Source organism: Croceibacter atlanticus HTCC2559, from assembly GCF_000196315.1.
GTDB classification, from domain to species: Bacteria; Bacteroidota; Bacteroidia; order Flavobacteriales; family Flavobacteriaceae; genus Croceibacter; species Croceibacter atlanticus.
Genome location: NC_014230.1, coordinates 1,375,344 through 1,433,014, shown reverse-complemented (window position 1 = coordinate 1,433,014; position 57,671 = coordinate 1,375,344). Strand labels below are relative to the sequence as shown.

At 34.1% G+C, this 57,671-nt stretch carries 62 protein-coding genes (2 of these 62 cut by a window edge); 42 read left to right on the top strand and 20 right to left on the bottom strand.

From position 1 onward, the window contains the following. The 3 genes from CA2559_RS06440 to CA2559_RS06430 form a co-directional block, all read right to left on the bottom strand. Nucleotides 1–1,274, bottom strand: partial view of an MBL fold metallo-hydrolase gene (locus tag CA2559_RS06440; RefSeq protein ID WP_013187046.1) — the 5' portion only. 142 nt of this gene lie to the left of the window's left edge; only the first 1,274 of its 1,416 coding nucleotides appear in the window; the start codon lies at nucleotides 1,272–1,274; its stop codon lies off the left edge, out of view. Nucleotides 1,275–1,362: 88 nt separating this feature from the next. Beyond that, nucleotides 1,363–2,004 carry a thioredoxin family protein gene (locus CA2559_RS06435; RefSeq protein WP_013187045.1) on the bottom strand — a complete coding sequence of 214 codons (642 nt, stop codon included), beginning with the start codon at nucleotides 2,002–2,004 and terminating at the stop codon, nucleotides 1,363–1,365. Then, nucleotides 2,001–2,522: a TlpA family protein disulfide reductase gene (locus tag CA2559_RS06430; RefSeq protein ID WP_013187044.1), complete on the bottom strand. Its 522-nt coding sequence runs from the start codon at nucleotides 2,520–2,522 to the stop codon at nucleotides 2,001–2,003. Before CA2559_RS06430 ends, CA2559_RS06435 begins: the two co-directional genes overlap by 4 nt. Nucleotides 2,523–2,774: 252 nt before the next feature. Here CA2559_RS06430 and CA2559_RS06425 point away from each other — a divergent pair, with 252 nt between their 5' ends. The 29 genes from CA2559_RS06425 (at nucleotide 2,775) to CA2559_RS06285 (ending at nucleotide 24,067) form a co-directional block, all read left to right on the top strand. Next, a complete protein-coding gene (locus CA2559_RS06425) occupies nucleotides 2,775–3,194 on the top strand; it encodes a MarR family winged helix-turn-helix transcriptional regulator (protein ID WP_013187043.1) in 420 nt (139 codons plus the stop codon). Between the two features lie 60 nt (nucleotides 3,195–3,254). Next, nucleotides 3,255–3,821 (top strand): YceI family protein, encoded by a 567-nt coding sequence (locus tag CA2559_RS06420; RefSeq protein WP_013187042.1) that lies wholly within the window; start codon nucleotides 3,255–3,257, stop codon nucleotides 3,819–3,821. Between the two features lie 253 nt (nucleotides 3,822–4,074). Continuing rightward, nucleotides 4,075–5,472, top strand: coding sequence for an anthranilate synthase component I family protein (locus CA2559_RS06415; protein ID WP_013187041.1), 1,398 nt, complete (start codon nucleotides 4,075–4,077; stop codon nucleotides 5,470–5,472). A gap of 27 nt (nucleotides 5,473–5,499) precedes the next feature. After that, on the top strand, nucleotides 5,500–6,069 hold the full coding sequence (locus CA2559_RS06410; protein WP_013187040.1) for an anthranilate synthase component II: 570 nt from the start codon (nucleotides 5,500–5,502) through the stop codon (nucleotides 6,067–6,069). Between the two features lie 80 nt (nucleotides 6,070–6,149). Next, nucleotides 6,150–7,145, top strand: a complete 996-nt coding sequence (trpD, locus tag CA2559_RS06405) for an anthranilate phosphoribosyltransferase (protein ID WP_013187039.1) — start codon at nucleotides 6,150–6,152, stop codon at nucleotides 7,143–7,145. Nucleotides 7,146–7,147: 2 nt separating this feature from the next. Then, nucleotides 7,148–7,930 carry an indole-3-glycerol phosphate synthase TrpC gene (gene trpC / locus CA2559_RS06400; RefSeq protein ID WP_013187038.1) on the top strand — a complete coding sequence of 261 codons (783 nt, stop codon included), beginning with the start codon at nucleotides 7,148–7,150 and terminating at the stop codon, nucleotides 7,928–7,930. 4 nt (nucleotides 7,931–7,934) lie between these two features. Beyond that, nucleotides 7,935–8,606, top strand: coding sequence for a phosphoribosylanthranilate isomerase (locus CA2559_RS06395; RefSeq protein ID WP_238524727.1), 672 nt, complete (start codon nucleotides 7,935–7,937; stop codon nucleotides 8,604–8,606). 57 nt (nucleotides 8,607–8,663) lie between these two features. Next, on the top strand, nucleotides 8,664–9,857 hold the full coding sequence (gene trpB, locus CA2559_RS06390; RefSeq protein WP_013187036.1) for a tryptophan synthase subunit beta: 1,194 nt from the start codon (nucleotides 8,664–8,666) through the stop codon (nucleotides 9,855–9,857). A 281-nt stretch (nucleotides 9,858–10,138) separates the two neighbouring features. Then, nucleotides 10,139–10,612: a hypothetical protein gene (locus CA2559_RS06385; protein WP_158305531.1), complete on the top strand. Its 474-nt coding sequence runs from the start codon at nucleotides 10,139–10,141 to the stop codon at nucleotides 10,610–10,612. A gap of 189 nt (nucleotides 10,613–10,801) precedes the next feature. Next, on the top strand, nucleotides 10,802–11,017 hold the full coding sequence (locus CA2559_RS06380; RefSeq protein WP_013187034.1) for a hypothetical protein: 216 nt from the start codon (nucleotides 10,802–10,804) through the stop codon (nucleotides 11,015–11,017). 324 nt (nucleotides 11,018–11,341) lie between these two features. Further along, nucleotides 11,342–11,515 carry a hypothetical protein gene (locus tag CA2559_RS13810; RefSeq protein WP_158305530.1) on the top strand — a complete coding sequence of 58 codons (174 nt, stop codon included), beginning with the start codon at nucleotides 11,342–11,344 and terminating at the stop codon, nucleotides 11,513–11,515. Between the two features lie 229 nt (nucleotides 11,516–11,744). Further along, entirely contained in the window at nucleotides 11,745–12,176 is a 432-nt protein-coding gene (locus tag CA2559_RS06370; RefSeq protein WP_013187032.1) for a hypothetical protein, read from the top strand. 1 nt (nucleotide 12,177) lies between these two features. Beyond that, complete coding sequence (locus CA2559_RS06365; RefSeq protein WP_013187031.1) at nucleotides 12,178–12,522, top strand: hypothetical protein; 345 nt, start codon at nucleotides 12,178–12,180, stop codon at nucleotides 12,520–12,522. A gap of 175 nt (nucleotides 12,523–12,697) precedes the next feature. After that, nucleotides 12,698–13,366 (top strand): tryptophan synthase subunit beta, encoded by a 669-nt coding sequence (locus tag CA2559_RS06360; protein ID WP_013187030.1) that lies wholly within the window; start codon nucleotides 12,698–12,700, stop codon nucleotides 13,364–13,366. A 198-nt stretch (nucleotides 13,367–13,564) separates the two neighbouring features. Continuing rightward, nucleotides 13,565–14,227: a hypothetical protein gene (locus CA2559_RS06355; protein WP_013187029.1), complete on the top strand. Its 663-nt coding sequence runs from the start codon at nucleotides 13,565–13,567 to the stop codon at nucleotides 14,225–14,227. Nucleotides 14,228–14,387: 160 nt separating this feature from the next. Further along, nucleotides 14,388–14,873 carry a hypothetical protein gene (locus CA2559_RS06350; protein WP_013187028.1) on the top strand — a complete coding sequence of 162 codons (486 nt, stop codon included), beginning with the start codon at nucleotides 14,388–14,390 and terminating at the stop codon, nucleotides 14,871–14,873. A 206-nt stretch (nucleotides 14,874–15,079) separates the two neighbouring features. Beyond that, nucleotides 15,080–15,742, top strand: a complete 663-nt coding sequence (locus CA2559_RS06345; protein ID WP_148232787.1) for a hypothetical protein — start codon at nucleotides 15,080–15,082, stop codon at nucleotides 15,740–15,742. A gap of 185 nt (nucleotides 15,743–15,927) precedes the next feature. Further along, entirely contained in the window at nucleotides 15,928–16,659 is a 732-nt protein-coding gene (locus CA2559_RS06340; protein ID WP_013187026.1) for an SDR family oxidoreductase, read from the top strand. 43 nt (nucleotides 16,660–16,702) lie between these two features. Then, nucleotides 16,703–17,272 carry a hypothetical protein gene (locus CA2559_RS06335; protein ID WP_013187025.1) on the top strand — a complete coding sequence of 190 codons (570 nt, stop codon included), beginning with the start codon at nucleotides 16,703–16,705 and terminating at the stop codon, nucleotides 17,270–17,272. A gap of 49 nt (nucleotides 17,273–17,321) precedes the next feature. Next, entirely contained in the window at nucleotides 17,322–17,921 is a 600-nt protein-coding gene (locus CA2559_RS06330) for a DUF6624 domain-containing protein (protein WP_013187024.1), read from the top strand. A gap of 55 nt (nucleotides 17,922–17,976) precedes the next feature. Then, nucleotides 17,977–18,633: a hypothetical protein gene (locus CA2559_RS06325; protein WP_013187023.1), complete on the top strand. Its 657-nt coding sequence runs from the start codon at nucleotides 17,977–17,979 to the stop codon at nucleotides 18,631–18,633. Between the two features lie 7 nt (nucleotides 18,634–18,640). Continuing rightward, nucleotides 18,641–19,024, top strand: coding sequence for a VOC family protein (locus tag CA2559_RS06320; protein WP_013187022.1), 384 nt, complete (start codon nucleotides 18,641–18,643; stop codon nucleotides 19,022–19,024). Nucleotides 19,025–19,234: 210 nt separating this feature from the next. Next, nucleotides 19,235–19,537 (top strand): ArsR/SmtB family transcription factor, encoded by a 303-nt coding sequence (locus CA2559_RS06315; RefSeq protein ID WP_013187021.1) that lies wholly within the window; start codon nucleotides 19,235–19,237, stop codon nucleotides 19,535–19,537. A 327-nt stretch (nucleotides 19,538–19,864) separates the two neighbouring features. After that, the gene (locus tag CA2559_RS06310) at nucleotides 19,865–20,467 is read left to right on the top strand and encodes a short chain dehydrogenase (protein WP_013187019.1); all 603 of its coding nucleotides are present in this window, start codon (nucleotides 19,865–19,867) and stop codon (nucleotides 20,465–20,467) included. Between the two features lie 316 nt (nucleotides 20,468–20,783). After that, nucleotides 20,784–21,161, top strand: coding sequence for a DUF2200 domain-containing protein (locus CA2559_RS06305; protein ID WP_013187018.1), 378 nt, complete (start codon nucleotides 20,784–20,786; stop codon nucleotides 21,159–21,161). Between the two features lie 122 nt (nucleotides 21,162–21,283). Next, nucleotides 21,284–21,544, top strand: a complete 261-nt coding sequence (locus CA2559_RS06300) for a hypothetical protein (RefSeq protein ID WP_013187017.1) — start codon at nucleotides 21,284–21,286, stop codon at nucleotides 21,542–21,544. A gap of 34 nt (nucleotides 21,545–21,578) precedes the next feature. After that, entirely contained in the window at nucleotides 21,579–22,109 is a 531-nt protein-coding gene (locus CA2559_RS06295; protein WP_013187016.1) for a hypothetical protein, read from the top strand. A gap of 60 nt (nucleotides 22,110–22,169) precedes the next feature. Then, a complete protein-coding gene (locus CA2559_RS06290) occupies nucleotides 22,170–22,814 on the top strand; it encodes an NAD(P)H-dependent oxidoreductase (RefSeq protein ID WP_013187015.1) in 645 nt (214 codons plus the stop codon). A gap of 59 nt (nucleotides 22,815–22,873) precedes the next feature. Further along, nucleotides 22,874–24,067, top strand: a complete 1,194-nt coding sequence (locus CA2559_RS06285) for a DegT/DnrJ/EryC1/StrS family aminotransferase (RefSeq protein ID WP_013187014.1) — start codon at nucleotides 22,874–22,876, stop codon at nucleotides 24,065–24,067. Nucleotides 24,068–24,074: 7 nt separating this feature from the next. Here CA2559_RS06285 and ribB read toward each other — a convergent pair whose 3' ends face one another. From ribB to CA2559_RS06240, 9 genes are all read right to left on the bottom strand, one after another. Next, entirely contained in the window at nucleotides 24,075–25,223 is a 1,149-nt protein-coding gene (gene ribB / locus CA2559_RS06280) for a 3,4-dihydroxy-2-butanone-4-phosphate synthase (RefSeq protein WP_013187013.1), read from the bottom strand. Nucleotides 25,224–25,258: 35 nt separating this feature from the next. Next, a complete protein-coding gene (locus CA2559_RS06275; protein ID WP_083798861.1) occupies nucleotides 25,259–26,707 on the bottom strand; it encodes an LptF/LptG family permease in 1,449 nt (482 codons plus the stop codon). Nucleotide 26,708: 1 nt separating this feature from the next. Beyond that, the gene (locus tag CA2559_RS06270) at nucleotides 26,709–27,353 is read right to left on the bottom strand and encodes a LolA family protein (protein WP_041241137.1); all 645 of its coding nucleotides are present in this window, start codon (nucleotides 27,351–27,353) and stop codon (nucleotides 26,709–26,711) included. Nucleotides 27,354–27,360: 7 nt separating this feature from the next. After that, a complete protein-coding gene (locus CA2559_RS06265) occupies nucleotides 27,361–29,757 on the bottom strand; it encodes a DNA translocase FtsK (protein ID WP_013187010.1) in 2,397 nt (798 codons plus the stop codon). Nucleotides 29,758–29,817: 60 nt separating this feature from the next. Then, nucleotides 29,818–30,177, bottom strand: a complete 360-nt coding sequence (locus CA2559_RS06260; protein ID WP_013187009.1) for a diacylglycerol kinase — start codon at nucleotides 30,175–30,177, stop codon at nucleotides 29,818–29,820. Continuing rightward, nucleotides 30,177–30,677, bottom strand: a complete 501-nt coding sequence (gene tpx / locus CA2559_RS06255) for a thiol peroxidase (RefSeq protein ID WP_013187008.1) — start codon at nucleotides 30,675–30,677, stop codon at nucleotides 30,177–30,179. Before tpx ends, CA2559_RS06260 begins: the two co-directional genes overlap by 1 nt. A 124-nt stretch (nucleotides 30,678–30,801) precedes the next feature. Next, complete coding sequence (locus CA2559_RS06250; protein ID WP_013187007.1) at nucleotides 30,802–31,050, bottom strand: DUF6952 family protein; 249 nt, start codon at nucleotides 31,048–31,050, stop codon at nucleotides 30,802–30,804. Further along, a complete protein-coding gene (locus tag CA2559_RS06245; RefSeq protein ID WP_013187006.1) occupies nucleotides 31,031–31,345 on the bottom strand; it encodes a thioredoxin family protein in 315 nt (104 codons plus the stop codon). Before CA2559_RS06245 ends, CA2559_RS06250 begins: the two co-directional genes overlap by 20 nt. A gap of 2 nt (nucleotides 31,346–31,347) precedes the next feature. Then, nucleotides 31,348–31,989, bottom strand: coding sequence for a peroxiredoxin (locus tag CA2559_RS06240; RefSeq protein ID WP_013187005.1), 642 nt, complete (start codon nucleotides 31,987–31,989; stop codon nucleotides 31,348–31,350). A 242-nt stretch (nucleotides 31,990–32,231) separates the two neighbouring features. Between CA2559_RS06240 and lpdA the strand changes: the two genes are divergently transcribed. After that, the gene (gene lpdA / locus CA2559_RS06235) at nucleotides 32,232–33,638 is read left to right on the top strand and encodes a dihydrolipoyl dehydrogenase (protein WP_013187004.1); all 1,407 of its coding nucleotides are present in this window, start codon (nucleotides 32,232–32,234) and stop codon (nucleotides 33,636–33,638) included. A gap of 149 nt (nucleotides 33,639–33,787) precedes the next feature. Here lpdA and purB read toward each other — a convergent pair whose 3' ends face one another. After that, on the bottom strand, nucleotides 33,788–35,125 hold the full coding sequence (gene purB / locus CA2559_RS06230; protein ID WP_013187003.1) for an adenylosuccinate lyase: 1,338 nt from the start codon (nucleotides 35,123–35,125) through the stop codon (nucleotides 33,788–33,790). A 117-nt stretch (nucleotides 35,126–35,242) separates the two neighbouring features. Here purB and CA2559_RS06225 point away from each other — a divergent pair, with 117 nt between their 5' ends. Both CA2559_RS06225 and CA2559_RS06220 read left to right on the top strand, forming a co-directional pair. Beyond that, nucleotides 35,243–35,641 (top strand): acyl-CoA thioesterase, encoded by a 399-nt coding sequence (locus tag CA2559_RS06225; protein ID WP_013187002.1) that lies wholly within the window; start codon nucleotides 35,243–35,245, stop codon nucleotides 35,639–35,641. Further along, nucleotides 35,628–36,287, top strand: a complete 660-nt coding sequence (locus CA2559_RS06220; RefSeq protein ID WP_013187001.1) for a SanA/YdcF family protein — start codon at nucleotides 35,628–35,630, stop codon at nucleotides 36,285–36,287. The genes CA2559_RS06225 and CA2559_RS06220 overlap by 14 nt, the downstream gene beginning before the upstream one ends. Here the strand turns inward: CA2559_RS06220 and CA2559_RS06215 are convergent. Continuing rightward, on the bottom strand, nucleotides 36,284–38,257 hold the full coding sequence (locus tag CA2559_RS06215; RefSeq protein WP_013187000.1) for an endonuclease: 1,974 nt from the start codon (nucleotides 38,255–38,257) through the stop codon (nucleotides 36,284–36,286). The genes CA2559_RS06220 and CA2559_RS06215 overlap by 4 nt on opposite strands. 203 nt (nucleotides 38,258–38,460) lie before the next feature. On the opposite strand from CA2559_RS06215, the gene purL reads away from it, so the two are divergent. The 6 genes from purL (at nucleotide 38,461) to CA2559_RS06185 (ending at nucleotide 50,081) form a co-directional block, all read left to right on the top strand. Next, nucleotides 38,461–42,132 carry a phosphoribosylformylglycinamidine synthase gene (gene purL, locus CA2559_RS06210; RefSeq protein ID WP_041240935.1) on the top strand — a complete coding sequence of 1,224 codons (3,672 nt, stop codon included), beginning with the start codon at nucleotides 38,461–38,463 and terminating at the stop codon, nucleotides 42,130–42,132. An 81-nt stretch (nucleotides 42,133–42,213) separates the two neighbouring features. Then, entirely contained in the window at nucleotides 42,214–43,992 is a 1,779-nt protein-coding gene (locus tag CA2559_RS06205) for an AMP-dependent synthetase/ligase (RefSeq protein WP_013186998.1), read from the top strand. A gap of 146 nt (nucleotides 43,993–44,138) precedes the next feature. After that, nucleotides 44,139–44,573 carry a MarR family winged helix-turn-helix transcriptional regulator gene (locus CA2559_RS06200; protein ID WP_013186997.1) on the top strand — a complete coding sequence of 145 codons (435 nt, stop codon included), beginning with the start codon at nucleotides 44,139–44,141 and terminating at the stop codon, nucleotides 44,571–44,573. Nucleotides 44,574–44,588: 15 nt separating this feature from the next. Then, nucleotides 44,589–46,997 (top strand): 3-hydroxyacyl-CoA dehydrogenase/enoyl-CoA hydratase family protein, encoded by a 2,409-nt coding sequence (locus CA2559_RS06195; protein WP_013186996.1) that lies wholly within the window; start codon nucleotides 44,589–44,591, stop codon nucleotides 46,995–46,997. A gap of 45 nt (nucleotides 46,998–47,042) precedes the next feature. Beyond that, the gene (locus CA2559_RS06190; protein ID WP_013186995.1) at nucleotides 47,043–48,233 is read left to right on the top strand and encodes an acetyl-CoA C-acyltransferase; all 1,191 of its coding nucleotides are present in this window, start codon (nucleotides 47,043–47,045) and stop codon (nucleotides 48,231–48,233) included. Nucleotides 48,234–48,272: 39 nt separating this feature from the next. Then, nucleotides 48,273–50,081 carry an acyl-CoA dehydrogenase family protein gene (locus CA2559_RS06185; RefSeq protein WP_013186994.1) on the top strand — a complete coding sequence of 603 codons (1,809 nt, stop codon included), beginning with the start codon at nucleotides 48,273–48,275 and terminating at the stop codon, nucleotides 50,079–50,081. A 76-nt stretch (nucleotides 50,082–50,157) separates the two neighbouring features. On the opposite strand, the gene CA2559_RS06180 is transcribed toward CA2559_RS06185, so the two are convergent. The 3 genes from CA2559_RS06180 to ruvX are packed head-to-tail and all read right to left on the bottom strand — an operon-like array spanning nucleotide 50,158 to nucleotide 51,642. Next, nucleotides 50,158–50,571, bottom strand: coding sequence for a DUF5606 family protein (locus CA2559_RS06180; protein WP_013186993.1), 414 nt, complete (start codon nucleotides 50,569–50,571; stop codon nucleotides 50,158–50,160). Nucleotides 50,572–50,613: 42 nt separating this feature from the next. Beyond that, entirely contained in the window at nucleotides 50,614–51,204 is a 591-nt protein-coding gene (gene def / locus CA2559_RS06175; protein WP_013186992.1) for a peptide deformylase, read from the bottom strand. Nucleotides 51,205–51,234: 30 nt separating this feature from the next. Next, nucleotides 51,235–51,642, bottom strand: a complete 408-nt coding sequence (gene ruvX, locus CA2559_RS06170) for a Holliday junction resolvase RuvX (RefSeq protein ID WP_013186991.1) — start codon at nucleotides 51,640–51,642, stop codon at nucleotides 51,235–51,237. An 89-nt stretch (nucleotides 51,643–51,731) separates the two neighbouring features. Here ruvX and CA2559_RS06165 point away from each other — a divergent pair, with 89 nt between their 5' ends. After that, complete coding sequence (locus CA2559_RS06165; protein WP_013186990.1) at nucleotides 51,732–52,547, top strand: 2,3,4,5-tetrahydropyridine-2,6-dicarboxylate N-succinyltransferase; 816 nt, start codon at nucleotides 51,732–51,734, stop codon at nucleotides 52,545–52,547. Nucleotides 52,548–52,561: 14 nt separating this feature from the next. Further along, nucleotides 52,562–53,608, top strand: a complete 1,047-nt coding sequence (locus CA2559_RS06160) for a glycosyltransferase family 9 protein (protein WP_041240934.1) — start codon at nucleotides 52,562–52,564, stop codon at nucleotides 53,606–53,608. Between the two features lie 17 nt (nucleotides 53,609–53,625). Here CA2559_RS06160 and CA2559_RS06155 read toward each other — a convergent pair whose 3' ends face one another. Beyond that, nucleotides 53,626–54,447 carry a glycosyltransferase gene (locus tag CA2559_RS06155; RefSeq protein WP_013186988.1) on the bottom strand — a complete coding sequence of 274 codons (822 nt, stop codon included), beginning with the start codon at nucleotides 54,445–54,447 and terminating at the stop codon, nucleotides 53,626–53,628. Nucleotides 54,448–54,466: 19 nt separating this feature from the next. Further along, nucleotides 54,467–55,285: a glycosyltransferase family 2 protein gene (locus tag CA2559_RS06150; RefSeq protein WP_013186987.1), complete on the bottom strand. Its 819-nt coding sequence runs from the start codon at nucleotides 55,283–55,285 to the stop codon at nucleotides 54,467–54,469. Between the two features lie 97 nt (nucleotides 55,286–55,382). Between CA2559_RS06150 and CA2559_RS06145 the strand changes: the two genes are divergently transcribed. Beyond that, nucleotides 55,383–56,141 (top strand): glycosyltransferase family 2 protein, encoded by a 759-nt coding sequence (locus tag CA2559_RS06145; RefSeq protein ID WP_013186986.1) that lies wholly within the window; start codon nucleotides 55,383–55,385, stop codon nucleotides 56,139–56,141. A gap of 1 nt (nucleotide 56,142) precedes the next feature. Here CA2559_RS06145 and CA2559_RS06140 read toward each other — a convergent pair whose 3' ends face one another. After that, entirely contained in the window at nucleotides 56,143–56,907 is a 765-nt protein-coding gene (locus CA2559_RS06140; RefSeq protein WP_013186985.1) for a hypothetical protein, read from the bottom strand. A gap of 147 nt (nucleotides 56,908–57,054) precedes the next feature. Here CA2559_RS06140 and CA2559_RS06135 point away from each other — a divergent pair, with 147 nt between their 5' ends. After that, nucleotides 57,055–57,671, top strand: the 5' portion of a protein-coding gene (locus tag CA2559_RS06135) for a cytidylyltransferase domain-containing protein (RefSeq protein ID WP_041240933.1). The gene runs 511 nt beyond the window's last position; the window shows 617 of its 1,128 coding nt (coding positions 1–617); its start codon is at nucleotides 57,055–57,057; the stop codon falls past the right edge of the window.

Here is a 57,671-nt window from a genome sequence, read left to right as displayed (position 1 = left end):
CCTCCAGCACAATGTACATGATACGTAGATTGTGGCTGTAGTGAAGATAATTTCTTATGAATATCATCTAATGGTAATAGTGCAATATCTTCTATATGCTTTGTATCATACTCAGGTGTTTTTCTAACATCTAAAGGATTTTTAATCTCTCCAAGTTGAATACCATCTACAAATTCTTGAGCAGATATGTTTCCTGTTTTTTCAACTGGAAAACCTGCTCGTTCCCAAGCTGCCATACCTCCAGATAAATAACCTAAAGTATTATCATAGCCTACTCTAGCCATTCTTGTAACAGCTTCTGCTTCTCTGCCTTCTGGTGCTATAAGAATAATTTTTTGATGAATGTCTTCTATTAAAGCGCCTACCCAAGGTGCAAAGGTACCATCTAACCCTATAAACCAAGCATTTTTCACACTGCCTTTAGCATAGTCATTTGGAGTTCTTACATCTAAAATTAAAACATCTTCTTGGCTCGCTAGGTTTTGAAACTCCAACGGTGAAAGTGCGGTTGTTCCAGAACCTAAAATAGAATCTATTGTCGAGTTTACCGCTTTATTCATTGCTACGTTTAAGGGGAAATACTGTGGTGGTTCTGCTAAACCTTCTGTAGTCATATTTACAAACTCAGTTTTCGAAAGTTTAGAATCTAAAGCGTAGTTAAGCTTTTTTTGACTGCCTAAGGTGTCATAGGTTTCAGAACTCATATTCTTTCCACAAGCAGATCCTGCACCATGTGCTGGATATACTATAATATGATCATCCAACGGCATAATTTTGTTTCGTAAAGACTCATATAGATAGCCTGCAAGATCTGCAGTTGTCAGGTCGCTTTTTACAGCTAAATCTGGTCGTCCCACATCTCCTATAAATAAGGTGTCTCCTGTAAAGATTGCATGTTGTTCTCCCTTTTCTGTAAACAACAGATAACACGTACTTTCCATTGTATGTCCTGGCGTATGCAATGCCTTTATTTTTAAGTCTCCCAATGTAAAGATCTCACCATCTTTAGCTTGATGAAACTCATAAGCTGCAGTTGCATTTGGTCCTAAAACAATACGTGCGCCTGTCTTTAAGGCCAAATCTACGTGACCAGAAACAAAGTCTGCATGAAAATGGGTAAGGAAAATATATTTTAAAGTGGCACCATCATTTTTTAATCGTTCAAGATAAGGTTCTGTTTCCCTTAAAGGATCAACAATAGCCGCCTCTTTTCCAGATGTGATATAGTATGTAGCTTCTGCTAGACACTTGGTATATAACTGGTCAAGAATCATAGTTTTAAGTTTTTTCAAAAATACAAAATACCGCATAAAAAAAGCCTTGTATTTTACACAAGGCTTTTAATTTTAATCGGTGTTTTATTTAAGATTTAATACTACATCCTATCGCTCGTGTAGTTTCTACTTTAACTGGTTCGTTGTTTAGAAGTGCGTTTACAGCATCTTCAACATATTTATCGGTTGCCAGCTTTTCATCTTTGTAATTATTATCTATTGCGCCTATATATTTTACAATATTTTCCTGACCAACTTTTTCTAGAACATAAACGTGTGGTGTTTTGGTTGCACCGTATTGAGGATATATGGTTTGACCATCATCAAATAAATATGGAAACGTAAAGCCCTTTTCTACAGAACGTTCTATCATTTTTTTATAACTGTCATCTGGATAAGCTTCAGGGTTGTTTGGGTTAATGGCAATTACTGGGTACCCTTTTGTTTTAAAAGCTTTGTCTAATGCTATAATTCTATCTTCATAGGCAACAGAATACGGACAGTGATTACACGTAAATATGACTATAAATCCTTTGGCGTCTTTATAATCAATAAGAGATACCATATTACCATCTACATTCTTAAGAGAAAAATCTGTTGCGGCATCACCTATTGCATAGCCATTGGTTTCTGATGATTTAATAGCATCAAAACCTATAAATTGGTCTGCAGCAAGTGCAATTCCTGCAACAACAATTGTAAATACGGTTAAAATTTTTAAAGTTTTCATAGAAATGATTTTAATTCTTTTTGAAGTTGGTTGAAAGTAAAGGTTTGCTCATAAAACTTTTGCTTTCCATTCTTATAAATAATTGTTGCAGGAATTGCTCCTGTCCACTGTGCATTAATATCTCTAATCCAAAAGTTAGCATCAGGATCATCTAAAAGAATAACATCAGACTTTATCTGATTCTTTTTTACAAAAGGAATTACGTGACCATCTACCATACTTGGCATATCTAAACTTACCAATGTTACCGTAACATCTTCATTAGAATATTGAGAATTAATCATCTCAAAATAAGGCAATTCTTCAACACAAGGTTTACACCAAGTTGCCCAAAAATTAATGATATGTACTTTACCGTCCTGTTTTTCTAAGAATGGTTTAAAGCCATTATAATCATAAGAGGTAATTGTAATATCTGAGGCTGCATCATTATAATTATCTATTGCTTCTGGCGTTTCTTTGTCTGCCTTACAAGACACCAAAGTCGCTATAAATAATGCCATTAAAACGTACTTCATCTTCAAATTTTCAACTAATGTAACACCTATTAGCAGACCATCATAATGTTTAACAGAAGTTTAGCTTAACTTGTTAATTTATTATACAATTATCAGTCATAATTAATTTTTGACCTGTAATTTTACAAATTGTTTAATTTTTTAAGAATAATTATTTAATTTAAAACATTGGTTCTTTCTATAAATATATTCAACACATAAAAATAATTCATTTTCATTTGTATATACAACTATTGTTTATACATTTGTAGTATGGAAAGCAAAAAACTTGTCATAGAATTATTTAAATCTAACGTGTGGGCTAATGATATTATTCAAGACGTCTTTAAACCACATGATATATCTATGCAACAGTTTAATGTTTTGCGCATCCTAAGAGGACAAAAAGGAAATCCAGCTAATTTATCAGACATTCAAGAACGTATGATTAGCAAGATGAGCAACACCACAAGACTTGTAGATAAACTTATAGCTAAAGGTCTTACATCTAGGGTTACGTGTCCTAATAATCGAAGAAAAGTAAACATTACCATTACTAAAAAGGGCTTAGCCTTACTTGATGTTATTGACCCTATTTTAGATAAACACGAAAAGGAAATGACAGATGCTTTAACTAAAGAAGAAAAAATAAAGCTTACCTCACTCCTTTTAAAAATGAAAAAAAACGACTAATCAAAAAATTTAACTCAACTGTTGTATATACAACTATTATTAATTTAAACCTAAATCACAATGACAACTAAAATTTTAAAAGGCGCTTTTGCCATAACTCTAATTTTTACAACTCTAGCATTTACAACTATGAACAAGGACATTAACATTAAAGACAGCACTGTAGTGTGGAAAGGAAAGAAAATAACTGGATCACATACAGGTACAATTCAATTTTCAAGTGGCACACTTCAATTAGAAGACGACACAATTATAGGTGGCGAATTTGTAATAGATATGACTTCTATTAACGTTACAGATCTTACTGGAGAATCTAAAGGAAAACTTGAAGGCCACTTAAAGTCTGACGATTTTTTTGGCGTAAACAATTTTCCTACATCTAAACTAGTAATTACGTCTGCAGAAAAAACAAGTGAAGGACATTACGTAACGGCAGACTTAACTATTAAAGATATAACAGAACCTGTAAACTTTGTACTTAATTTAAATGAAGATACAGCAACAACATCTTTAAAAATAGATCGTACAAAATATGGTGTACGTTATGGTAGTGGTAGCTTTTTCGACAATTTAGGAGACAACACTATTTCAGATAATTTTGAATTAGACGTAACTCTTAAGTTTTAAACTTTGCATTTAGAAATGTGCCGTTTTTAATAGATGTACGACGTAATTTAAGTTTACATAGGAATCTTATCTTAAAATTATCTAAAATAGTTTTAAAACATTATAATCCTGAGTATATTTGGCGCATATTATGAAAGCAAACAATACATCTTGGTGGTGGAACAACTCTAGACAATAGTCGTGAGCCACGCTTAGTATGTAAATACAATACCAAAAGCCTGTCGTCACGACAGGCTTTTATTTTTTTATACCTATGTACAAACTTAAAACTTACAGCACTAAAATACTTGCAGACACTATTACACCAGTTTCTGTATACCTAAAAGTTAGAGATCGTTTTCCTAACAGTATTTTATTAGAAAGTAGTGATTACCGAGCAAATGATAATACATTTAGTTATATATGCTGCAACCCGATTGCTTCAATAAATATACAAAATGAAGAAATTATCAAACAGTTTCCAGACGGCACAAAAGAACAGTCTTCAATAAATGAGACTACTAATGTCCCACTAGAGATTGAAGCATTTTCAAAATTATTTGATGCAGAAACTTCTGAACATAAGTTCCCAAATAATGGCCTTTTTGGTTACATTGCTTATGATGGAGTGCGTTATTTTGAAGATATAGACATTGCCAAGAAAGCTAATAACTTAGAAATACCAGATATTTATTATGCGGTATACCAAAACATTATTGCCTTTAACCATTTTAATAATGAAGTATACATATTTGCGCATTGCTATAATACAGGCAGCAACTTAGAGGCTATTGAGCAACTACTCAGAACAAAGAACTTTGCATCTTTCAATTTTAAGAAAGATGGTGAGGTTAGCACAAATATTTCAGATGAAGATTATAAAGCCTTAGTAAGAAAAGGAAAGGAGCACTGCCAACGTGGTGATGTGTTTCAGATAGTATTATCTAAACGCTTTTCTCAAAAATTTAAGGGAGATGAGTTTAACGTGTATCGCGCCTTAAGAAGTGTGAATCCGTCACCTTATCTATTCTATTTTGATTATGGTGATTTCAAGATCTTTGGAAGTTCTCCAGAGGCACAACTGGTGGTAAAGGAAGGCAAGGCAGAAATACATCCTATTGCAGGTACATTTAAGCGTACTGGAAATGATGAACAGGATGCAGAACTTGCTAAAAAATTAAGTGCCGATGAAAAAGAAAATGCCGAACACGTTATGTTGGTAGATCTTGCTAGAAACGACTTAAGCAGAAATGGAAATAATGTTACTGTTGAAACGTATAGAGAAGTTCAATTCTTCTCTCACGTTATTCATCTGGTAAGCAAAGTTACTGGACAAAAGCACGACAAAACGAGTACAATGCAGGTTGTTGCAGATACTTTTCCGGCAGGAACACTTAGTGGTGCACCAAAACATAATGCCATGAAACTTATTGAAAGCTATGAAAAAAGCAGCAGAGAGTTTTACGGTGGCGCCATTGGCTTTATGGACTTTAAAGGTAACTTTAACCACGCCATTATTATTAGAAGTTTTTTAAGCAAGCACCACGAATTACATTTTCAGGCTGGCGCAGGAATTGTGTCTGAAAGTAATGAAGAAAGTGAATTACAAGAAGTGTACAATAAATTAGGAGCTTTAAACAAGGCTTTAGAAACCGCAGAACGAATTCTTTAAAAGAAGTATTTAGATTAATTACTACCTATGAAAAAAATAGTCGTTATAGATAACTACGATAGCTTTGTTTACAATTTGGTGCACTACCTAGAAGAGCTAGATTGCCAAGTAACAGTACTAAGGAACAACCAATTAAATATTGAAGACTTAGCAGCGTATGACAAGATTTTACTATCGCCAGGACCAGGAATTCCAGATGAAGCTGGTCTTTTAAAAGACATTATAAAAACCTATGCTGCTACCAAGCCTATTTTTGGTGTATGCCTAGGACAGCAAGCCATTGGCGAGGTGTTTGGCGGCAAGCTTACCAACCTTAACAATGTCTTTCATGGTATAGCTACAAATGTAACTTTAACCGTAACCAATGAGCCACTTTTTAAGGGCTTAAACTCTACATTTAAAGTAGGCCGCTACCATTCTTGGGTCGTTTCTAAAGAAGATTTTCCAGATGCTTTAGAGGTTACCAGCTTAGATGAAAACGGACAAATTATGTCTCTAAGACATCGTGATTTTGATATTTGTGCCGTACAATACCATCCAGAAAGTGTCTTAACACCAGACGGAAAAACAATGATTAAAAACTGGGTGAATAGTTAGAAAGAAACATCCTTATCAACCTATAGACAATTACCACTCAATACCAAGCAGACCAATTGCAAATTCCTAATAGTAATTAGATGAAACAACTTTTAAACAGACTCATAAACCACGAAACAATTACCAAGCAAGAAGCACGAGATGTGTTGGTAAATATTTCTGAAGGCAAATACAACAGCAGCCAAATTGCATCTTTTCTAACCGTGTATATGATGCGAAGTATAACTGTTGAAGAGCTGGAAGGTTTTCGAGATGCCCTACTCGATTTATGTATAGCTGTAAACTTAAAAGACTATAATCCTATAGACCTTTGTGGTACTGGTGGCGATGGTAAAGACACATTTAACATCTCTACACTATCATCTTTTGTAACGGCTGGCGCTGGTGTTAATGTCACTAAACACGGTAACTACGGAGTTTCATCTTCTTGCGGAAGTAGTAATGTGATGGAACATTTAGGAATAAAATTTAGTAATGACACAGATTTTTTAAAACGCTGTATAGACAAGGCAGGAATTTGTGTATTACACGCACCTTTATTTCATCCAGCGATGAAAGAAGTGGCACCAATACGCAAGGCATTGGCGGTAAAAACATTCTTTAATATGTTAGGACCAATGGTAAATCCTGCATTTCCTAAAAATCAACTTGTGGGTGTATTTAATTTAGAGCTGGCAAGAATGTACGGTTACTTGTACCAAAAAACAGATAAGAATTTCACCATTTTACATGCCTTAGATGGTTATGATGAAATTGCCTTAACAGGTACTACAAAAGCCATAAGAAATGATACAGAGCTTATGCTAAAACCATCAGATTTTGGTGTGCAGCCATTAAAGGCAGAACATATCTCTGGCGGAAACTCTGTAGCAGCATCTGCAAAGATATTTATGGATGTTATTTCAGGACGTGGTACAGAAGCACAAAATAACGTAGTTTGCGCCAACGCAGGAATGGCCATTGCCACTGCAAAACATTTAAACCCCAAACAAGGATTTGAGTTGGCTAAGGAAAGTTTAGAGTCTGGCAAAGGTCTAAATGCTCTAGAAACCTTAATAACACTAAGTAAAAACTAAGTATGAAGACCATTTTAGACGATATAATTGCAAATAAAATATCTGAACTTAATTTAAAAAAGCAAGTTGTTCCTGCTAGCCAGTTTGAGAAAATGGCATTGTTTCACCGCAAGACTGTATCTATAACTAGTGCAATACGAAACGGTTCTGGCATTATTGCAGAGTTTAAAAGACGATCTCCGAGCAAGCCTGCCATAAATATGAATGCTCGCGTACAAAATGTAACCTTAGGCTATCAAGAAGCTGGTGCAAGTGCCATTTCTGTATTAACAGACAATAAATTTTTTGGTGGTTCTTTAGATGATCTTTTGTTAGCAAGAGCAAGTGTGACCATACCTGTACTTCGTAAAGATTTTATTATTGAAGAATACCAAATATTAGAAGCAAAGGCCAATGGCGCAGATGTTATCTTACTTATAGCTGCAGCATTACGAAAGCAAGAACTTAAAAACCTGTCTAAGTTTGCGCAATCTTTAGGATTAGAGGTTCTCTTAGAAGTTCACAATGAAGAAGAGTTAGAAAAATCTCTATTACCATCTGTAAACTTATTAGGTGTAAACAACAGGAACCTAAAAACTTTTGAAACCAATATTAATACCAGCAAAGAACTGTCTAAACGCATTCCTAATGATTTTGTACGTGTTTCTGAAAGCGGTATTAGCTCCCCAAAAACAATTACAGAATTAAAGGCATATGGGTTTGAAGGGTTTTTAATTGGTGAACAGCTTATGAAAACCAATTCGCCTTATGATGATACTAAAACATTTATAGACGCTATTCACTAACACTATGAGTTTGGCCCTAAAAGTTTGCGGAATGCTACACAATACTGCTGAAGTTGCAAGGCTTCAGCCAGACTATTTGGGCTTTATCTTTTATGAAAAATCGCCTAGATATGTATCGCATTCGCATATTGAAAGTTTACTACCAGAGTCCAACAGGATAAAGACAACTAAAAACGTTGGTGTTTTCGTAAATGCTTCAGTAAATTTTATAATTAAACAATGTAAGGCCTTCAACTTAAATGTCATTCAGCTTCATGGCGAAGAATCTGTAGCGTTTATCAATTCGCTCATTGCTGCAATACACTCAGACCACACATTACAACCTTTAAAACTCTGGAAAGTATTCAGCATAAAAGATCATTTTAATTTTGATGTTTTAAAAGATTTTGAAGCTTATGTAGATGCGTTTTTGTTTGATACTAAAGGAAAAGACAAAGGTGGCAACGGTTATACATTTAACTGGTCTGTTTTAAAAGACTACCCAAGCACAACACCAATAATTTTAAGTGGTGGTATTGGTATTGAACATATTGAAGAGTTAAAAGCCCTTTTAAAACTAAAGCTACCCATTACTGCTATTGATGTAAATAGCAAGTTTGAAGATAAACCAGGCTTAAAAAATATAGAATTACTAAGCAGGTTTAAGGAACAACTAAAAAAAGAACAACTAATATAATGGCGTGCAAACGTTTTGCTAATAAGCAGTAGTTTGGCGCCAAGCAACACAATACAAATGACAATAACACAATCTTACCAAGTAAACGAAAAAGGCTATTATGGCGATTTTGGTGGTGCCTATATTCCAGAAATGCTATATCCCAATGTAGAAGAGTTACGCTCTCAATATCTTAAGATTATGGATGATGCCGACTTTAAAGCAGAGTTTAAAAAACTGCTTAAAGATTATGTGGGCAGGCCAACACCTTTATATTTTGCAGAGCGCCTTTCTAAGCATTACAACACAAAGATTTATTTAAAACGTGAAGATTTGTGTCATACAGGAGCTCACAAGGTAAACAATACTATTGGGCAAATCCTTATGGCTAAACGTTTGGGTAAACATAGGATTATTGCAGAAACCGGTGCCGGACAACATGGTGTGGCAACAGCTACCGTTTGTGCACTTATGGGGTTGGAGTGTATTGTATATATGGGCGCTATAGATATTGAGCGCCAAGCACCAAATGTGGCACGTATGAAAATGTTGGGCGCTACGGTAATACCAGCAGAGTCTGGCAGCAAAACCTTAAAAGATGCCACAAATGAAGCCATAAGAGATTGGATTAACAATCCTACAGATACACATTATATTATAGGATCTGTAGTTGGACCACACCCATATCCAGATATGGTGGCACGTTTTCAAAGTGTGATATCTGCAGAAACCAGGTTACAGTTACAGGAAAAAGAAGGTACAGAATTGCCAGATCACGTTGTTGCTTGTGTAGGTGGTGGTAGTAATGCGGCAGGATTATATTATAACTTTTTAGATGAGCCTAGTGTAAATATTATAGCTGTTGAAGCTGCTGGAAAAGGAGTAAATTCTGGAGAAAGCGCCGCAACATCTGCCTTAGGTAAAGAAGGCATTATACACGGAAGCAAAACACTTTTAATGCAAACCGATGATGGGCAAATTACTGAACCCTACTCTATTTCTGCAGGCTTAGATTATCCTGGCGTTGGACCAATGCACGCTCATTTATATAAAAGTGGCCGAGCAGAATTTATTAGCGTTACAGATGAAGCTGCTATGAAAGCAGGTTTGTTTCTTTCTAAAACCGAAGGCATAATACCAGCTATTGAAACCTCTCACGCACTTTCTATTTTTGAAACTAGAGCCTTTAAGCCCGATGAGATTGTTGTGGTAAACTTAAGTGGTCGTGGTGATAAAGACTTAAATACCTATATAGATTATTTTGGCTATTAACACTTACAAACACAATACTTAATAAACACTAGGTTAACCTCATCATTTTGGTGAGGTTTTTTTATGATGCCAAATACCAATTACAAACGACTATTCCCATTTGGAAACATTTATAAGTGTTTGTAAATGGCTTTAAATGGGTATTGTTTTGAAAGCCTTATATTTAATCCTTAAAATGCATAATTGAGTATAGTTACGTATATAAACGAGTTGGCAGTAATTACCAAAAAATGAAAAGAATAACACAGTTTTTTACTAATATCTTTAAGAACGTAGCTTTTATGACTTTATTAGGAGTTGTAATTGGAGGTTTTATCTCTGGATATTTTGCTAACAAATCACAACTAATGATTTTGGACTCTCAAAAACAAGAATTTATATTGAACTATCAAATTGAGAGAAGTAATGAATTAAAAGAGCAATTAGAATTATTTATTGACAACCTGTCGAAAATTATCTCACCAACTGAAAAAGACAAAACTCAATATAAAACAACAATTAAAGCAATGGCTAATTGTTCAATTAAAATGACATTATTAGAAGACCAAGATATTGGAACGAGTAGTCTTGCTTTGACAAACCAAATAAATCAGATTTACAAAGGAGAAAAAGTTGACGATGATGAAATTAAGAAAGTTTTGGAGGAATGGATGGTTTCTGTTAAAGATGGAATGAAAAAAATAGAATATAGGATTGGAAGCTCGGATTTTAAAATGGAATTAATTGAACAATTATTTTTAAAAACGGGCGAATAATAATAAAAACTACTGCCAACACCGTATAAAAATAATTGCTAAATTAGTCCTTAACCAAAGGTCGTTGCGTGTTTGTAACGTCTGATTTTCCTTCGGAAAATCCTCGCATACAAACCCGCAACTATTCTTATACATAAACGTTAGCTGTAATTAAAAAAAAAGTTCCAGAATAAAATAATCTTTAAAACTATGGAGGATTTAAAAACTGAGTATGACAATTTAAAATCTAAATTAATTAGTGTAAAAGATTTAAAAAATATTGAATTGAAGCTAAGGAATAAAGCAAAAACTGAGGGATTAACTCTAACTGGATTTTTTGAGGATTATTTTGACTTAAGTAAAGACTTAATTGAACAAAATCTGAAGTCAGAATGTTTCCACTATTCTATTTCTAAATCCATTTGAGAAGAGTTCAAAGATGATGTAGAATCGTTATTGGAATACAAGCAGTGGTTCTATGATGCTGATGACGAGCTTCTTTTCATAAATGAGAATACACCAGGTTTCATAAAATTCAGATTCTGAATTAAACATTTATAATTTAAGTTTAAACAAATAAATATGGATAAAATAACCGACTACTTACAATTCTATAAAGAAGAATATGGTGCTCGAAAACTAAGAAAAATTGAATCGGAAGTCTATAAATCCAGACGATTCAACGATTTTATCTCTCAATCCTATTCAAGAAATATATTACCGAGTCCGAAAGACTTTTATGGCTGTATTATGAATTCAATTAAATACTCATTTGCAAGTAAATATACACTTATCGCGACAGCATTAATTCTATTATTAAGGTGGAATGATGAAGTAAATATTCATAAGAAATTACGAAATGTAAATGACATTAAAAGCTATGCAGAAGTTCTTATGCAAGAAGGGAATAGTTTAGGCATTTAAACTAATAAAATAACTACAGCTAACAAAGGCTATAAGTAATACGGGCATAATTGCCGAACCGAGAAGAAATCGCTAATTTTCAGAGACCGCCAAAACCTTGTTTTGGCTTATTGGAAAGTAAAAGATAATAACCCGAAAACAAGGTTTCGGCTAAGTGCTAAACCGAACGGAAATTGCCTGTTTGCGCCCGCACTACTCATAGCCACGACCGTTAGCCACAATTAAAAAAATGACCGATAAAGAAAGTTACATTAGATGGCAAAACATTCGAATTACGCAATTTGGATTTGCAAATAATCTAATAATAGGATTGTCAATTGCTCAAATTGGATACATTGTTAATTTTATACAATCAGACAATTTAGTTTTGAACTGTTTACAAAAAAAATTATTTTGGTTTGGAGGTGGTTTAAGTTTAGTTTCAATTGCACTTGGAATATTTGTCGTTTTTAATAGACTTGAGGATTTTAGATTAACAGCAAAAATTGCTAAAAACAGAGAATCGAACATAATCGAATCTTTAGAAACTGATAGAAACAAATCAACGAAACTAGGTAAGAAAAGTTGGAATGCATTTATTTGGCAAACGTCAACTTTTATAATTGGATTTTTACTTTTACTAATTATTATATTAATCGAACTTAAAAGCACAATAACTTAATATGGCTAAAATAGAATTTGGCGAAATCCCACAAGAATTTAGACACGTAGAATACTTATCAGACATAATTTTAAAAATTCAAGAATATACAAGTGATTTTGAGCCATATCTTGACGAACTAAAAATTAATGTAAGTATAGAATTACCACCACATTTGGAAAATCAAATTCTGAATACATTAGATATTAATGAACGAAAAGGAGTTCTTAATGTTGAATTCAGGAGACATAGAGTAAATGAGAGTAATTTTACACCTATTCCTACGTCAACTGACTTTTACAATTCTGTTGTTTTTGCCTTAAATTCAGTAAAAAAGGATTTAATTGAAAATGATGAAAATGAATAAAAACTGTGGCTAACAACGTATAAAATTAATTGCTAGTACAAGCCTATTTACGAAAATCCTCGCGGATTTTCTATTCGGTTTGTATTTGATAAATTAGTTGCTTAAACCACGCAACTAATCTTATACAAAACCGTTGTAAGCCATTTGACCAAACAATAAAGATTTGAATAATTTAATGAAAGAATTTGCTCAATTAATACCCAAAGAGTTACATAATTTATCGGGTTCTGTATTCTATTCTGGAAAAAAAGCTTTTAAAGGAAATAAAGATTTATATATTATTGGACTGAATCCTGGAGGTTCTGAAATACTAAAAAAAGAAGATACAATATTACGTCATACTCAAAAAACTTTGAATCTTGAAAAAGATGAATGGTCTGAATATAAAGACGAAATATGGAGAGGAGAAGCTGGTAAATATGGCTTACAACCAAGAATATTACATCTATTAGAAAAAGTCAATTTATCACCTTACGAAGTTCCAGCTAGTAATGTTTGTTTTGTTAGGTCAACAGTCGAGGCAAAAATTGCAGACAAAGTAGATTACTTTAATAATATTTGTTGGAATTTTCATCAAAATGTAATTGACAAATTAGGAATTAAAGTAATTCTCTGCTTTGGAAATACTTCTGGAAAATTTGTTTGCGACAAATTAAATGCAAATAAATTAGTTGATGAATATATTGAAGACAATAACAGAAGATGGAAATCAAAAGTCTTTAAAAGTAACAAAGGGCTTTACGTTGTAATAGCAACCCATCCAAGTAGAGCTGATTGGACTAATCCAAAATCTGACCCATCTAATTTAGTTGTTAAATATCTGAATAAGGTAAGACTTGAATAAAAAGCGTGTTACAACACCGAATAAAAATAATAGAGCAATTGCAGCAAAACCCAATGGTTCGGGCGCATTTGCAAGGTCGCCAAATTTTTAAATTTGGCTTGTGTTTCATCCGAATGGTTAGCGACTGTTTTCAGCCCTACTATTCTTATACAAATCCGTTGGGGCAATTTAAACCAACTGCCATAAGATAAATACTGAATGAAGAAAATTTTATTAATACTTCCCTTTTTTCTACTGACTATTCTGAGCTGTAAAGCGCAGGATAAAGAACCATCCGATTTTATTCCCAAAGGTTATACTGAATTTAAAAAATATTCTGGAGACCTAAATAAAGATGGATTGGAAGATTATGTTCTGATAATCAAAAAGACTGATTCAGCAAATGTTGTTATGAATCGTTTCGACAAAAAAGTTGACAGAAATAGACGTGGAATTATTGTGTTATTTAAAAACGCAAACGGTTATGAACTTGCTGATAAAAATTTAGAATGTTTCTCATCGGAAAATGAAGATGGTGGAGTCTATTTTGCGCCTGAATTATGGATTGAAATTAAAGACAACAAATTATATATCCATTATGGACACGGCAGGTATGGATATTGGAAGTATACATTCAGATTTCAAAAATCGAATTTTGAACTAATTGGATATGATTCAAGCAGTAATCGTGGACCAGTAACAAACAGAGAAACAAGCATTAACTTCTTGACAAAAAAGAAATTAACCAAAGAGAATACCAATGAAAATGCAGAAGGTGGAGATGAGATATTTAAGGAAAATTGGTATGATATTGAAATAGATAATCTAATTAAACTGTCTGAAATAAAAGACTTTGACGAATTAGATATGTATAATTATTAAATAAAAAACTACCCACAAAAATGGTTATAAGTAATTGCTTGTTCTCGCCTACTTATAAAAATCCTCACAGATTTTATATTCGATTTGTATTTACTAAATTAGGTACTTAAAACACGCCCCTAATCATACACAAAACCGTTAGGTATAAAAACCATATCCAATGAAAATAATATCAAGTTCTGGAAAAGGAAATTTTAAACTAATCAAGAATGATGATGAGGTTTGTGAATTGGTTTATACTAATTGGTTTTTAGAAAAAGCCAAAGCAGTATTAAACGGAAACAACATTGAGATCAAGCCAAAAAATATTTGGACAAGTAAGGTCGATATTTTTAAAAACAAAAGCCAGATTGGAGACATTACCTTTAATCTTAAAGGTCATATGGTTATTAGGCTAGAAAAAGAGAATGGAAAAGAATTTAACTATTTGTTGAAAAATAAAGCGAAATGGAAACTAAGATTTGAGGTTTTTAACGAATCTGAGGCACATCAGTTTTCACTAAATTCAGTAAATAAATGGACGAAATTAAATTATGATTATGATGTTGAAATGGCTGACTACAATTCTGAATTTGAAATTGAGGAACTATTGATTTATTGTGGTTATGCAGCAAACTTATATTTGGCAATAATTAGTGCTGTTTAAAATTAGAAATCACTACACCTAACATGAGTATAAGTGGTTTTTTGTTCCCACATACTTATATGTATTCTCACAGGTTTTCAGATTACTGTGTGTTTGCAAAGTTAGCCGTATTGAAATCAATAAATATACAGGCATCCTAAACAAGTAGTACTTTTAATCACTAATTACGCTTATACTTGACTATTAACAACAAAAAACCAAATCCAATGAAACTTAAATTTAATCAGTGCGCACGATTTCAATTTAATAACTTAATGGTCATTTCAACCATTTTTATGGTTCTTTTAGGCGTTTCTTGTAAGGAAGAAACCAACTCGGCTAAAACCACAGAAAGTGAGTTAATACTAAAAATTAACGCTGTACAGGAACAGGTGATGGCGCAAGGAACTATGACTGAAAAAGAGGAACAGGCTTTATTAAGTTTATGTAGCATCGTATCACAAGAAGATGGTATGGCAATCTATACTTCAGACGATAGTATTATATTGAAAGATGTAGACATTGCACCAGTTTATAATGGTTGTGAAGAACTTTCTATAGAAGACACAAGAGATTGTTTTAACACTAAAATATCAACATTTATTAAGCGTGAGTTTAACTTGAGTGTTTCTAAAGATTTAAATCTTTCAGAACCAAAACAGGTTGAAGCCTTTTTTATAATCAACGAAAATGGAAATTTAACTGGTATGAAAGTGAGAGACTCAGAAGTAACCGTTCAGGCAGAAATCTTAAGAGTGCTTAGAAAAATACCTGTAATGAAACCTGCTATCCATAATGGAGATCCTGTTTCTGTAATATGTTCCATCATAGTAACCTATGGTAATAATATAGATGTAGATGTTGTTTATATTCCCGAAAGACCAGAATAATCTTTAATACTATCAACTAAAAAAAGCCAGCAACCTAATATAAAGAATTGATAGTTCTCGCCTATTACCGATAATCCTTTCAAATATTCTATTGGTTTATATTTATTAAATTAGTTATTTAAATTGTCGACGTATGTCATAAATACAGTTGCGTGTATTTTAAAACATTAATTTAAATAGTTTATATGGAAATTAAAGATAAGGTTGTAGTAATTACAGGTGCCAATGGCGGTATTGGAAGTGCAATAGCTAGAAAACTTGATAAAGAAGGCTGTTTTTTAGTGTTAGCTGCCAGAACTATAGAGTCCCTAACAGATTTAAAGAAAGACTTAAAGACCAATTACCTAGAAATAGAAATGGATGTGGCAAATAGCAAGAGCGTTTCAGACGCCTTTATCACAATTTTAAATACGGTTGAAAGCATAGATGTTCTGGTAAATGTTGCAGGAGTAATGCCTCTTACATACTTAAAAAACCTTCATTTAGAGGAATGGCTCAATACCATTGAGGTTAACGTAAAAGGTATTTTGAGAACACTTCATGGCGCACTACCAAGTATGAAAAAACAAAACAAAGGACATATTGTAAATATTGCCTCTGTTGATGGTAAAGAACTTTATAAAGGTGGTGCAGTTTACGGAGCATCAAAAGCTGCTATTATTGCACTTTCTCGCGCAATGCGTATGGAGCTCTCTCCAGAGTTTAATATCAAGGTAACATCTATCGAGCCTGGAACGGTCGACACAGACCTGAGAAACGATATTACAGATACAGAGCTTTTAAATGACAAGGATTACGGTGGAGATGAGCCTATGTTGCATCCAGAAGATATTGCAAGAGCCGTTTTGTATGTCATTTCAGAGCCAGACCAATCTAATATTAACCAACTAACTATTAAACCTACAGGTAAATCCTAAGGTTAAAATATAGGAATCAGCTAAAGTTTTAAGTGTATTAAGTATGAAAAAAACCATCGTTTTAATAGTGTTAATACTGGGTGTTTTTAGCTGTTCAAGTACCAAAACAAATTCAGATAAAAAAAAAGGAGTAGGTGTAAAACAAAAAACGCAAAATCCAAACACACCTTATATTTATAAAAACGGTTATCTAGATTATAAAATACAACCTAAGCTAACGGTCATTGAAAATGATTCAACTTATATAAATGAATTAAAATTTAACGCAGTTTTTACAGCAATGTACACTAAGAAACTGATGTTTGACAACTTTGGAAAATGGGATAAAGAAATTAGACCAAATAATGAGAGACACCCTATTTTAATTTGGGAAAGAAAGAAGTTATTTGAAAATGATAATACATTATATAGCATTGCTGCAAGTGGTGAGGAAACATGGGAAGAAATCTATGCTTCAGTAATTGTGTATGATAATGAAAATCAGGATTGTCTTTCAGAAACCTACACTAAAAAAGACGCCTTAATAAATTATTTTTCAGACGGTATTAAAAATTTAAAAATAGACAATACATTTTATGATGTGTATTGGGACATGGTAAATGCACCTAGATAATTAGAAAAGCGGTTAACACCATAAGATTTACAAGTTATACCATAGCAGAATGGACTACAGCCAAATAGCCAAAACAATTATTGCACTTAAAAACAACGATCTGGAATTTCGTGAAAAACTAATTAAGCGTGGGCAACTTGGAAAGGGTTACAATAAAGAGATGGCACAAATTCACAATCATAACGCAACTATTTTAAATGAGATAATTGATGAGATTGGCTACCCAACAGAACAGAATGTTGGTAAAGAAGCAAATGATGCAGCTTGGCTGATAATACAACACGCCATAGGACAACCTAACTTTATGAAAAAGTGCGCCAGACTCCTAGTAGTTGCTGAGCGTAAACACAAAATTTCATCAAAAAAATTGGCGTACTTAACAGACCGTATTGCTGTTTTTGAAAATAAGCCACAACGCTACGGCACTCAGTTTGATTGGGACCAAAATGGAGAATTAAGCCCTAATCGTTTTGATGATTTGGAGAAGGTAAACAAAAGACGAAAATCTATAGGCCTTAATAGTATTGAAGAACAAACGGAACTTATAAGGCAACAGGCTAAAAATAACAATGAAGAACCTCCAAAAGACTTTAAAAAACGAAAGCAAGAAATTGAAACTTGGAAGAGAACCGTTGGCTGGATAACTTAAATACCTTTAGACAACTACGTATAACTGGTAGTATCAAACTCAAAATTCAGAACTTTTGAATCATAGATTTTTTAATAAAACAAAAATTGAGCAACAAAGTATTTTAACCCTAATAGCCATTCGCGCACTTACAATTATAGCGGTATCTATTATTATAGCAGTCTACACAGGTATATACCTTATAGGCATAGTAACGTTTGCAATAACCTTGTCTATAATTGCACCGTTCTTTGATATGCCATCACTAAAAAGTAGTGGTAAGATTGTTTATTATTCGCCATTATTCTTAGCCGAAAAACCAAAGAACAATCTTACCAAAATTCACGGAGGTACTTTATTCGATTATTATTTTGTTATTGACAGATCTTTAAACGGAAAACAAAGAACAGATTTTATTATCCAACAGTATTTAAGTGGCCTTTTAGCTTTTATTGAAAAACACAAAACTAATAAGCAAATGAAAGTTAGAGGAACTAGCTACATTATAAATAAGCGAACAGCAGAAAAAATTGGCTTTAAGGTTGTTGAAACTAATATGCTTCAAAAAATAATATTAATCTATAATTATTTTAATGTAATGGTTTCAAATTCAATAGCAAAAAACAAATTGGCATTCCCAAAATTGAGCAATACAAAGACTTTTGAAGCAGATATTGGGCAACTGCTAGCAAAAAGAGACTACATAAAGACCTTAAGCAACACATTAAAATAATTAACAAATGATAAATTTCACTTTTAACCACATTGCACTTTCAGTAAGAGATGTAGATGAGTCTGTTGCATTTTACCAAAAGGTTTTTCATTTTAAAGAAATAGAAAACACCGCTTCTAACTCTAAAACAAGATGGTTAACAATTGGTAATGGGAAACAGCTTCACTTAATACCGCGTCCAGATTTTGAAATAAAAATTAATAAAGCTGTACATTTTGCGTTTTCAACAGCGGATTTTGATGCTTTTATTAAATACTTAGAGGATATAAACATCACCTATTCAGATTGGAATGATATACCAAACAAAGTGTATATTCGACAAGATGGTATTAAGCAGATTTATTTTCAAGACCCAAACGGGTATTGGCTCGAAGTAAATAATGACTGTTAGTTAAGTGGGTTAGCATTGATACAACATAAGTTTTAGATGTGACTAGCGAAACAATATGACTTATGGCAAATTTTAAACGCATAAAAATGATAGACACAAAAATATATAGTAATCAATCGGTATTACTTCTAAAAAAATATGCGTAAATAAAATTAAACAAAAAAGCATTAATCATTTTTATATATCGAGAATTATAGATATATTTGTATTATGAATTTAAGGATCGCAACAGAAATTGGCAAATGCTTATCTAATAAAATTAGATTTCAAATACTGGAGTGGTTAAAAGAGCCAGAAAAGCATTTTCCTCCACATGAAACATTAAAGCATTTTAATGATGGTGTTTGTGTTACTTACATTCAAGAAAAAACTGGTCTGTCACAATCAACCATTTCAACATACCTTACAAATATGGAAAAATGTGGCCTTCTCATTTCTACAAGACATGGCAAGTGGTCCTATTTAAAAAGAAATGAAGCAACAATTAAAGCGTTTACAGAATATTTGACATAAAAAAAATTTAATATATCATATCGATATATTGCAATATAACAAAGTATGAGATTGCTTATAGATATTTTAGGATGGTCTGGCTCGGGATTAATTATTCTCGCATATGGCCTTACACTCTTGGAAAATAAAAAGTATTTAACCTTCGGTAAATACTTAAATCTTCTGGGTGGCCTTTTAATTGCAATAAACTGTTATTACTACAATGCAATACCTCCTTTTGTAACTAATTTACTTTGGAGCGTTATTGCAACGTTAACTATATACAAATCAAGGCATAAAAAAAAGTATTGTAATAAAAATCAATGTTTAACTTAATAAAAAATAACTATGAAAATTTTAATTATAGGAGGTAATGGTACAATTGGCAAACCTGTTGTTGCTCATTTTAAAGAACAAAATGAGGTATTAATTGCTGGTAGAAGTAGTGGTGATATTACTGTAGATATTGCAAACAGCAATTCCATTTCAAAAATGTTCCAAAAAATTGGAAATGTAGATGCTATAATCTGTATAGCTGGAGAAGCCAAATGGGCTAATTTTAATGAGCTTGAAGAGGAAGACTACCACATAGGTTTAAACAGTAAACTCATGGGACAAGTTAACCTTGTTCGTATAGGACAGAATTACCTAAATACAGGTGGCTCTATTACATTGTCAACAGGTATTTTGGCAGATGATCCTGTTGTAAAAACAACTAGTGCCGCAATGGTAAATGGTGGCATACACAGTTTTGTAATGGCAGTTGCCCTCGAAATTGAAAACAACATTAGAGTTAATGTTGTGTCTTCTGGAATGGTAGAGGATGCATATGAAAAATACAGAGACTATTTTCCAGGACACAACCCAATACCTATGAAAAAGGTGATTAATGGATATGTAAGAAGTGTGAACGGAAAAGGTAACGGTGAAATAATAAGAATTTATGACTAAGTTAAGTATATGATATATTAACAAAGTATCCTTAGATTTCTTTCAGGACAATCGTATTCCCTAATCAGAATTTAACAAGAATCATCTGCTCTTAAAATCTGTAGGTTCAGTTTTATTTTTACTGGTTTTAATGATATTCTAATTGTGTTAGGCATCGCTGTTTGGTAACATTATTTAAAGAGTTTTATCTCAAATATAGAAAGGTGAAGTATCAAAAATAACATCTTACTTATGTATTTGATAAGCTTTTATTAAATTACAGCTCTAACAACTGTCTAACACATTAGTGTATTATTAGCGTTTAAAACATAAAAAAATGAAGGTCACTACAGAAAAAAATGAGAAAGTTGCCAATATGGTATTTGCCAACATTTATCCTCTTTACCTCAACAGGTTAGAAAAAAATGGTAGAACAAAAGAAGAGTTTCATAAAGTTTTAACTTGGTTTACTGGATATACCGAAGATGAATTACAAACCCTTATAGACCAAAAAGCGACATACAGAACACTCTTTGAAAACGCTAAAATACATCCAAACGCTCACTTAATTAAAGGCGTTGTTTGTGGCTACCGTATTGAAACCATAGAAGATGAGTTTGAAATATACAAACAATGTAGACGTATGGAAAAGCTAATTGATGAATTGGCAAAAGGCCGTAAAATGGAAAAAATATTACGCGATGAGAAAAAATAGAGTTCTCTTATAATGTGAGTATTTTAAATTCCTAACGGATTTCATATTCAGATTAATTTCTTAATTTAGAGGCACTAATCACTGTATTACATTTAGCAGTAAACAGTTTAAATTTTGCCCCTATGACACAGTTATCTAAATTAAAATCTGAACTAGAATTATACGCTCAAGAAAAGAATCTTACCGAGTTGCAAGTTGTTGAGAAGTTAAACGCATATTATTTCAACAAAAAAGTAAATGATAATTTAAAGCTTTATAAAAAAGGAAAGAAAAAAGTGAGCGCTATCACAAAAGACCTAAAAATCTCTCCGCGTAAATTTTATGCTATACTAGAGGAAAAAAACATTCCTCATAAAAAATACAACAAGACAGCATCAAATTAATAGCCTTCAATTGCATCTAACTTAATACTATAACGTGATTACTCTTGCCAACATTAACCATAGTAAAGACAATCGCGAACAAATTGCCACATACTTAATTAATCACCCTAAAGACATTAACCTGTATTTAGCCATTTTAAAAGCAAAGACTGTAAATGACTATTTTAAGGCAGCTTGGGCCTTAGAGTTTGTGTCCAGAATATCTTGTACTACACTGCTACCCTATTTAGATCAACTTATATCTTTAGCTAAAGAAGAAACTGCAGACCAAGCTATAAGACCGTTTGCCAAAATTTTTGAAACATTTGTATTAAAACATTACAAAAACGAGCTTAGCCAACCATTAACCAACTCACAACTTGAAGCTATTTCTGAGCAATGTTTTGATTGGTTAATTACAAAGCAGAAAGTAGCTGCAAAAGCATATTCTATGACCACGTTGTACAAATTGGGCTCAACATTTAGCTGGATTCATCCAGAACTTAAAGTAAATTTAGAAGCTAATTTTAATGAAGGCTCTGCTGCATTTAAAGCACGTGCAAGACATATTTTAAAAAAACTATAACTGCTTTAAAATTCTTAGAACTTCTCTTTTTCATACCTTACCTTTACAAAAAGACAGGTTATGAACACATCTTTATCTACCAAACAATTACAATGGCGCTATGCCACAAAAAAGTTTGATTCAGAACAAAAGATTTCAGAACAAAAGTTAGATATCATAAAGGAAAGCTTTAACCTTACCGCAACGTCTTATGGCTTACAGCCAATAAAACTTATTGTAGTGAGCAATAAAGATATACAAGAATCTTTGGTGGCTCAATCTTGGAACCAGAGGCAAGTTGCAGATGCCTCTCACCTACTTATTTTCTGTATAGAGAAAAAGCTAAGTGCCGAATATATTAAAACGTATTTTGAACGTGTTAAGGATATTAGAAACACGCCAGATGAAATCATAAAACCTTTTCAGAAGTTTTTAATTGAAGATTTTGAGGCAAAAACAACCGAAGACATTCAAACTTGGTCTACAAACCAAGCCTATCTTGCTATGGGCAACCTGTTAACCATTTGTGCTTTAGAAGAGATTGATGCCTGCCCTATGGAAGGTTTTAAGCCTGAAGAGTATGATAAGATTTTAGGATTAGACAAACAGAACTTAAAGTCTGTTTTGGTGATGCCAATTGGGTATCGTGCAAAAGATGATATGTTTGCGAGCTTTAAGAAAGTGCGTCGCCCGATGGAAGAAACAATTATCGAAATAAAAAAATAAACACTTAACTACAAGGTAAACAAGGCGTGAATAAGTTTACCTTAAAATGAAATATACTTATGCCAGGATTTGAAGTTTTTGGAGAAGAAGAACGCAAACATGTTCAAGATGTATTAGACAGCGGTATTCTTATGCGCTATGGTTTTGATGGTATGCGTAACGGCCATTATAAAGCCCAAGAATTTGAGCAAAAGTTTGCAAAGCTTATGGGTGCAGAATTTTGCCAGATGACCTCTAGCGGTACGTCTGCATTAACAGTTGCCTTGGCTAGCGCTGGTATTGGTGCTGGAGATGAAGTTATCATACCTACGTTTACTTTTGTTGCCACTTTTGAATCTATAATTGCTTTAGGTGCTGTGCCTGTTCTTTGTGACATAGACGATACGCTTTGTTTAAATCCAGAAGCTGTAAAACAAAAAATTACCCAAAATACGCGTGTCATAATGCCTGTACATATGTGTGGCTCTATGGCAGACTTAAATCCACTTAAAACAATTTGCGAGGAGAACAACCTCATCTTACTCGAAGATGCTTGCCAAGCAATTGGCGGCACATACAATGGCAAACAATTAGGAACAATAGGAGACTTAGGCTGTTTTTCTTTCGACTTTGTAAAAACTATTACTTGTGGTGAAGGTGGCGCTGTGGTAACCAACTCTAGAAGCTATGCTGAAAATGCAGACAAGTATCAAGATCACGGTCACGACCACGTAGGGAATGATCGCGGAGCAGAAACGCATCCGTTTTTAGGATACAATTACCGTATTTCAGAACTTCATGCTGCAGTAGGCTTAGGCCAATTAGAAAAATTTGAAGATGTACTTAAAAAACAAAAACAGTATTATACAATCTTAAGAGAAGAACTACGTAGTATTCCAGAAGTAACATTTAGACGCGTACCTCAAGATGGTAAAGAAAGTCACGCTTTTTTAAACTTTTTCTTACCAGACGAAGACACTACCAGAAAAGCCCATAAAGCAATCTCTAATGCTGGCGTAGATGCCTGTTTTTATTGGTTTGATAACAATTGGCATTATTATAAAAAATGGGAACACTTAACAGAACAAAAATCTTTAGGAAGATTACCATCTGATGTAAGAGCTAATTTACAAGATTTTAAAACCACAGACTTTTCTGCAAGTGATGCCTGGATGAGTAGAACAATTTCATCTTTAATTAAAGTAGGCTGGACCGAAGATGAAATGAAACATCGAGCACAACAACTAAAGCAAGCAATTTTATCTGTATTATAACGACCTTTTAGTACGTTACATAATCTAAAATTTCTAGACCATAGCCTATCATACCAACACGTTTTTGTTGGGTGCTGTTAGATAGTAAGTTTATTTTATGAATACCAAGATCGTGAAGAATTTGCGCTCCAATACCAAAATCACGTTGATCCATCTGTATTGGTGGCGCCTTAACTTCTCCTTCTTTTTGGCGCGCTTTTAACTCAGACAATCTATTAAGTAAATTAAGCGCTTGAGATTCTTGATTTATAAAGACAATAGCTCCTTTTCCAGCTTTGTTAACAGCCTTAAACATATCATCTAACTTCTTGTCTGCATTATTTGTAAGCGTTCCTAAAATATCATTATTAACTAATGTAGAGTTTACTCTTACTAATACAGGTTCATTTTCTTCCCAAGTTCCCTTAGTTAACGCTAAGTGCAACTGGTCGTTTGTAGTTTGTTTATACGCTCTTAATCTGTAAGACCCAAAACGGGTTTCTATCTCAAAATCTTCTTTCTTTTCAATTAAAGAATCGTGTAGCATTCTATATGCAACAAGATCTTCAATAGACACTAGTTTTAAATCGAAACGTTTAGCTACCTCAACAAGTTGTGGTAACCTAGCCATAGTACCGTCTTCATTCATTATTTCAACAATCACACCTGCTGGTTGAAATCCTGCAAGCCTCGCAAAATCTATAGCTGCTTCTGTGTGACCGGTACGTCTTAAAACACCGCCTTCTTTTGCTTTTAATGGAAAAATATGGCCTGGTCTGCTAAGGTCATAAGGTTTAGTTTCACTTTTAATTAAAGCCTGAACTGTTTTAGCTCTATCTGATGCAGAAATTCCAGTAGTTACACCTTGCCCTTTTAAATCTACAGAAATAGTAAAAGCTGTTTCCATAGGATCTGTATTGTTCCCAACCATCATATTAAGGTTAAGTTCACTACAGCGTTCTTCTGATAGTGGTGCACAAATTAAACCTCTTCCGTGCGTTGCCATGAAGTTTATCATTTCTGGAGTTACCGCTTCGGCAGCTGCTAGAAAATCGCCTTCATTCTCACGATCTTGATCATCTACCACAATAATAACTTTGCCCGCTTTTACATCTGCAATAGCTTCTTCAATAGTATTAAGGGTAATGGTTTGTGAAAGTGTATCTGTCTCGCTCATGACTTCGTTTAAATTAAGCCACAAAGATAAGAATACTAGTCTTGAACTTGTTTCTTAGAGAAGTTTTTCTTGAAGAATGCCACAACTGGATGGAAAAAAGTACCGATACTAAATAAGCCTTGGTCGGTTGTAGCTCTGTATGTGAAGTAAACTCCCAACGGAAGCATTATTATAGTAGATAACCAAGTAGCAATAAATGGACTAATACTACCATCTTCTGCACTATTCTTGGCAAAAATACCTATAAAGTGATATGTTAAAAATAATAATATAGCAATAACCATAGGTAATCCCATACCACCTTTTCTAATAATTGCGCCTAAAGGTGCGCCTACAAAAAAGAGTATAAAACAAGCAAATGCCAACACATATTTTTCATGTAAGGCAATCTCATATTTGTTAAGTTTTATGTTTATCTGCTTTAAGCTGTTTTCTCTTGTATCAATTAAATTTCCTACGTTGGTCATATTATTAAATGCCAAAGTAACTACTCTTAGCTTACCTTCTAAATCGTATTCATCTAAAATTGTATTGCCTACTAAAGCTCTAACTTCTGTGGTATCTTTTTCTAACTCTAAAAAGGTATTCACGCCTGCTCTACTTGTTACATCTAGTCTTAAGACCTCTAAGTTTTTATTATAATTAACAGATACAGAGTCTAAGGTGTATTGGAGTTCAGATATTTTAAGCATATTACTACCACCAGTGTAGTTTCTGTCTTCCATATCAACATTATTTAACGTAGATAAATCTACATTTATGGCATACTCCTTAAAGTAACTTTTAGCAAAAGGTTTTTTCTGAATTTCTTTAGGATCGTTAGATTGTATTTCATCATAATAATTGCCATCTCTTAAGACCAAGCTTAACACATCTGAACCTTCACTACTAATTAACTCACCTTTATTGGCTTTAATAACGGTATAATTTCCAGCGCGTTTTTCGTTTTTCTTATGTATGATGACATCGGTTAAGTATTGTCCTCTATCTCCAGATTTTTCACCAACCTTTATATTTATATCGCCTATTTCATTAAACATACCTTCAGAAATTGCAGCTGCAGGTTTAAGCTTTGCAATATTCTTTCTTAGGTTAACAAATTCAAACTCTGCTCTGGGTATAACGTTATTAGCAAAGAAAAATGCAGTAATACTTAGTGCTGCAATAAATATAATTAGACCACGCATAGCTCTCTGAAGAGAAATTCCAGAAGATTTCATTGCAGCAAATTCATAATTTTCTGCAAAATTACCAAAGGTCATTATACTCGTCACCAAAATGGTTAATGGTAAGACCAATGGTATTAATTTAGGCGCGACAAAACTTAAAAGCTTAAGTATGATAAAGCCATCTAATTCTCGACCAGCAAGTTCAGAAATATAAAGCCACACACTTTGTAATATCATAATGAACATCAAAATGACAAATACGACCACAAAGGTCTTTATGTAGCTGGAAAGTATGTACCGATCAAGTATCTTCAACTTAGTCTAGCCTATTGATATAATAATTTGAATATTTAGACTCATCAAAAGTAAATAAAGTCTGTGATAACGGCTGGTTAACTTTAAAACTGTTTACAGTAATTGTAATCTTAGTCCCGTTATCTTGTGTTTGTATAAGATTGTAAATATTTTTTGTTTGCTTGTCTATACCTAAAAGGATAGATTTTACATCTGCATCACTATCAATAGGTGTTAACTTAATATATTGTATTTGTCTCCCTTTTACGTTTTGTGTGATATCCCATTTGTAAGTGTAACCTTCTTTATAAAACGTCATCATTTTAGAAGGTGTGATAGCATTGTCATCTTCTTCAACATAAGTTGAAATATTAATCTCTTCGTCTTCTGGAATAATGGTATAAATTTTCTTACCGTCAAACATTTGTGTTGTTCCCATTAAGTTAAGAACATACTTATCTCCTAAAAGACTGGCATCACCACGCGTATCTTGTCTTATATTTTCTGCGGTATTTTCTAAGGAATATTTAAAATCTAAGACAATATTATCATAGGACTGCACTTTAGCAGAAACCTCATTTAATAGTGTTTTAGCTTTTTGACTGTCTTGTGCGCTCAATGTGAACATTGAAATAAATAATGCGCTAATTACTGTTAGTGTTTTCATAGTTATGTTATGATTCTTCATCGTTTAAATGTCTCTCTAATGACTGCAAGTCTGAAATTAAAACCTGTCTAGCTTTGCTTCCCTCAAAAGGACCTACAATATCTGCAGCTTCCAATTGATCTATTATACGACCTGCTCTATTGTAACCTATTTTTAACTTTCGTTGCAACAGAGACGCAGACCCTTGTTGCGCTGTTACCAATACCTCAGCGGCTTGATTAAACAGCGAGTCGCGTTCACTTATATCTATATCAAGACTTGTGCCACTATCCTCACTAATATACTCAGGAAGCTTGTGTGCGTCTGGATATGCTTTTTGGCTACCAATGTATTCACAAATCTTATCTACTTCTGGCGTATCAACAAAAGCACATTGTATTCTTATAAGCTCATTTCCTTGTGTGTACAGCATATCTCCACGCCCAATAAGTTGGTCTGCACCACCATTATCTAATATGGTGCGAGAATCTATCTTACTCATCACCCTAAATGCAATACGTGCTGGAAAGTTTGCCTTTATCATACCTGTAATAACGTTTACAGATGGTCTTTGTGTGGCTATAATTAAATGTATACCTATGGCACGCGCTAATTGCGCTAATCTTGCTATAGGCGTCTCTACTTCTTTACCTGCAGTCATTATAAGGTCTGCAAATTCATCGACTACCAAGACAATATATGGTAAGAATTTGTGTCCGTTTTCAGGATTTAGCTTTCGTGCTTTAAACTTGGCGTTATATTCTTTAATGTTTCTTACATAAGCATCTTTAAGTAATTCATAACGCTCATCCATCTCTATACAAAGAGAGTTTAGCGTGTTTATTACCTTGGAGTTATCTGTAATTATAGCATCTTCACTATCTGGTAATTTTGCTAAGTAATGTCGTTCAATTTTGTTAAATAACGTAAGCTCCACTTTCTTAGGGTCTACTAAAACAAATTTTACCTCAGCAGGATGCTTTTTGTATAATAAAGAGGTAAGAATTGCATTTAAACCTACAGATTTTCCTTGCCCTGTTGCACCTGCCATTAGTAGGTGAGGCATTTTTGCAAGATCTACAACCAAGGTTTCATTGCTAATGGTTTTACCAAAAGCAATAGGCAGTTCCATTTCTGCATTTTGAAACTTAGGAGATGCAATAGTACTACGCATAGAAACTATACGTGGATTTTTATTTGGAACCTCTATACCGACAGTTCCTTTTCCAGGAATTGGCGCAATAATACGTATTCCCAAAGCCGCTAAAGACAATGCAATATCATCCTCTAGGTTCTTTATCTTAGATATCCTGATACCTGCTTCTGGTATTATTTCATATAGAGTAACGGTAGGACCTACCGTTGCTTTAATATGATCTATACCTATCTTATAATTTTTAAGAGTTTCAACAATTTTATTTTTGTTTTCCTCTAATTCTTCTTGGTTTATGGTAATACCACCACTATTGCTGTAGTCTTTTAAAAGCTCGATTGTAGGAAACTTATAATTACTAAGTTCAAGTTTAGGATCAAACTCTCCAAAATCTTCAACCAATTTATTTGCTTTAGTTTCTGAAACCTCTTCCTCTTCTGTTGTTTCTACTTCCATAGAGATATCATCCTCATTTGAAGCTTCAATAGTTGTTGAAGTAATCTTAGGCTCATCAACAATTGGCTCTAGTTGCTGTTCAATTACAACTTCTTCTGTAGTAGAATTGTCTGGAGAATCTGGAACTATATCTTGTTTAACTGAAGCCTTCTCGTTAGCCATTGTATTAATAGGTGCTTCTTCATCTGAAGCAAACTCCTCTTTAATGTCTGAAGAGGCTTTCTTAAAGTAAACAGAAATACGTTCAGGCGTTATTTTAAGTCTAAAAACCAAATAAACTATTGCCAAGAAAAACATTAATAAAATGGTTCCTATTAACCCTAAGTAATCTTGCAGATAGTCATTTGTCTCAAACCCAACAGTACCGCCTAGCATAGCATTTTTCTCTGCAAAAAAACCAAAGAACACAGATAACCAAACCATTAACAACACACCCCAAAACCAGTAGGCCTTTAAACGTTGGAAGTTGAAGTTTAAAAAAAGATAAAACCCTGTAAGAAATGTAAGAATTGCCAATGAAAACGATGCAACTCCAAAGCCTTTATATATAAAGAAATTACTAATTCCTGCGCCAAAAGAACTTAACCAGTTTCTTGTCTGTACATTCCTATCACTTAATTGAGAAAGCTCACTTTGGTCTATTTGCCAATTGATTAGGAAGGATGAAAATGCAATTAATAATGCAAAACCAAAAAGCATAAGGAAACTACCTAAAACTACCTTTTGTTTTCTGGATAGCTTTAAACTAGGAAGTTTTACTTGTTTTTTAGGAGCCTTGCTCTTGGAAGGTCTTTTTTTGGTTTTCTTTCTGGCCATTAAGTAGTATTGGTCTCGCGCAAAAATACAAAACTCTAACGGACGAGAAGACTAAAAATTTTATGTGATTTTAGGAATATATATGATTCCTGCAATAATCACAGCAATTACAGCAGATATAAACACTGCTCCAGCGGCAACATCTTTAATGCGGCCTATTTTATTATGGTAATCTGGATGTATAAAGTCTGCAATATCTTCAACAGCAGTGTTTAGACCTTCTACACTCATTACTAATCCTATAGCTAACAGTTGCACCAACCATTCTGTACTGGATATATTGAAGTAAAAACCAGCCACAGTTACTAAAATTGCTATGCAAAATTGTACTTGTATGCTGGCTTCTGTCTTTAATAAAATTACAGCGCCTTTAAAGGCATAGCCAAAACCTCTAATACGTTTGACTATAAAAGTTTTCATTATGCCAATGCATTTAATGCGGCATCATAATCTGGCTCATTAGAAATGTCTTGCACACGTTCAGAATGTAGGATTACACCTTTTTCATCTAATACAATCACAGCTCTTGAGAGTAATCCCTCAAAAGGACCATCCATCATTTCTAGACCATAATCTTTCCCCATTGTACGTTCTCTAAAATCTGAAAGATTGGTAACGTTTGTTATACCTTCATCATCAATAAAACGCTTTAATGCAAAAGGTAGGTCTCTAGAGATACAAAGCACCTCTGTGTTTTTTAATTTTTTAGCACGCTCATTAAATGTTCGTACAGAAGTTGCACACGTATTAGTGTCTATGCTAGGAAAGATATTTAAGATAAGTCTCTTTCCCTCAAAATCTTTTAACCTTCCTACAGAAAGGTCTGATTTTAATAATTCGAAATGTGGAGCCTTTTCTCCTATCTCTGGAAGCTCTCCATAAGTATTTACAGTATTTCCGCCTAATATTACTTGGGCCATAGTTTTAGTTTTTCAGTTAGTGTAAAAATAAAAGAAGCTATTTTTTAGTCCTGCCAAAATTTTCATAAATAAAAAAAGCCAACCCGAATAATCAGGTTGGCTCTTAATTTTTAGAGTGAATCCTCTATTTATCTATAGATCCTAAAACTTTTTTTACAAAGTTATTAGCAGCATCACGCTCTGGCATACCATCATCAATCATTTTGTGCACTTCGATAGCACCGCACATATTGGTGATTAGCTCGCCAATTACATCCATCTCTTCATCTGTAACAGAACGGTATTCTGTAAAAGACTCTAAAACAGACACTGCTTTTTCTAAAGCTTCAGCATCATTATTTTTCTGAAAATGTCTAATTACCGGTAACTTCATTTACTAGATCTTTTAGTACATCAAATTTATTTGTCTGTACTTGGTTCTTAAATGTTCCATTTTGAAATGTTGCAAATGTTGGTAAATTATCCACAGTTGCAAGCTTTCTAGATTCTGGAAATTTCTCTGCATCTACTATCACAAATTCAGCATTCTCGTTTTCAGTAGCCAATTTTTTAAATTTTGGCTTCATTACACGGCAGTTCCCACACCATCCTGCAGAAAACTGCACGATTACATTGTGGTGTTGAGACACTACATCTGCTAAATTATCTTGATCTAACTCCTTAATCATAATTATGCGTTTGTTTTAAGGTATTCTGCAACACCATCGCGGTTAGCATTCATAGCATCCTTACCTTCTTCCCAATTTGCAGGACAAACCTCACCTTTTTCTTGTACGTGAGTATATGCATCTACCAATCTTAAGAATTCAGATACGTTTCTTCCTAAAGGCATATGGTTTACACCTTCGTGGAATACTGTTCCTTCTTCATCTATAAGGTATGTAGCTCTGTAAGTTACGTTATCACCATCTACAGTAATATCTCCTGTTTCTTCATCATAACGCTCGTTTGTTAAGTCTAAGATACCTAAGCGAGAAGCTAAGTTTCTGTTAGTGTCTGCTAATAAAGGGTAAGTTACACCTTCTATACCACCATTATCTTTAGCTGTGTTTAGCCACGCAAAGTGAACTTCAGCAGAATCACAAGATGCACCAACAACTAAAGTGTTACGTTTTTCAAACTCACCTAAAGCTGCTTGAAATGCGTGTAATTCAGTTGGGCAAACAAATGTAAAATCTTTCGGGTACCAAAATAAAAGGATTTTCTTTCCTTTAGATTTTGCTTCCTCTAAGATGTTTAATTTAAAAGTATCGCCCATATCGTTCATAGCGTTTACGTCTAAATTTGGGAATTGTTTTCCTACTAATGTCATATCTTTTTATTTTGATTTTTAGATTTGGTGCAAAAGTAATCATCTACTTCACGTTTAACTACCCAAGGCAATTACATCTTATTATTTTTTAATAGATAAAGTCGATACCTAATCAGCGTTTCCATAAACACTTTGCATAACGTTATTTTTCTTTGGAAAGCCAAAAAATTAGTCCTAATGCGGTTAGTCCTCTTAATATTCGTATTTTTGCAGTCTTAAATTAACTTTCTGAAATTACAATTATGAGCAAATTTGATGTTGCTGTTATAGGTTCTGGACCTGGTGGTTATGTAGCAGCTATACGTTGTGCACAACTAGGCCTTAAAACCGCTATTATAGAAAAATATTCAACACTTGGAGGTACTTGTCTTAATGTAGGCTGCATACCAAGTAAAGCACTTTTAGATTCTTCACACCATTATCATGATGCTGTTGCTCATTTTGAGGAGCACGGTATTGAAATCTCTGGAGATGTAAAAGTAAACCTAGAGCAAATGATGTCTCGCAAGGAAAAGGTTGTAAACCAAACTTGTGATGGTGTTAAGTTCCTTATGGACAAAAATAAAATTGAAGTATTTCAAGGTGTAGGTTCTTTTAAAGATACTACGCACATAAATATTGAAGATTCTGAAGGTAAGACCCAAACTATTGAAGCTGCAAAAACTATAATTGCAACGGGATCTAAACCATCTAGCCTTCCGTTTATAGATTTAGATAAAGAGCGCATTATAACCTCAACAGAAGCATTAAAACTTAAAGAAATACCTAAACATCTTATCGTAATTGGTGGTGGCGTTATAGGTTTAGAACTTGGTCAAGTTTATAAAAGACTAGGTGCAGATGTTACTGTGGTGGAATATATGGATCGTATAATCCCAACTATGGATAGCGCTTGTAGCAAAGAGTTAACTAAAATATTAAAGAAGCAAAAAGTAAAAATTGCAACATCTCATAAAGTAAGTGCTGTTACTAGAGATGGCGATAAAATTACAGTTAAAGCTACAGACAAAAAGGATAAAGAAGTTTCTTTTGAAGGTGATTATGTTCTTGTTTCTGTAGGAAGAAAAGCATATACAGACGGCTTAAATCTTGATGCTGTTAAGATTAAAGCAGATGATAGAGGTCGTGTTGAAGTAAACGAACACCTGCAAACCAATGTAGAAAATATTTATGCAATTGGTGATGTTGTTAAAGGCGCAATGCTTGCTCATAAAGCCGAAGAAGAAGGTGTTTTTGTTGCTGAAACAATAGCTGGACAAAAGCCACATATAAATTATAACCTAATTCCTGGTGTTGTATACACTTGGCCAGAAGTTGCTGCAGTTGGTAAAACTGAAGAAGAGCTTAAAGAAGAAGGTATAAAATATAAGTCTGGACAGTTCCCAATGCGTGCTTTAGGACGTTCTCGTGCTAGTGGTGATATAGATGGTATGGTTAAAATACTTGCTGATGAAACTACAGACGAAGTTCTTGGAGTACATATGGTTGGTGCTCGTGTTGCAGATCTTATAGCAGAAGCTGTAACTGCAATGGAGTTTAGAGCCAGTGCAGAAGACATTGCTCGTATGAGTCACGCTCACCCAACTTATGCTGAAGCTGTTAAAGAAGCGGCACTTGCTGCAACTGAAGATAGACCATTACACATTTAAGCAACTATAAGTAGATAATAAGCATAAAAAAAAACCAGCTCTTAGAGCTGGTTTTTTTTTATGCTTAGTCTTTTTTGTCTTTCCGTACTTGACACGGAAGCTATTACAAATATGATATTCTAAATCGAAGTTAGAATAGCAAAAACAGTTTAAATACCTGTATAACTTTGCGGAGTTATTACACGTAACTCCTTCTTAATATCTTCAGATACATCTAATGTTTCAATAAAATCTGCAATACTATCAGCAGTGATAGCTGTATTTGTTCTCGTTAAGCCCTTAAGAGCTTCATAAGGATTAGGGTAAGCTTCACGCCTTAATATTGTTTGAATTGCCTCTGCAACTACAGCCCAATTTTGTTCTAGGTCTTGTTGTAGTTTAGACTCATTCAGCAATAATTTATTTAAACCTTTTAGTGTAGACTTAAATGCAATTAAAGTATGGCCAAAAGGCACTCCTACATTTCTCAAAACAGTACTGTCTGTTAAATCACGTTGTAATCTACTTACAGGTAGTTTAGCAGATAGGTGCTCAAAAATAGCATTGGCAATGCCTATATTCCCTTCGCTGTTTTCAAAATCTATTGGATTCACCTTGTGTGGCATTGCAGAAGAACCTATCTCGCCTTTTTTAATTTTCTGCTTAAAGTAATCCATAGAAACATATGTCCACATATCTCGGTCCAAATCTAAAACTATAGTGTTAATTCGTTTTAAACCATCAAACAAGGCAGCCATATGATCATAATGCTCTATCTGAGTTGTAGGAAATGAGTGTTGTAGCTCTAGTTTACCTTCTACAAAGTTCTTTCCAAATTCTTTCCAATCTATTTCTGGATACGCAACATGATGAGCATTAAAGTTTCCAGTTGCACCACCAAATTTTGCAGCACTAGGGATGTCATTTAATAAATCTAATTGTTCATTTAACCTAACCACAAAAACTTCTACTTCTTTTCCTAAACGTGTAGGCGATGCAGGTTGACCATGTGTTCTTGCCAACATTGGTATGTTAGCCCAATCTTTAGACAATTCAGTCAAGCGCTCTTTAAGCTCGATAAACAGAGGAACATATACATTATTCATAGCATCCTTTATACTTAAAGGTACTGCTGTATTATTTATATCCTGAGAGGTTAACCCAAAGTGAATAAACTCCTTGTAATCTGAAAGCCCTAATCCATCAAACTTTTTCTTAATGAAATACTCAACAGCTTTTACATCGTGATTGGTTGTCTTTTCAATTTCTTTAATTTCAGAAGCATCTATTGTTGTAAACTCTTCATAGATAGCTCTTAATTTCCCAAAATTATCTTGAGACACATCCTTTAATTGCGGTAATGGCAATTCACAGAGTGCTATAAAATATTCAACCTCTACTTTAACACGGTACTTAATTAAAGCCTCTTCGCTAAAATAATTAGCAAGTTGTTCTGTCTTTCCGGCATAACGGCCGTCTATTGGAGAAATAGCACGTAAAGCGCTCATAATTTAGGTTTTGGAATTAAGGCAACAAATATAAGATTCTATGTTATAAGAACGCACATTACGAGAAGAAGTCTTTTTGTTTTAATACCTATATTCGTGAAATAATATTTACAACATATGACCAACTTAGAAACAGCTATAAAAAATTCTGAAACTCGATTTTTCAAAGCTGTGTTTCCAAATACTACAAACCATTACGATACCCTTTTTGGCGGCCAAACGTTACATATGATGGATGAAGCTTCTTTTATATGTGCTACTCGTTTTAGCAGAAAAAAGGTAGTAACCGTATCTTCAGATCGTGTGGATTTTAATAAACCTATTCCACAAGGCTCTATAGTAGAGTTGATTGCCAACGTTACTAGAGTTGGCAAAACAAGCTGTACAGTTACTGTTGAAGTTTTTATGGAAGACATGTACAACTACAACAGAGAGAAGGTTGTTAATGGCAGCTTTACATTTGTAGCTATTGGAGAAGACAAACAACCAATTCCTATTTTTGATGGCGAAGATTAGAACTTACCTTAAATATATAGTAATTATTTGTGTAGCCATTTACACGGTTGTACTCTTTGTAAACTGGCGCGTTAACTCAATTGGAAAGCCCTTAATGTATAATGATATAAACAAGGCACCATCAAGCTATACTGTTATTGTATTAGGCGCAAGTGTATATGCAAACGGAAACTTATCTCCTATACTAAAAGACAGGGTTGACACCGCTTATGAACTTTACAAGTCCGGAAAAGCACAGCGATTTTTACTGAGTGGTGATCACGGTCAAGATAATTACGATGAAGTTAACGCCATGAAAGATTATCTAAACGCCAAAGGTGTTCCAGATGAAGTTATTTTCTTAGACCATGCAGGTTTTGATACCTATGACTCAATGTACAGAGCAAAATATATTTTTAAAGTAGATTCTGCAATTGTGGTAACACAGCAATTTCATTTACCTAGAGCTTTATACATTGCTAATGCGCTAAACCTTAATTACAAAGGTGTTACTGCAGATAAAAGAACATACCAATATTTAGAGAGTTTAGAACGCCGCGAAAAAATAGCCAACATTAAAGCTTATTGGGAAGTTCTTATAAACAAAAAGCCCACCTATTTAGGTGAGCCTGTTCCAATTACTGGAGATAGTAAGTTAAGTTATTAATTTACTATCAGTTTCTTTACCCAACTTGCTGTTTCATTATACAAAACAACAGTATAAATACCTGTATCCAGCGTTAATTGCAAAGACTGGTTAGGCGCTATGCTATTCTCCATAACCTTTTGTCCTAAAGTATTAAAAATAGTAACATTTGCAATTTGCTCTAAGCCCGCAACATTAAGTGTTCCATTACTAGGATTAGGGTACATTACTAGTTGCTCGCTATCAAAGGTATTTATAGACAATGGTGCCTCATAGGGCATACCTTGCATGTTTCCCCAAATATGTTCTACCAATATCGGATCATCAATAAAAGGGTTTCTATTACGCTGCCAAGTATACACAACATTATTTCTGTTTAACTCAAAATCATCTGGAGGATCATTTCGGTGCCAATCTAACAATACGGTTAAGTCTCCTAATTGGAAATCTGTACTATCATCTGGATCACCTTCAACTAAAGTTAATGCGTCATAGCGTACCGCTAAAAACATAACCGCTCGAGCAACATCACCTTGCCAGCTACCTGCATTTCCTGTTGGACCACTATATTGCCCGTAATCTTGGTTACCTCTACTACTATTTTCTGGACCATCTGCAGCTCTTAAACCGTGACCGTCAGAAAATGCGTGTCTTAAAGAATCTGGAGCAGTTTGTATAAATACATCCATTCCATCTGCAACTTCATCTACATCTTCAAGCTCTCCAAAATTTCCGCGAGACTGAGGATATGTATGCTCTCTATTCCAAAGACCTACACTACTTCCACCTTGATTTTGAAATTTAATTTTCTTACGTCCTTGCTCTGTGTACAACAACCAAACCTCATTAGAGTTTGCTGGATTTTGGTCTGCATCTTTTAATATGTTTACAATATCGGCATAAGTTTGAGTTCTAACTGTGTTTGGATCTGCTACTATGTCTTGCATTGCTTGTCTTAAAGCATCATCTGCCAAGCCTTCTAATGTATCATAATAACCATCTGGCTGTGTGCTCTGCACCATTCCAAATGTAGGAACTAGAGGAGTTCCCCAAGCAGCCATAGTAAAGTTTACGTCGTTTACAAGTACTTCAACGTTATCAATTAAACGATTATAACCTTCTGGAATAGCGCCTAAATCTATTTCAGCAAACTCATCGCCATCATTAGTACCATCATCTATAAGTTCTATACTTACAGTTGCAGAACTCTCACCTGTAGGAATAGTAAATGATGTTGTTCCTGTAAAATCATTACTATTAAAAGTGCCATTAATTAAGGTGAAATCTAAATTTAAATCACTGTCAACAGGAAATTCTGTTGTAAAAGTGATAACCATTGTCTCTCCTTCTTCATAATCTTCTTGATTGGTAGAAAAAGAAATTCCGTTAAAATCAAAACCACTACCATCGTTTAATGCGCCAGGAGTTGGTGTTGTTACTGTATATGTAGCATTTTCAAAAGTATCACGTTGAATAGACTCAGTTTCATCATTGCCGTTTTCATCTTCATTTATTTGAATATCTATACCTAATAATGCCATTAATCCAGTATCATCTGCATCATTAGTATCATAAATAAGGGCATCTATTAAGTTTTCAGAAGTAGCTTGAGTTTGGTCCGGAAAATCAGTATCGTCTCCTAAATAAACTGCAACGGCATCTGCTCCATTTTGAATAAATGCAGGTGGCACAATTACATCTGGAATAGGTGAAACACCGGTACTTCCTATTAAAAGTAAACCGTTTATATCTGTTGTAGTGCCATCTAAATCAAGTGTAAAATAGCTTCTGTCATCTCCGCTTGCTGAACCATTAAAGAATACCAGCACGAAACCATCTAATGGCGTGTTTGGCATTTCGCTACGTAATTCTACAAACTCCTCATAATCTTGTCCTGGTGTTTGTGTGTCAAATTCGTTTATCACGATAGTCTGAGAAAAACCTAAGACAGATAAAAATAGTGTAAGTACTAAAAGTAAATTTGTTTTCATGGGCTAATTTTTAACTTTGCAAAACTACCATTTACAACCCGTTATCTCGAAAAAAAGCCTACATATAACATAAATTTAATAGTTAAAAATCATAACTATATCATTTCGTTGAAATCCTGTTCATAACCACTAATTTTTCAAGCGAAAAATCTTTAGAAATAGCGTAAATTTGAACTTTGAAAATAACGCGTAACAACTTCCTGATGATTCAGTATTTTCCGACTTCCACAATGACCGTATATGCGGTACAGACTACAAAACAACTTTCTGCAGAAACACTTTCTAAACTACATTGGTTATTTGCCACCAAGCAGCCTGACAGCACCTTGCCTAAAGACTCTCTTACAGGAACTTTTATAGGTCCTAGAGCTGCTATGGTAACACCTTGGAGTACGAATGCTGTTGAAATCACCCAAAACATGGGCATTGAAGGCTTGGTGAGAATTGAGGAATTACTTCATGTAGATTCAAATTACTCAGATTTTGACCCAATGATTTCTCAACGTTTTGAAAATCCTGGACAAGATATTTTTACAGTAAATATCACTCCAGAATCTATCAAGAATATTGAAGATATCGCAAGTTATAATCAACAAGAAGGCTTAGCATTAAACGCTGAGGAAGTCACATATCTAGAAAATTTATCTAAAAAACTAAGAAGACCGCTTACAGATGCAGAGGTTTTTGGATTTTCTCAAGTAAACAGTGAACACTGTAGACACAAAATATTTAATGGTACTTTTATTATAGATGGCAAAGAAAAACCATCGTCACTATTTAAGCTTATAAAAAAGACATCTGCAGAGTTTCCTAATGATATTGTTTCTGCTTATAAGGATAATGTAGCTTTTATAAAAGGACCAAAGGCAGAACAATTTGCGCCGAAATCTCCTGAAAAACCAGATTATTATCAAACTTCAGATTACAATTCTGTTATTTCATTAAAAGCAGAAACACATAATTTCCCAACAACCGTAGAGCCATTTAATGGAGCTGCAACTGGAAGTGGTGGAGAAATAAGAGACAGGCTTGCCGGCGGAAAAGGCTCGTTGCCGTTAGCAGGAACTGCTGTTTATATGACATCTTATTCAAGATTAGCAGAGCAAAGACCTTGGGAACAAGGTATGGAAGAGCGCCAATGGTTATACCAAACACCAATGGATATCTTAATGAAGGCCTCAAATGGTGCATCAGATTTTGGAAATAAGTTCGGGCAACCACTTATTGCAGGATCTCTTTTAACTTTTGAACATACAGAAGAAGAACGTGCACTAGGATTTGATAAAGTAATTATGCTTGCTGGTGGTATAGGATACGGTAAAGCAGAGCAAGCTCTGAAAGACACCCCACAAAAAGGAGACAAGATTGTAATCCTAGGTGGTGATAATTATAGAATTGGAATGGGTGGCGCTGCAGTTTCTTCTGCCGATACTGGTGAGTTTGAAAGCGGTATTGAGCTAAATGCCATACAACGCTCTAACCCAGAAATGCAAAAGCGAGCAGCTAATGCCATTCGAGGAATGGTAGAATGCGAAGAAAACCCTATTGTTTCTATTCATGATCACGGCGCAGGTGGTCACCTTAATTGTTTATCTGAATTAGTTGAAGATACTGGCGGTAAAATTGACCTAGACAAACTTCCTGTTGGAGATCCAACACTTTCTGCTAAAGAAATTATTGGTAATGAATCCCAAGAACGTATGGGACTAGTTATAGGACAAAAGCATATTGAAAAACTTCAAAAAATAGCAGAACGTGAACGTTCACCAATGTATACTGTTGGAGATGTAGATGGTAGCCATCAATTTACTTTTGAAAGCAAAACTACTGGCCAAAAACCAATGGATTTAGCTTTGGAAGATATGTTTGGCAGCTCTCCTAAAACTATTATGAATGATACTACTATTAATAGAAAGTATCATAGTATTGAATACCATTCTGCAGATGTTACACATTATTTAGAACAAGTGCTTCAGCTAGAAGCCGTAGCTTGTAAAGATTGGCTTACCAACAAAGCAGACCGTTGTGTTACTGGTCGTGTAGCCACACAACAATGCGTTGGCCCACTACAGCTACCATTAGCCAATTGTGGTGTTATGGCTTTAGATTATAAAAACCATCAAGGTGTAGCTACATCTATAGGTCACTCTCCTATTAGTGGTTTAATAAATCCTAAGGCAGGTTCTAAAAACTCAATTGCAGAGGCGCTTACAAATATTGTTTGGGCACCATTAGAAAAAGGATTAACCTCTATTTCTCTGTCTGCAAACTGGATGTGGCCTTGCAATAATCCAGGCGAAGACGCACGTCTTTATGAAGCTGTTGAAGCCGTTTCAGAATTCGCTATCAATCTTGGTATAAATGTTCCTACAGGTAAAGATTCTTTATCTATGAAACAAAAATACAAAGACAGTGAAGTTATCTCTCCAGGTACAGTTATCATTTCTGCAGCAGGACATTGTAATGACATTAGAAAAACAGTTGTTCCTGTATTTAAGAAAGATGCAGGCTCAATTTATTATATAAACTTTTCTCAAGACGACTTTAAATTAGGTGGTTCTTCATTTGGGCAAATCTTGAATAAAGTAGGAAGCAACACGCCTACCATAACTGATGATGCTTTCTTTAAAAATGCGTTCAACACAGTTCAAGATTTGATAAAACAAGATCTTATTGTTGCCGGACATGATGTTGCTTCTGGCGGTTTAATAACTACTCTTTTAGAACTTTGTTTTGCAGACCAAGATCTTTCAGCTAATATAGATTTGACCAATTTAGCTGAAGCAGACGCCATTAAGGTTTTATTTTCTGAAAATGCTGGAATAGTATTTCAAGCTAAAGACAATTCAGTTGAAACAATTTTAAAATCAAATAACATACAGTTTAACACAATAGGATCTGTAGTTTCTGGAAATACTATGACCGTTACAAATCATAGTGAAGAATTTAGTTTCGACATTCCAAAACTAAGAGATATTTGGTATAAAACTTCTTATCTTCATGACCAACGCCAAAGTGGTGGCGAGCGTGCTGGTGAACGTTATAGAAATTACAAAAATCAACCTCTTCAATTTAAATTTCCTGAACACTTTACTGGAAAATTACCAAGTATAGACAGTTCTAAACCAAGACCTAAAGCTGCTATTATTAGAGAAAAAGGTAGCAATAGTGAGCGTGAAATGGCTAATGCTATGTATTTGGCAGGATTTGATGTTAAAGATGTTCATATGACAGATTTAATTAGTGGCCGAGAAGACCTTAAGGACATTAAATTTATTGCAGCTGTAGGTGGATTTTCAAACTCAGATGTTTTAGGTAGCGCAAAAGGTTGGGCTGGCGCATTTTTATATAATGATAAAGCCAACAAAGCACTTAAAGACTTTTTTAATAGAGAAGACACATTGTCTTTAGGAGTTTGTAATGGTTGCCAATTATTTATAGAACTAGGCTTAATAAACCCAGAAGATGCTCAAAAACCGAGCATGCTTCACAATGAATCGGGTAAGTTTGAGTGCACATTTACATCTGTTACCATTCAAAAGAACAATTCTGTGATGCTAAGCAACTTTGAAGGATCTACTCTAGGAATTTGGGCTGCACACGGTGAAGGAAAATTTAGTTTTCCAAATCAAGAATCACACTACAACATTGTAGGTAAATATGGTTATGAAGGCTATCCAGCCAATCCAAATGGTAGTCATTTTAATGCTGCAATGCTTACAGATAAAAGCGGAAGGCATTTAGTAATGATGCCTCACTTAGAAAGAAGTACTTTTTCTTGGAACTGGGCACACTACCCTAACACTAGGAAAGATGAAGTATCTCCTTGGCTAGACGCTTTTATAAATGCAAAAAATTGGGTAGAAAAAAATTAAATTCACATTTAGGTAGGCAAATAATCTTAAAATATTCATAATATTTTCATAATTTGCCATTCGTAAATTATTGAACATACTATGACAGACATCAAAAGACTTTTTGACTTTCCATATTATACTTTAAAAAAATACAATCTTGAAAAAGCACTTGTAACAAAGTATGATGGTAAATGGGTAGCAACATCTTCTCAGGAATTTGTTGACAAAGGAAACCAATTAAGCCGCGGCCTATTAAAGCTTGGCGTAAAACCTAACGACAAGATTGCCATCATTTCTACAAACAATAGAACAGAATGGAATATTGTAGATATGGGTGTTTTACAAATTGGAGCGCAAGACGTTCCTATATATCCTACAATTTCTGAAGAAGATTATGAGTATGTTCTAAATCATAGCGAAAGCACCTATTGCTTTGTGTCTGATGAGGAAGTATTAAATAAAGTAAATAAAATTAAAGCAAATGTTCCTTCATTAAAAGAAGTGTACACTTTCGACTCTATTAATGGCGCTAAAAATTGGGATGAAGTTTTAAAACTTGGGGAAGACAAAACCAATCAAGAAGAAGTTGAAACGCTAATGGCCAATGTTAAAGAAGACGATTTAGCTACTTTAATATACACTTCTGGAACAACAGGAAGACCAAAAGGTGTAATGCTGTCTCACAAAAATATTGTTAGCAATGCATTAGCAAGTGCTACAAGACTACCTCTTAATCAAGGTAATGAAAAAGCATTAAGTTTTCTTCCCGTATGTCATATATACGAGCGCATGCTACAATACCTATATCAATACAAAGGTGTTAACATTTATTTTGCTGAATCTTTAGAAACTATAAGCGACAACTTAAAAGAAGTTCAGCCTCAAGTAATGTCTGCTGTACCAAGACTTCTTGAGAAAGTTTACGATAAAATTATAGCTAAAGGAACAGATTTAACTGGCGTCAAAAAAGCATTATTTTTCTGGGCTGTTGAGCTTGGTCTAAAATATGAACCTTACGGCCAGAACGGTTGGTGGTATGAGCAAAAATTAAAAGTAGCCCGCAAACTTATCTTTAGCAAGTGGCAAGAAGCTCTTGGTGGCAATTTAAAAGCTATTGCCTCTGGAAGTGCTGCTTTACAACCAAGATTAGCAAGAGTCTTTAACGCCGGCGGTGTTCCTGTTATGGAAGGATACGGATTAACAGAAACAAGTCCAGTAGTATCTGTAAACGATATGCGTGATGGCGGTCTTAGGATTGGGACAGTAGGTAAACTATTACCAGACGTTGAAGTTAAAATTGCAGACGATGGTGAAATATTAGTAAAAGGTCCTAATGTGATGTTAGGATACTATAAGGACACAGAAAAAACTGATGAAGTTTTAAAAGACGGTTATTTTCATACAGGTGATATAGGTGAGGTAGATAAAGATGGCTTCCTTAAAATTACCGACCGCAAAAAAGAAATGTTTAAAACCTCTGGCGGAAAATATATTGCACCACAATTGCTAGAAAACAAAATGAAACAATCACGTTTTATAGAGCAAATTATGGTTGTAGGTGAAGGCGAAAAAATGCCAGCAGCTTTAATTCAACCTAATTTTGAATTCTTAGAAGATTGGGCTAAAAAGAAACATTTTAATATTGGTAGTACCAATAAGGAAATTGCAGAAAATGAAGAAGTTGTAAAACGCATTCAAGAAGAAGTAGATTTTTACAACCAAAGCTTTGGTCATTGGGAAAAAATTAAACGTTTTGAACTTACACCAGACGTTTGGAGTATAGAAGAAGAACACCTCACTCCTACTATGAAATTAAAACGTAGAGTTGTAAAGGAAAAGTACTTAGATCTTTATAACAAAATTTACGATCATAAATAACATAAAATATCACAAAAACAAAAAAACGCTTCTTATCTTTAAAGAAGCGTTTTTAGTTTTTCGCCAAAGTGTTAAATTATATAATTAATATAAATTTTATTATGCACGCATAGTATAATTTGTTATATTTACATATTCAGAACAATATGAGAGAAAAAACTATTGATTACGTATTAAGAGCTACCTGGATGGCAGTTTCTAAAATGTATAATGAGCAAGCAAGTAAGGTAGATAGTACCATGGCAACAGGGTTTACACTTATAAGTATAGATCCAGATGAAGGCACACCATCAACATCTCTTGGGCCTAAAATGGGAATGGAAGCTACCAGCTTGTCTCGAACATTAAAATCTATGGAACAACGTGGTCTTATAGAGCGTAAAAAAAACCCACTAGATGGTCGCAGTGTCATCATAACGCTTACAGACTATGGTCATGAAATGCGCGAGTATTCTAAAAGCGTTGTCCTAAGTTTTGATGAGGCTATCAATAAAAATATTTCAGATGAAGATTTAGCAACGTTTAAAAAGGTAGCCAATAAAATGCTAGACCTCATCTCTTCAAAAAAAATTTACAACTAAAAACAGCTATTACTAATGGCAAAACGCAGAATAAATAAAATTGCAGTTATAGGATCAGGTATTATGGGAAGCGGTATAGCTTGCCATTTTGCTAATATCGGAGTAGAAGTTTTACTTCTGGATATTGTTCCTAGAGAACTAAATGAAAAGGAAAAAGCTAAAGGATTAACCCTTGAAGATAAGGTTGTAAGAAACCGTATTGTAAATGATGCATTACAATCTTCAATAAAATCTAAACCAGCTCCATTATATCATAAAGATTTTGCAAGTAGAATTTCTACTGGAAATCTTGAAGATGATATTGCTAAAGTAAAAGATGTAGATTGGATTATTGAGGTTGTTGTCGAGCGTCTTGATATTAAGAAACAAGTCTTCGAAAACTTAGAAAAACATAGAACAGAAGGAACTTTAATTACATCTAACACTTCAGGAATACCTATAAACTTAATGAGTGAAGGTAGAAGTGAAGATTTTCAAAAACATTTCTGTGGGACACACTTCTTTAACCCACCAAGATATTTAGAGTTATTCGAAATTATTCCAGGTCCTAAAACTTCACCAGAAGTATTAGATTTCCTAAATGGATATGGCGAAAAGTTTTTAGGAAAAACATCTATCGTAGCTAAAGACACACCTGCATTTATAGGAAACCGAGTTGGCATCTTTAGTATCATGAGCCTTTTCCACATGGTTAAGGAATTAGACATGACTGTTGAAGAAGTAGATAAGTTAACAGGACCTGTAATAGGAAGACCAAAATCTGCCACATTTAGAACAGTTGATGTTGTTGGCCTAGACACGTTAGTACATGTTGCCAATGGTATATATGACAAATGTGAAGAAGACGAGCGTCATGATCTATTTAAGCTTCCAGAGTTCATAGATACTATGATGACCAATAAATGGTTAGGAAGTAAAACCGGACAAGGTTTTTACAAAAAAGTAAAAAAAGACGATGGTTCAAGTGAAATCCTTTCTTTGGATTTAGATACTATGGACTACCGCAAGAAGAAAAGTGCATCTTTTGCAACCTTAGAGTTAACAAAATCTATAGACAATGTTGCAGATCGCTTTAAAGTTCTAGCAAATGGAAAAGATAAAGCAGGTGAATTTTATAGAAAGAATTTCTCTGCACTTTTTGCATACGCTTCAAATAGAATTCCAGAAATCTCTGATGAATTATATAAGATAGATGATGCTATGAAAGCAGGTTTTGGATGGGAACATGGCCCATTTGAAATTTGGGATGCAATTGGTGTTGAAAAAGGAATAGAATTAATGAAAGCAGAAGGTTATGAACCAGCTGCTTGGGTTAATGAAATGTTAGACAAAGGTGTAAAAGAATTTTACGATGTAAGAGATGGTAACACCTATTACTATGGCATTCCTGAGAAAACACATGTAAAAATACCAGGTCAAGACAGCTTTATCATATTAGATAACATTAGGAAGAACAAAGAAGTCTTTAAAAATTCAGGCTGTGTTGTAGAAGATCTTGGTGATGGTATCTTAAACTTAGAGTTTAGAAGTAAAATGAATACTATTGGTGGAGACGTTCTTAATGGACTTAACCGAGCAATAGATATTGCCGAAAAAGACTTTGATGGTCTTGTAGTTGCCAACCAAGGCAAAAACTTTTCTGTTGGTGCAAATATCGGGATGATTTTTATGATGGCTGTAGAGCAAGAATATGATGAGCTAAACGCTGCAGTGAAATACTTCCAAGACTCTGTTATGCGCTTACGCTACTCTTCTATCCCAACAATTGTTTGCCCTCAAGCAATGACATTAGGTGGTGGTTGCGAAATGACACTTCACGCAGATAAAGTTGTAGCAGCAGCAGAAAGTTATATTGGTTTAGTAGAGTTTGGAGTTGGTGTAATTCCTGGTGGTGGTGGCTCAAAAGAAATGGCGCTAAGAGCAGCAGATACTTTTGAGAAAAATGATGTAGAGCTTAACAGACTTCAAGAATACTTCTTAGCAATAGGAATGGCAAAAGTTTCAACATCTGCTTATGAAGCTTATGATACAGGTATCTTAAAACATGGTAAAGATATAGTTGTGGTTAATAAGAAACGTCAAATTGCAATTGCTAAGCAACAAGCAAGAATGATGGCAGACTTAGGTTACACACAACCTGTAAAGAGAACCGATGTAAAAGTACTAGGTAAACAAGCAATGGGAATGTTCTTAGTAGGAACAGACTCTATGGAAGCCGGTAAATATATAAGTGAACATGATAAGAAAATTGCCAACAAATTAGCTTACGTTATGGCTGGTGGTGATTTATCTGAACCTAACTACGTAAGTGAGCAATACCTATTAGACTTAGAGCGCGAAGCATTCTTAAGTCTTGCCGGAGAACGCAAAACATTAGAACGATTACAACACATGATTCAAAAAGGAAAACCTTTAAGAAACTAAAAAGGTCCTATTAAATTAAGAATCAAAACAAAATCAAACTAAAAGATGAATACAGCATATATTGTACAAGCATATAGAACAGCAGTAGGAAAAGCACCTAGAGGCGTTTTTAGATTTAAACGCCCAGATGAGCTTGCTGCAGAAACCATTCAGTTCATGATGGATAAATTACCAGACTTTGACAAGCATCGTATAGATGACGTTATAGTTGGTAACGCAATGCCAGAAGCAGAACAAGGTTTAAATATGGCACGCCTTATTTCTTTAATGGGGTTAAAAATAGAAGATGTACCTGGCGTAACTGTTAATAGGTATTGTGCTTCAGGAGTAGAAACTATTGCTATGGCAACAGCTAAGATTCAATCTGGAATGGCAGATTGTATTATTGCTGGTGGTGCAGAAAGCATGAGTTACATACCAATGGGAGGCTATAAACCAGTACCAGATTATAAACTAGCGCACAAAGGTCACGAAGATTATTATTGGGGAATGGGATTAACAGCAGAAGCTGTTGCAAATGAATTTAAAGTATCTCGAGATGATCAAGATGAGTTTGCGTATAATTCTCATATGAAAGCCTTGAAAGCTCAAGAAGAAAATCGTTTTCAAGACCAGATTGTACCTATTGATGTTGAAGATACTTTTGTAGGTGATAATGGTAAGAAACAAACAAAAACATACACAGTTAATAAAGACGAAGGTCCGAGAAAAGGAACTAACAAAGAAGCTTTAGCAAAACTAAGACCTGTATTTGCAGATGGCGGTAGTGTAACTGCTGGAAACTCTTCACAAATGAGTGATGGTGCTGCATTTGTAATGGTAATGAGTGAAGCTATGGTTAAAGAACTAAATCTTGAACCTATTGCAAGAATGGTAAACTTTGCAGCAGCAGGCGTACCTCCTAGAATAATGGGTATAGGTCCTATTAAAGCTATTCCTAAAGCTTTAAAACAAGCAGGATTAAAACAAGACGATTTAGATTTAATTGAACTTAATGAAGCGTTTGCATCACAATCTCTAGCAGTTATAAGAGAGTTAGGCCTCAATAAAGATATTGTAAACGTAAATGGTGGTGCCATTGCACTTGGGCATCCACTAGGATGCACAGGAGCTAAATTAAGTGTACAGTTATTCGACGAGATGCGTAAACGCAATATGAAAGGAAAATATGGCGCCGTAACTATGTGCGTAGGTACAGGACAAGGTGCTTGTGGTATATATGAATTTTTAAATTAATAAACCATCTAGGTTTATTCTTAACAATCTTAATTAAATATGGAATCAAAAGAATTAAATAAAGATATGCTTCGTGGTGGGCAATTTTTAGTAAAAGAAACACCTTGCGAAAATATTTTTACTCCAGAAGACTTCTCTGAGGAGCAAAAAATGATGCGCGACTCTGTTAAAGAATTTGTAGACAGAGAAATTTGGCCAAATAAAGAGCGTTTTGAGAAAAAAGACTACGCACTTACAGAAGAAATCATGCGTAAAGCTGGTGAACTTGGTTTATTAGGTGTTGCTGTTCCAGAAGAGTATGATGGTTTAGGTATGGGCTTTGTAACTACAATGTTGGTATGTGATTATATTTCTGGCGCAACAGGATCTATAGCTACTGCGTTTGGTGCACATACTGGTATTGGTACAATGCCAATTACGTTATATGGTAATGAAGAGCAGAAGAAAAAATATGTACCGAAATTAGCTACTGGTGAGTGGTTTGGTGCCTATTGTTTAACTGAACCTGGTGCAGGTAGTGATGCCAATTCTGGAAAAACTAAAGCTGTTCTTTCTGAAGATGGTACACATTATAAGATTACTGGTCAAAAAATGTGGATTAGTAATGCAGGTTTCTGTAATCTATTTGTAGTTTTTGCTCGAATAGAAGATGACAAAAACATTACTGGTTTTATCGTAGAGAACAACCCTGAAAATGGTATCTCTATGGGTGAAGAAGAAAAGAAGCTAGGTATACACTCTTCTTCAACAAGACAAGTATTCTTTAATGATACTGAAGTCCCTGTTGAGAATATGTTATCTGAGCGTGGTAACGGATTTAAAATTGCAATGAATGCTTTAAACGTTGGCCGTATTAAGCTTGCTGCTGCGTGTTTAGATGCACAGCGTCGAGTGATAGACAGTGCAGTTAAGTATGCAAATGACCGTATACAGTTTAAAACTCCTATTTCTCAATTTGGAGCTATACAACAAAAATTAGCTGAAATGGCTACTGCTGCTTATGTAGGTGAAAGTGCTTCTTACAGAGCTGCTAAAAATATTGAAGACCGTATCGCTATACGTATGGCAGATGGTGCATCTCACAGTGAGGCAGAACTTAAAGGTGTTGAGGAATATGCAATTGAATGTTCAATTCTTAAAGTTGCCGTATCTGAAGATATTCAAAACTGTTCTGATGAAGGTATTCAAATTTACGGTGGAATGGGCTTTAGCGCAGACACACCAATGGAATCTGCTTGGAGAGACGCTCGTATTTCTCGTATTTACGAAGGAACCAATGAAATTAACAGAATGCTTGCAGTAGGTATGCTTGTAAAGAAAGCAATGAAAGGTCAAGTAGATCTTTTAGGACCTGCAACTGCAGTTGGCCAAGAGTTAACCGGTATTCCTTCTTTTGATACACCAGATTTTTCTGAAGTTCTTTCTGAAGAAAAAGATATGATTGCTCGTTTAAAGAAAGTATTTTTAATGGTAGCTGGTAGCGCTGTTCAAAAATATGGGCCACAATTAGAAGACCACCAACAATTACTTATGAGCGCTTCTAATATTCTAATAAAAGTATATATGGCAGAATCTGCTATATTAAGAACCGAAAAGAACATTAAGAGATTTGGTGAAGACTCTCAAAAAGAACAACTAGCTATGAGTAAGCTTAATCTTTATCACGCAGTTGATGATATTATTAAGAATGCTAAAGAGGCTATCGTATCTTTTGCTGAAGGAGACGAACAACGTATGATGTTAATGGGACTTAAGCGTTTTACTAAATACCAAAATCAACCTAACGTGGTTGCTTTACGTAAAACAATTGCCACAACCTTAACAGAAGCTAACACCTACTGTTACTAATAACATCTCTTACAGTGTACAAAAAAACCCAATCTTTTTAAGATTGGGTTTTTTATTTTTTATAAGCTTTAAAATATTACTCTTCTTCAGAGCTAGCTTCGGTTTCAGAAAAATCTGTAACATTATTTTTAACTAAAAGGTTATACCATTGTATCACCTTTTTTATATCACTTATGTATACTCTATCTTCATCATATTCTGGTAATACTTCAGAGAAAAGGTTTTCTAATTCCTTTTTAGAAGACTTGTGAGAAATAGTTTCTTTAGCATCTTCTTTTTCTGCAATTTTCTGAAACACTTCTCTAAGTGGAACTTCTTCAGAATATGTATAAATAGCTATCTCACTTAACATACTTACATTGTTGTGAGCACCTACTGCCATTTTCTTACCATCTACTAAACTTTCTGCAACGAAACCTGCTCTTGTACGTGCCTTTAACTCATATAAACCTGGCTTACCAGAAATTGAAAGAATTTTATCTAAACTCATAAAGTTTTATTTTTTTGGATCGCAAATGTATAATAATAACTGTTATCTCCCTTTCTTAAGATTTGGAAATTTCATTCTGTAATCTACATCTACTTTACCCTTACTAATATTATTAAGTTTTCCTTTTATTAAACGTTTTTTTAATGACGATAGTTTATCTGTAAATAAAATACCTTCAATATGATCATATTCGTGTTGAATAACTCTTGCTGCAATTCCTGTATACGTTTCTGTATGTGCCTTAAAGTTTTCATCTACATACTCAATTGTAATATCTGGTTGTCTAAACACATCTTCCCTAACATCTGGAATACTTAAACAACCTTCACTAAAGGCCCATTCATCTCCAGTTTCTTCAGTAATAACAGGATTAATAAATAGCTTTTTTAAACCGGTTAATTGTTTTCGTTCTTCTTCAGTTAACTCTTCATCATCTGCAAAGGGAGAAGGATCTATTACAAATAAACGTATAGGCAATCCCACTTGAGGAGCAGCCAAGCCAACGCCGTGTGCACCATACATAGTTTCCCACATATTCTCAATAAGTTCATCAAGCTTTGGGTAGTCTTTTGTAATGTCCTTAGCCTTTTTCTTTAAAACCGGATTTCCGTAAGCTACTATAGGTAAAATCATAACATTTAAATTCTTGCTTTACAACTTCTATTATCTGTAAAGATAGGTTTGTAAAATAATGGTAGCACTAATTTCGTCTACAAGTGCTTTATTTTGTCGTTGCTTTTTTTTCAAGCCACTATCAATCATAGTCTGGAACGCCATTTTTGAAGTAAATCTTTCATCTACTCGCTCAAACTGCATTGTAGGGAAAACTTTTTTAAACCTGTTTATAAAATGAATGATACGTTCCTCGTTTTCAGAATGAGTACCATCTACTTGTTTAGGCTCTCCAATAAGTACAAGCTCTACCTTTTCTTTTTCAAAATAGTCTTTTAAAAAACTCTCGAGGTCGTGTGTTCTTACAGTTGTAAGTCCAGAGGCTATTAGCTTAAGCTCGTCTGTAACCGCTATTCCTGTACGTTTAGCTCCATAGTCTATTGCTAAAATGCGCGCCATTACTATAATTTCGGCAAATGTAAGGTTTATTGATAAGGGTTGCAATCTTTAGATATTGCTTCCTATCTTTGTTTAAAAATAGACTACTTATGACCAATCTTCAGCAAATAATAGAGCACGCTTGGGATAACAGAGATGCCTTGACCACTACAGAAACACAGGACGCTATAAGAACTGTGGTAAACAAATTAGATTTAGGAGAACTTCGCTGTGCAGAGCCAACAGAAAATGGCTGGCAAGTAAATGAATGGGTAAAGAAAGCTGTTGTGCTTTATTTTCCTATTCAGAAAATGGAAACTATGGAAGCTGGTATATTTGAATACCACGATAAAATTCCACTAAAAAAAGGGTATAAAGAAAAAGGAATTAGAGTTGTACCTCACGCTGTAGCAAGACATGGTGCATACATATCTAAAGGCGTTGTTATGATGCCTAGCTATGTAAATATCGGAGCTTATGTAGATGAAGGCACAATGGTAGATACTTGGGCAACAGTAGGAAGCTGTGCTCAAATTGGTAAAAATGTACACCTTAGCGGTGGCGTTGGTATTGGCGGTGTTTTAGAGCCACTACAAGCCGCTCCAGTAATTATTGAAGATAACGCATTTATAGGGTCTCGTTGTATTGTAGTTGAAGGTGTTAGAGTAGAAAAAGAAGCTGTCCTTGGTGCAAACGTAGTATTAACAGCATCTACTAAAATTATCGATGTTACCGGAGATACTCCTAAAGAAACTAAGGGTTTAGTACCTGCAAGATCTGTAGTGATTCCTGGAAGTTATACCAAAAAATTTCCAGCAGGAGAGTTTCAGGTTCCTTGCGCATTAATTATTGGAACAAGAAAAGAGAGCACTAACAAAAAGACATCTTTAAACGATGCTCTACGTGAATATAATGTAGCTGTTTAGAGCACAACCAGATTATGAAAGTTTTAATCATCCAAAAGAAAATGATTGGAGATGTTTTAACAACATCTATTCTTTTTGAAGCTCTCAAAAAAGAGTTTCCTAAAGCACAACTTCATTACTTAGTGATGAAACATACAACTCCAGTAATAAAAAACAATCCTTTTATAGATAGAGTCTTTATTATAGATAATGATAAAGACTCATCTATTACCAAAATTTTAAAAACTGAAGGTTACGACATTATTGTTGACTCTTATTCTAAGGTTGCAACAGGACTCTTATCTTTAAAAATAGGCGCTAAAAAAAGAATTGGGTACAAAAAATGGTATTCTTGGTTAACCTATAATCTAGCCTATTCGCCTATACCTAAAAGTAAAAATGGTGTTGCACTGGCTATAGAAAATAGGTTTCAGCTTATTAGCTCTTTTGCTGAACAGATTGATTACTCAATAACCCCTAAGATCTATATAACAGAAGAGGAAAAGCAAGCCGTGCGAAAGAAAATGGAAGCTTCAGATTTAGACTTTAACAAACCTATCTTTATGCTTAACGTATTAGGTAGTTCTGAAGATAAAACTTATCCTTTACACTATTTTGCAGAGCTAACAGATACAATTGTAAAACACACACCACACGCACAATTACTGTTTAACTATATTCCTAGTCAGCTAGAAAGTGCGAATGCTATTTACGACAAGTGTAAGCCAGAAACACAACAACAAATATTTTTTGATTTGTATGGCAACAGCTTAAGAGAGTTTATAATTCTTACTTCTTTTTGCACAGCACTTATTGGGAATGAAGGTGGCGCAGTAAATATGGCCAAGGCAGTAAACGTGCCTACATTTGCAATATTTTCTCCTTGGGTTCGTACAGAGACTTGGGCAATAGAGAAAGAACACACTACTAATAAAGCCATACACTTAAAACAATTCTTCCCAGAATTATTTACAGATTATAAAAGGAAGGCTTTTCATAAAAGACAAGCAGAATTATACAAGAAATTTACACCAGATTTAATTTCACCTAAACTCAATTCATTTCTCGACAACCTTAAATAGCTAAAAGGTTTTGTATTTTATTTAATTCCGAAATCTGTCTTTGTTTTATTATTTTTTTTAGTCTCAATACGTATTTTCATATTTAAATCGAAAGCATCTTGTGTTACTTTAGAGTTTATAGGAGATAGTTTTAAACACGTAGCGGAATACCTAATTTGTTTAGATTTAATACCATTATTAATTAAACGCTCACCCATTTCCCTTCCTTGATCACCATTAACCATACGTTCATCTACGCCGTTAATTGCTAATAGGTCTTTTTTCCATCCGCTAGAATTATGTACATTCCAAGTAGCGTTTGTAGGAACTACTTTGTTTAATATCTTAGCCTGAATTCCTCTAGCAGTAAGTTTTTGTGTCTTAAAAAATCGCTTTAAGCCTTTAGTTCTCAACCACTTTTTATCAAAACAATTTTGAGTTAGTATATCTTCTTTGGTAATTTCTGCTGAAATATTTTTAGGTAATTTAAACGTTCCTCCAGAAAGAAAATAACCTTCTTTTCTTAGCGCCATATGCTGCTCAACAAAATCTGATTTTGCCACACAATAACCCTCAACCATAATGATATAGTTAGATTGACTATTTACAATAGCTGCATTTAAAACCTGAGAAGCCAAAAGTTTTTTTGATGGCACTATCTGTTTTAAAGCAATATCACTTTCCTTTTTAAACTGAAAGATAAGATTTTCAATTTCAGAAGAAAGACTAAAAGAGTTCGCTATAATTATTTCAAAATCTTTATAAGTTTGGCAGCTATAACTCCACAATGTTTTTTCCAACCAGGACATATCGTGGTGAGCATTAATTAAAATCGTAGCACTGTAAGGATGTTTCTTCATAAAGTTTTAATCTGTTGTGCTAACTGTTTATACCGTATTTGGTTTTAATAATTCGTTGTTTTTTGGTCTGGCTTCGTATTAGCAAATTTGCTTTAAAAGCTTCATCATTCTTATAGGGACGATCGTGATGAAGATGAACGCAAACAAGGCTATATCTAGCCTGTATTGGTTGCACTCCATAATTTACCAATCGCTCACCCAACTCTCTATCTTCACCACCATATTGCATACGCTCATCAAAACCATTAACCGCTAAAATATCTTTTTTCCAACCAGAAACATTACAGCCATCCCAAGTTGCTTTTGTAGTAGTGAAGGTATTTAAAAACCATTCCTTAAATCCAAATGACGTAAGTTTATTTATTTTAAAGGTCACATCTTGCCCTTTACTTTTTAACCATTTTGCATTAAAACAAGACTGTTCTTTTATTATAGGAATTGTAATAGTTTCTGAGACTTGTTCATTAAGCTTATAATAACTTCCAGATAAAAAGTGCTTATCTCTTCTTAACTCAATATGTTTTTTAACAAGGTCTTTTCTAGGTAAACAATCACCATCTGTAAATAGCAGATAGTTTGAGTTTGACTGCAGTATAGCTTTATTTAAAATTTTAGTTTTCTGAAATCCTTGGTCCTTATGCCAAACGTGATAAATCTTAATATTATGCTTTTCAGAAAATTTAGCTAGCATTTGCTGTGTCTCTTCTGTGGAGCCATCATCTGCTATTATGATTTCAAAATCTTTTTCAGTTTGTTCTAAATAACCGTGTAGCACTAAAGAAAGATCTTTTGGCTTATTATAGGTACTTATGATTACTGAAAGCTTGGGTATTGTCATCATTCAAAAATAACTATTTTTACATAGAGAGCTTCAGGGAAATGTTAATCCATTTTTAAATTTTGATGCTAAATAACTTACAACTTCAACAGTCTTGATGATTAAACTTTCTGCAGTCATAATTACATTTAACGAGGCGCTTAATATTGAGCGTTGCTTAAAATCTCTTATTCCTGTAGTTGATGAAATTGTGGTTGTAGATTCATTCTCAACAGATAATACTAAAGAGATTTGTTTAAACTACAATGTTACCTTTATTGAGCAAGAGTTTTTAGGATACATACAACAAAAGAATTTTGCGCTTACTAAAACCTCTTCAAACTATGTGGTGTCTTTAGATGGTGATGAGGCATTGTCTGATACTCTTCAAAAATCAATATTAAAATTAAAATCTAACTGGCAGAAAGATGGTTATTACATTAAGCGTTACAACAATTTTTGCGGGCAATGGATTAATCATTCTGGCTGGTACCCAGATAAGAAACTAAGGGTTTTTGACAAAACTAAAGGTTCTTGGCAAGGTATAAATCCTCACGATTCTTATAAACTTTCTGATAATTGTAGCTCAGGAAGTTTAGATGGAGACATATTACATTGGAACTATAAAACCTACTCCGAATTTAATCTAAGTACAGAGAAATTTTCTACAATTTCTGCATCTTCATACTTCGAATTAGGAAAAAAAGCACCGTTGTGGAAAATTATACTTAAGCCTACTTGGGCGTTTTTTAATGCCTATATAATTAGACTCGGAATTCTAGATGGCTTTAACGGTTTTGTAATCGCTGTACAAACAGCAAACATCACATTCCTTAAGTACATTAAATTGAGGGAACTCATCAATTTAAAACAATAGTTTACTCTCTATTTTGCCAGAATAAGAAACGCTTCTTTAAACGTCTTTTTCTATAAAACTTCATTTGAAAATCACTAGTTAACTCCCAAAGCGTCTTAAATATTCGGCCTTCTAATTCTCCCGAAAGCTTAGCATACTCATTAGCCATAATGGCAACCATTTCTTTTTTTGGTGTAAGACGTTTCATGTTTTCCATACGATCTTGAAAACTTAGCTTACCAAAAGTCATTCTATTAAGATCTACCAAATAGAATTTGTAATCGCCATTATTTATTGTGATTAATGTATTTCCTGGAGAGTGATCTTTAAAAAACACACCTGACTCATGCAGTTTAAACGTAAATGCAGTAAATGCTCTAAGTATAGCTTCGTGTTGAGGAAAATCTGGCTGCTCAACTAGCTCCCTATAGGTAAGATCATAGTTAATATGTTTGCATATATAATAGCTATCTAAAAAAGATAAAGCATTGCTATTCTGCATATAAGCAACAGGAAATGGTGTCCCAATATTTAAAGACAATAAAATATGGGCATGTTCAAAAGAACGTTGTGCCTTATTTTTTCTGAAGTAGTTATAAACTATACGATTAACAACGTTTGGCGTTTTAAAGGCCTTTACCGTTACCTTTTCACCTTCTAAGTCGAAAGTTTTAAGCGTGTTACGATCACCTCCATAAATTTTATGCCCTTGAGACTTAAAATTAGTAATGAAGTTAAGCAAGGTTGCTTTCTTAGATTGATATGCTTCTGAAACTACTGTTTTCACGACACAAAAATACAACTTTAGTCTGCATAGAAAATAATATGAGAAACTGTTTCCTAAGATTTAAATAGTATAAAATTCAGCTACATCATACTTAAGGCTTTCAATCTTAATTAAATCCTTAAATTTGACCACACAAACTACTATACTATGCGACATGTTGGGTTAATACCGTTAAAAACGCATTCGGCTACCATTCCAAATAAGAACAGAAAGAAAATGTTGGGCAGACCACTTTTCTGCTGGATTCTTACTGAAGCTATTTACTCCAAATTAGACCTTGTTGTTGTAGCCACAAATGATGAGTGGATTACAAATTTTATAGCAACTCACTACCAATGGACAGATAAAGTAAAAGTTATAAACAGAAGTAAAGCCAGTGAAGAAGGTTCATTAGAAAATGCTGCAATAGAGTTTCTTGAAAATACTTCTGAGCAGTTTGATAGTTTAAGCCTTTTACTTGCCACTAACCCATTTACAAGATCTAAGGACATTAATAAATGTTTAGAAGCCATTGTAGACGGGAATTCTTCTGCAGTAACCGTTGCTAATACTTTAAACTCAATATGGAACTCTAATGGAGAAGCTATAAATGACAATGAAGGCTTTCAAATTGAAAACTCGGGTGTATTCTCAACTACTGTAAACAACCTGAAAAACAACAAATCTCTTTTAACAGGTACTGTTGCTACAGTAGAAATGCCTAAACACGCAACAGCTACACTTTCTAACTTTAATGATTGGCAATTGGCAGAGCTTAGTCTTGC

Bases quoted from the DNA above. Each gene is read 5' to 3' on its own strand.
- CA2559_RS06435 (WP_013187045.1), bottom strand. From the start codon at position 2,004: ATGAAAACTTTAAAAATTTTAACCGTATTTACAATTGTTGTTGCAGGA.
- CA2559_RS06430 (WP_013187044.1), bottom strand. From the start codon at position 2,522: ATGAAGTACGTTTTAATGGCATTATTTATAGCGACTTTGGTGTCTTGT.
- CA2559_RS06425 (WP_013187043.1), top strand. From the start codon at position 2,775: ATGGAAAGCAAAAAACTTGTCATAGAATTATTTAAATCTAACGTGTGG.
- CA2559_RS06420 (WP_013187042.1), top strand. From the start codon at position 3,255: ATGACAACTAAAATTTTAAAAGGCGCTTTTGCCATAACTCTAATTTTT.
- CA2559_RS06415 (WP_013187041.1), top strand. From the start codon at position 4,075: ATGTACAAACTTAAAACTTACAGCACTAAAATACTTGCAGACACTATT.
- CA2559_RS06410 (WP_013187040.1), top strand. From the start codon at position 5,500: ATGAAAAAAATAGTCGTTATAGATAACTACGATAGCTTTGTTTACAAT.
- trpD (WP_013187039.1), top strand. From the start codon at position 6,150: ATGAAACAACTTTTAAACAGACTCATAAACCACGAAACAATTACCAAG.
- trpC (WP_013187038.1), top strand. From the start codon at position 7,148: ATGAAGACCATTTTAGACGATATAATTGCAAATAAAATATCTGAACTT.
- CA2559_RS06395 (WP_238524727.1), top strand. From the start codon at position 7,935: ATGAGTTTGGCCCTAAAAGTTTGCGGAATGCTACACAATACTGCTGAA.
- trpB (WP_013187036.1), top strand. From the start codon at position 8,664: ATGACAATAACACAATCTTACCAAGTAAACGAAAAAGGCTATTATGGC.
- CA2559_RS06385 (WP_158305531.1), top strand. From the start codon at position 10,139: ATGACTTTATTAGGAGTTGTAATTGGAGGTTTTATCTCTGGATATTTT.
- CA2559_RS06380 (WP_013187034.1), top strand. From the start codon at position 10,802: ATGGAGGATTTAAAAACTGAGTATGACAATTTAAAATCTAAATTAATT.
- CA2559_RS13810 (WP_158305530.1), top strand. From the start codon at position 11,342: ATGAATTCAATTAAATACTCATTTGCAAGTAAATATACACTTATCGCG.
- CA2559_RS06370 (WP_013187032.1), top strand. From the start codon at position 11,745: ATGACCGATAAAGAAAGTTACATTAGATGGCAAAACATTCGAATTACG.
- CA2559_RS06365 (WP_013187031.1), top strand. From the start codon at position 12,178: ATGGCTAAAATAGAATTTGGCGAAATCCCACAAGAATTTAGACACGTA.
- CA2559_RS06360 (WP_013187030.1), top strand. From the start codon at position 12,698: ATGAAAGAATTTGCTCAATTAATACCCAAAGAGTTACATAATTTATCG.
- CA2559_RS06355 (WP_013187029.1), top strand. From the start codon at position 13,565: ATGAAGAAAATTTTATTAATACTTCCCTTTTTTCTACTGACTATTCTG.
- CA2559_RS06350 (WP_013187028.1), top strand. From the start codon at position 14,388: ATGAAAATAATATCAAGTTCTGGAAAAGGAAATTTTAAACTAATCAAG.
- CA2559_RS06345 (WP_148232787.1), top strand. From the start codon at position 15,080: ATGAAACTTAAATTTAATCAGTGCGCACGATTTCAATTTAATAACTTA.
- CA2559_RS06340 (WP_013187026.1), top strand. From the start codon at position 15,928: ATGGAAATTAAAGATAAGGTTGTAGTAATTACAGGTGCCAATGGCGGT.
- CA2559_RS06335 (WP_013187025.1), top strand. From the start codon at position 16,703: ATGAAAAAAACCATCGTTTTAATAGTGTTAATACTGGGTGTTTTTAGC.
- CA2559_RS06330 (WP_013187024.1), top strand. From the start codon at position 17,322: ATGGACTACAGCCAAATAGCCAAAACAATTATTGCACTTAAAAACAAC.
- CA2559_RS06320 (WP_013187022.1), top strand. From the start codon at position 18,641: ATGATAAATTTCACTTTTAACCACATTGCACTTTCAGTAAGAGATGTA.
- CA2559_RS06315 (WP_013187021.1), top strand. From the start codon at position 19,235: ATGAATTTAAGGATCGCAACAGAAATTGGCAAATGCTTATCTAATAAA.
- CA2559_RS06310 (WP_013187019.1), top strand. From the start codon at position 19,865: ATGAAAATTTTAATTATAGGAGGTAATGGTACAATTGGCAAACCTGTT.
- CA2559_RS06305 (WP_013187018.1), top strand. From the start codon at position 20,784: ATGAAGGTCACTACAGAAAAAAATGAGAAAGTTGCCAATATGGTATTT.
- CA2559_RS06300 (WP_013187017.1), top strand. From the start codon at position 21,284: ATGACACAGTTATCTAAATTAAAATCTGAACTAGAATTATACGCTCAA.
- CA2559_RS06290 (WP_013187015.1), top strand. From the start codon at position 22,170: ATGAACACATCTTTATCTACCAAACAATTACAATGGCGCTATGCCACA.
- CA2559_RS06285 (WP_013187014.1), top strand. From the start codon at position 22,874: ATGCCAGGATTTGAAGTTTTTGGAGAAGAAGAACGCAAACATGTTCAA.
- ribB (WP_013187013.1), bottom strand. From the start codon at position 25,223: ATGAGCGAGACAGATACACTTTCACAAACCATTACCCTTAATACTATT.
- CA2559_RS06270 (WP_041241137.1), bottom strand. From the start codon at position 27,353: ATGAAAACACTAACAGTAATTAGCGCATTATTTATTTCAATGTTCACA.
- CA2559_RS06265 (WP_013187010.1), bottom strand. From the start codon at position 29,757: ATGGCCAGAAAGAAAACCAAAAAAAGACCTTCCAAGAGCAAGGCTCCT.
- CA2559_RS06260 (WP_013187009.1), bottom strand. From the start codon at position 30,177: ATGAAAACTTTTATAGTCAAACGTATTAGAGGTTTTGGCTATGCCTTT.
- tpx (WP_013187008.1), bottom strand. From the start codon at position 30,677: ATGGCCCAAGTAATATTAGGCGGAAATACTGTAAATACTTATGGAGAG.
- CA2559_RS06250 (WP_013187007.1), bottom strand. From the start codon at position 31,050: ATGAAGTTACCGGTAATTAGACATTTTCAGAAAAATAATGATGCTGAA.
- CA2559_RS06245 (WP_013187006.1), bottom strand. From the start codon at position 31,345: ATGATTAAGGAGTTAGATCAAGATAATTTAGCAGATGTAGTGTCTCAA.
- CA2559_RS06240 (WP_013187005.1), bottom strand. From the start codon at position 31,989: ATGACATTAGTAGGAAAACAATTCCCAAATTTAGACGTAAACGCTATG.
- lpdA (WP_013187004.1), top strand. From the start codon at position 32,232: ATGAGCAAATTTGATGTTGCTGTTATAGGTTCTGGACCTGGTGGTTAT.
- purB (WP_013187003.1), bottom strand. From the start codon at position 35,125: ATGAGCGCTTTACGTGCTATTTCTCCAATAGACGGCCGTTATGCCGGA.
- CA2559_RS06225 (WP_013187002.1), top strand. From the start codon at position 35,243: ATGACCAACTTAGAAACAGCTATAAAAAATTCTGAAACTCGATTTTTC.
- CA2559_RS06220 (WP_013187001.1), top strand. From the start codon at position 35,628: ATGGCGAAGATTAGAACTTACCTTAAATATATAGTAATTATTTGTGTA.
- CA2559_RS06215 (WP_013187000.1), bottom strand. From the start codon at position 38,257: ATGAAAACAAATTTACTTTTAGTACTTACACTATTTTTATCTGTCTTA.
- purL (WP_041240935.1), top strand. From the start codon at position 38,461: ATGATTCAGTATTTTCCGACTTCCACAATGACCGTATATGCGGTACAG.
- CA2559_RS06205 (WP_013186998.1), top strand. From the start codon at position 42,214: ATGACAGACATCAAAAGACTTTTTGACTTTCCATATTATACTTTAAAA.
- CA2559_RS06200 (WP_013186997.1), top strand. From the start codon at position 44,139: ATGAGAGAAAAAACTATTGATTACGTATTAAGAGCTACCTGGATGGCA.
- CA2559_RS06195 (WP_013186996.1), top strand. From the start codon at position 44,589: ATGGCAAAACGCAGAATAAATAAAATTGCAGTTATAGGATCAGGTATT.
- CA2559_RS06190 (WP_013186995.1), top strand. From the start codon at position 47,043: ATGAATACAGCATATATTGTACAAGCATATAGAACAGCAGTAGGAAAA.
- CA2559_RS06185 (WP_013186994.1), top strand. From the start codon at position 48,273: ATGGAATCAAAAGAATTAAATAAAGATATGCTTCGTGGTGGGCAATTT.
- CA2559_RS06180 (WP_013186993.1), bottom strand. From the start codon at position 50,571: ATGAGTTTAGATAAAATTCTTTCAATTTCTGGTAAGCCAGGTTTATAT.
- def (WP_013186992.1), bottom strand. From the start codon at position 51,204: ATGATTTTACCTATAGTAGCTTACGGAAATCCGGTTTTAAAGAAAAAG.
- ruvX (WP_013186991.1), bottom strand. From the start codon at position 51,642: ATGGCGCGCATTTTAGCAATAGACTATGGAGCTAAACGTACAGGAATA.
- CA2559_RS06165 (WP_013186990.1), top strand. From the start codon at position 51,732: ATGACCAATCTTCAGCAAATAATAGAGCACGCTTGGGATAACAGAGAT.
- CA2559_RS06160 (WP_041240934.1), top strand. From the start codon at position 52,562: ATGAAAGTTTTAATCATCCAAAAGAAAATGATTGGAGATGTTTTAACA.
- CA2559_RS06155 (WP_013186988.1), bottom strand. From the start codon at position 54,447: ATGAAGAAACATCCTTACAGTGCTACGATTTTAATTAATGCTCACCAC.
- CA2559_RS06150 (WP_013186987.1), bottom strand. From the start codon at position 55,285: ATGACAATACCCAAGCTTTCAGTAATCATAAGTACCTATAATAAGCCA.
- CA2559_RS06145 (WP_013186986.1), top strand. From the start codon at position 55,383: ATGATTAAACTTTCTGCAGTCATAATTACATTTAACGAGGCGCTTAAT.